Here is a 57,671-nt window from a genome sequence, read left to right on the forward strand (position 1 = left end):
AAAAATTCATGGCGGTATCTTGGCTCGTCGTGGTCTAGACGAAGCAGTCATGGCAGAACACAATATTGATGCCATCGACTTGGTTGTTGTTAACCTTTATCCATTTGCTGCGACTGTTGCAAAACCAAATTGTTCACTTGCAGATGCGATTGAGAACATCGACATTGGTGGCCCTACTATGGTTCGCGCTGCAGCGAAAAACCATGCTTCTGTAGGTATTGTAGTAAATGCTTCTGACTATGCGACTGTTATTGCAGAAATGAAAAGCAACGGTGCATTGTCTTACGAAACTCGTTTTGATTTGGCAGTGAAAGCATTTGAACACACTGCACAATATGACGGCATGATCGCCTCTTACTTAGGTGCACGTGTAGGTAAAGAAGAAGGTACTGCTGACCAATTTGCACGTACATTCAATACACAATTGAACAAAGCGCAAGATTTACGTTACGGCGAAAACCCGCATCAATCTGCAGCGTTCTATGTAGACCCTGCTGCAACTGAAGCTTCTGTTTCTACAGCGAAACAGCTTCAAGGTAAAGAATTATCTTATAACAACATTGCAGATACTGATGCCGCACTTGAATGTGTGAAATCATTTGCAAAACCTGCTTGTGTGATCGTAAAACACGCGAACCCATGTGGTGTTGCTGTATCTTTAGACGGTATTCAAGCGGCTTATGACCTTGCTTATGCAACTGACCCTGAATCTGCATTTGGTGGCATCATTGCGTTTAACCGTGAGTTAGACGTTGCGACTGCACAAGCGATTGTAGACCGTCAATTCGTTGAAGTGATCATTGCACCAAGCATTGCTGATGGCGTACTTGAAGTGACTGGCGCGAAGAAAAACGTACGTGTACTGGTATGTGGCGAACTTCCTGCGATTGATGCACGCGCTCCACAAATGGATTACAAACGTGTCAACGGCGGTTTATTGGTTCAAGATCAAGACTTGGACATGATCACTAAAGATGACTTAAAAGTTGTGACCAAACGTGCACCAACTGAACAAGAAATTGACGACATGATCTTTGCTTGGAAAGTTGCGAAATACGTAAAATCGAACGCAATTGTTTATGCAAAAAACCGTCAGACCATTGGTGTTGGTGCAGGTCAAATGAGCCGTGTAAACTCTGCTCGTATTGCTGCCATTAAAGCAGAACATGCAGGTTTAGTGGTTGAAGGTGCAGTAATGGCATCTGACGCATTCTTCCCATTCCGTGATGGTATTGATAACGCAGCTAAAGCTGGTATCAAATGCATTATTCAACCGGGTGGTTCTATGCGTGATGAAGAAACGATTGCAGCAGCAGATGAAGCTGGTATTGCAATGGTCTTCACTGGCATGCGTCATTTCCGTCACTAATTAAACTCATTAATTAGAAGTCGTATTTAATAATCCTCCGAAATCTCCCTTTTTTATAAAAGGGGGACTTTTCACGTAAGGGAACTGTGTTTTATACACAATCCCCTTCCTTTTCAAGGGTGAAAAGCATAACTTCGCTAGGGGGATTTTATTCTTTGAGGGATTTTTAGATGAACATTTTGGTTTTAGGTAGCGGCGGTCGTGAACATGCGTTAGCATGGAAAATCGCACAAGATGACAAAGTCGCTAAAGTCTTTGTTGCACCGGGTAATGCGGGTACTGCAACAGAAAACAAATGCGAAAATGTAGCGTTAGATATTCAAAATAACCCTGCAATCATCGACTTTGCCAAAAATAATGCAGTTGATTTAATCATTGTTGGTCCTGAAGCACCACTGGTCAATGGTGTGGTAGATGCCTGCCGTGAAGCGGGTTTAAAAATTTGGGGCCCAACCCAGTTTGCTGCGCAGCTTGAAGGTTCTAAAGCCTTTGCCAAGCACTTTTTAAAACGTCACAACATTCCAACTGCATTCTATGACGTATTCACCGAAGTTGATGCGGCAAAAGCATTTGTTGAAAAAAATGGTGCTCCAATCGTGATCAAGGCGGACGGTCTTGCTGCAGGTAAAGGCGTGATCGTGGCGATGACCAATCAAGAAGCATTTGATGCAATTGATGACATGCTAGCAGGCAACAAATTTGGTGATGCGGGTTCGCGTGTAGTTATTGAAGAATTCCTTGCCGGTGAAGAAGCTTCTTTCATTTGTATGATTGATGGCGACAACATCCTTCCTATGGCAACTTCACAAGACCACAAGCGTATTTTTGAAGGCGACCAAGGTCCAAATACTGGTGGTATGGGTGCATACTCTCCTGCCCCTGTCGTGACTGCAGACGTATTTGAAAAAACCATGAATGAAGTGATGCGTCCTACTGTTGAAGGTATGAAAAAAGACGGTCATGTTTATACAGGTTTCTTATACGCTGGCTTAATGATTGACGACAAAGGTCAACCAAAAGTGATCGAGTTTAACTGCCGTTTTGGTGACCCAGAAACACAACCAATTATGATGCGCTTAAAGTCATCTTTGGTAGATTTGGTTGAAGCAGGTATTGCTGGCAACTTACCTGCCGAAGCAGACTGGGATGAACGCAAAACTGTCGGGATTGTATTGGCGACTGCGGGTTACCCTGAAACTTCAGGCAAAGGTGATGTGATTTCTGGTTTAGAAACACAAATGGCAGATGCGAAAGTATTCCACGCAGGTACAGCAAGCAATGCCGATGGTGAGATTGTGACCAATGGTGGTCGTGTACTGTGTGTAACTGCGCTCGGTAATACCATTGGCGAAGCGCAAGCTAAAGCCCTTGAACTGTGCGAAAAAGTTACCTTTGATGGTGTGCAATATCGTAAAGATATTGGCTATCGTGCCATTGCTCGTGAAAATGCTTAAAATTTTTAGTTTAGCCTAAAAATTTAAGTCCATAAAAAAGCTCGTCACTGTACGAGCTTTTTGTTTATCAGGTTGTAACTCATGTACATTGTGGTAATCTACGTTTATAAAATACTTTAGATCAATAAACATGCAAAAAATAAAAAGCTTCAAAGAATTTTTAATTTCAATATTCGTTGAGTTTACATTGCAAATACTTTTTATTTTTGCAGGATTAATATATTTGGCTTATGTTTTTATAGGGATAGGTTCATTGTTACTCTGTTTGCCTTATATATGGGCGATATATTATCGTTGGAAAAATCATTCATAACTTCTTTTATGTATTTACAGCCATGTTCTGATTCTTGTAACTAAGCCGATTTCATACCGACAATTTCATATCTCGTTTTTTACTATCGATTGCAGAATAAATTTTAAAGCACCTAAATATTTAAACACTTGTTCAAATCCTTAATCTTTACAGAATATATTTATTTATAAGAACTTATTTTGACTTATTCGCTTTCTGTTGTAAAACAGTGATATGCATAACATACACAGCACTATATAGAATTATTTTTTATTGTTATGATGGTGCATCTTTTGAAAAAGTGAATTGCCCATCCATCTCAAAATTATTGATTGAGCTGTGGGCTGACTTTTTCAGTACTCAAACAATACCTACAACATATTTGAGAAACATACAAAATCATCATCATGCGATTCCATCCATCGTGCTGATTTGATTCTTCTCAATCATTGGCAACTTTAGGCACTGCTTAAACTTGCTCGGGATATATTCATGAAAAAGCTCCTTGGTCTTGTACTTGGTCTTTCAGTTGGCTTGGCTGGCTGTGGCAAACAAGAAGCGCCTGCGACTGACGCGGCACAAAAAGATTCTTCTGCTCTACACACTGTCACTATGGCATCGACTGGTTCAGATGCAGATATTTGGCGTTTTATTGCCGACTTACCTGAAACCAAAGCAGCAGGTATTCAACTTGAAGTGAAAAACTTCACCGATTACGTGTCAATGAACACGGCGGTAGCAAATAAAGAAATTGATCTTAACGCATTCCAATCTTATGCCTATATGGTGGCATTTAATGCCAACAATAAAGATCAAATTGCACCAGTAGCGACAACTTACTTAGAGCCAATGGGTATTTACTCAAGCAAAGTGAAAAAGTTGGATGAGTTCAAAACAGGTGCAACCATTGCTATTCCAAATGATGGTGCCAATGAATCACGTGCACTGTTATTACTTCAATCGGCTGGTTTGGTTAAACTGAAAGATGGTTTTGACAATGTTCAAGGCACGCCTGCAGACATCGTAGAAAATGCTAAGCAAATTCAAATCAAACCAATTCAAATGGCAACGGCTGTACGTGTAAAAGATGAAGTCGATGCAATTGTCTTGGGCAACACCCTTGCAATGGAAGGTGGTTTGAACGTACTGAAAGATTCAATTTATTACGAACCAATTGACCAAAGTACAAAAATGAATGTCAATATTCTCGCGACTGCTGCAGATCGTCAAAATGACCCAATCTTGCAAAAAGTAGGTGCGTTGTATCATACCGAAGCGGTGAAGCAATATATTGATCAGCACTTTGGCGGAACAAAAGTTGCGGTAAATAAACCTGTCAGCTATTTCACTGAAGCAGCAAAATAGTAATATAATGCGTTAAACAAAACAGGCAAAGCGAACTTTGCCTGTTTTTTCATTTATGGACATTTCTTGACGATATGATTGAATTTAAAAACATTTCAAAGCACTATCAGCTCAAAGGTCAAACACTGCGTGCGTTGGATCAAATTAATCTACAAATTCCAACAGGCAGTATTTTTGGCATTATTGGCTATAGTGGTGCAGGTAAAAGTACGTTAATCCGCTTGATCAATTTGTTGGAGCGTCCAAATGCTGGGCAAGTCATCATTCATCAAAAAGATTTTACTGCACTCAATGCCCGTGAATTGCGTCAAGAACGTGCCCATATTGGAATGATTTTTCAGCACTTCAATTTATTGCAGACCAAAACTGTGGCTGCCAATATTGAAATGCCGATGAAACTGTTAGGCTGGAACAAAGCCAAACGTGAAAAACGTTTAAATGAATTACTTGAGTTTATTGATTTAAAACATAAAAAAGATGCCTATCCTGATGAACTTTCAGGCGGACAAAAACAACGTGTCGGTATTGCGCGTGCGCTAGCCAATCATCCTAAAATTTTACTCTGCGATGAAGCGACTTCGGCACTTGATCCGCAGACTACCAAATCTGTACTGGAATTACTGAAAAAAATTAACCGTGAACAAGGCATTACCATTGTAATGGTGACGCATGAAATGGATGTGATTGAATCGGTTTGTGATTATGTTGCAGTGATGGAACAAGGCAAAGTGATTGAAACAGGTTCAACCTTGGAAATTTTTAGTCAGCCGCAACACCCGACCACTAAAAGCTTCATTCAAACTGTGTTGCAGCAACAATTGCCTATCAATATTTTGAATAATCTGGAAAATCAAAATCAGCACAGCATTTATTGTCTGAAATTTTTAGGTAAATCGGCTCAGGAAACCGTGATTCAAGCTATCATTAAACAGTTTGATATTAGCCTGAATATTTTATTTGCCAATATGACCGAAATTGATGGTGCTGTGATTGGGCAAATGTTCATTCAATTACTCGGTGATGCAAGCGTCATTCAACAAGCACTTGAATTTCTGCAAGCCAATGGTGTTGAAGTTGAACAGTCAGGAGTACAAGCATGAGAGATTTAATTGTACAGTGGCTAACCTCAGTAACTGCGCCTTTCTGGAAAAGCTCTTTATCTATTGACCAGTTTGTTACAGCCTTACAAGAAACCTTTCACATGGTGTTCTTTGCCATGTTGTTTGGTTGTATCTGGGGCTTTATTCAGGGCATTACCCTTGTAGTGACTCGTCCGACAGGTATTTTGCCAAACCGTGTGATTTATCACGGGCTTAACCCGATTGTAAACGCACTGCGCTCCCTACCCTTTATTATTTTATTGATTGCGGTGATTCCGCTGACTAAATTGTTAGTGGGTACATCCATCGGAACTTGGGCAGCCATTGTTCCACTGACCATTTATGTCGGCCCGTATATTGGTCGTTTGGTAGAAACTTCACTGCTTGAAGTCAATGAAGGGATTGTCGAATCTGCACAGGCAATGGGTGCTACACCCTTACAGATTATCTTCAAATTTATTTTACCTGAAGCACGTAGCTCACTCATTTTGAACCTAACCACAGCCACCATTAGCTTAATTGGCGCAACTGCTATGGCAGGCGCAGTCGGTGCAGGCGGCATTGGTGACCTTGCTATTTCTTATGGTTATCAACGCTTTGATAGTAGTGTCGTGATGCTAACCGTGGTGGTCTTATTAATTTTAGTGCAATTGGTGCAAAGTTTAGGCGATTGGTTATCTAAACTCAGATAAATCTTTCATCTACACATCAGAAATAGATTCACCATTTAACTCCTTGCTACTCGTATGAGTGTGTAAGGGGTTAAAACCACACTCCTTCTCCATGCATACGTGATTCACGCCATATCAACATCCAAAAAACTGAAATTTTGATATACGGTCAAGATCATCGAAAACCGTAGGAAAAACTTTGCAGCATGTTTTGTCTTGAACAGAGCATGCTAAACTAACCCGTGATTTTTTAAGGGACTGATTCATGCGCTTTGTTCATTTAGGTATACATACAGAATTTTCGATTACCGAGTCGATTGTACGCATACCTGACTTGATTAAAGCTGCAGTCAATGAAGAAATGCCTGCTTTGGCATTGACCGATCTCTCTAACCTACACGCTGCCGTAAAATTTTATGGCAAATGTTTGGGGCAAGGCATCAAACCGATTTTAGGTTCAGTGCTGCGTTTAAATGATGCCGATCATCGTGTGACGCTATTGTCGATGAACAATCACGGCTGGCGCAATCTGACCGAACTGGTGTCGCGTGGCTATATTGAAGGTCAGCAACTCAATATCCCTTGCGTCAATAAAGCATGGATTTTAGAACAAGCCGATGACCTAATTCTGTTACTCGGCATTCAAAGTGATGTCGGCAAAATGCTGATCACGTCCAATCCACAAAAAGCCGAACCGTTGCTAGAAGAATGGATCGAAAAATTTGGTAATCGGGTTTATTTGGCACTGACCCGTACAGATCGTCCCGATGAAGATGCTTTTATTGCCGAAGCGGTTAAATTAGCTAAAAAATATAATATTGGCGTGGTGGCACATAATGATGTGCACTTTGTCCGCCGTGAAGATTATGAAGCGCACGAAGCGCGAGTTTGTATTGCCGATGGTTATGTTTTAGGGGATAACCGTCGTCCTAAAACGTATAGTCCTGAGCAATATTTTAAAACTACTGCAGAAATGACGGAATTATTTTCCGACATTCCAAGTGCTATTGAAAACAGCTATCACATTGCCAAACGCTGTAACGTCACGCTGCAATTGGGTAAATATTTCCTTCCAGATTATCCAATTCCAGAAGGACACACCATTGATACCTACTTCGCGCACCTATCCAAACAAGGTTTAGAAGAACGTCTAAATGTGCTCTATCCTGTCACACAGCGCGATGAAGACTGGGCAGAAATTCGCAAACCTTATGATGAACGAATTGAATACGAAATTAATATTATTAACTCGATGGGCTTCCCGGGTTACTTCCTCATCGTCATGGACTTTATTCAATGGTCTAAAAATAATGGCGTACCTGTTGGGCCGGGTCGTGGTTCAGGCGCAGGCTCATTGGTCGCTTATAGCTTAAAAATTACCGACTTAGACCCATTGCGTTATGAACTACTCTTTGAACGTTTCTTAAACCCAGAACGTGTATCCATGCCCGACTTTGACGTCGATTTCTGTATTGCAGGACGCGATAAAGTCATTGATTATGTGGCACGCACCTATGGACGTGATGCGGTATCACAAATTGCCACTTTCGGTACTATGGCCGCCAAAGGTGCGATTCGAGATGTCGCACGGGTTTTGGGCAAGTCTTATGGTTTGGCAGACCGTATTTCTAAACTGATTCCAACTAAACCTTTAGGGCTTAGTTTGGAAGAATCAATTGAAGCCGAACCACAGCTGAAAGATGTGGTGACCAATCCATCTAACCCAGACTATGACGATGCTTCAGAAATTTGGGAAATGGCTTTAAAACTTGAAGGCATTACCCGCAACACAGGCAAACACGCAGGTGGTGTGGTCATTGCACCAACCAAAATCACCGACTTTTCTGCGGTTATGTGCGATGCTGATGGAACCGCCCGTGTTGCACAATACGATAAAGACGATGTTGAATCGGCAGGTTTGGTCAAATTTGACTTCTTGGGTTTACGTAACCTGACGGTTATTGAAGATGCAGTACAAAATATCAATAAACGCATCCAAGCCGATACACCGCTAGATATTGCCCATATTCCATTGGACGATAAAGATGCCTATTTAGTCTTTGCCAATGCCAACACCACAGCGGTATTCCAGTTTGAATCCGTGGGCATGAAAAAGATGCTGAAAGAAGCACGCCCAAGCAAATTTGAGGAAATTATTGCCTTCGTGTCCTTGTATCGTCCTGGCCCGATGGATCTCATTCCAGACTTTATTCACCGTATGCACGGTGGCGAGTTTGAGTATCTGCATCCTTTGCTAGAAGGTGTGCTTGAACCAACCTACGGCATTATGGTTTATCAGGAACAGGTAATGCAGGCGGCACAGTATTGTGCAGGCTATACCCTCGGTGGTGCGGACTTACTACGTCGTGCTATGGGTAAGAAAAAACCTGAAGAAATGGTGAAACAGCGCCAAATCTTTATTGAAGGTGCTGCGAAAAAAGACATTGATGCCGCCACAGCCAACCATATTTTCGACTATATGGAAAAGTTCGCAGGCTACGGTTTTAACAAATCCCACGCGGCTGCTTATGCCCTCGTTGCCTATCAGACGGCATGGCTGAAAGCACATTACCCTGCCGAATTCTTGGCTGCGGTAATGTCGTCGGAAATGCAAAACACCGATAACGTGGTGTTCCTGATTGATGACTGTCGCCACAATGGTCTGGAAGTTTTACCACCTTCGGTAAATATGTCTTTGTATCATTTCCACGCCAGCGATGAACGCACCATTGTCTACGGACTTGGCGCAATTAAAGGCGTGGGCGAACAAGCCATGCAATCGGTGATTGATTCTCGCCAAAAAGAAGGTCCATACCGCGATTTATTTGACTTCTGTCATCGTATTGATTTGAAAAAAATCAACAAACGAACCCTTGAAGCCTTAATTCGTGCGGGTGCATTAGACTGTTTAGGCATCGAACGCTCAAGTTTAATGGCACAATTGCCAGAAGCGGTACAAGCGGCGGAACAAGCACGTTCCAACCGTGAAACAGGCATCATGGATTTATTTGGTGAAGTTGAAGAAGTACAACGTAAGCCTGCCAAACCTGTAAAACCATGGTCAGATGAAGTCCGACTTAAAGGTGAAAAAGACACACTTGGACTTTACCTCACTGGTCACCCGATTGATGTCTATCGCAATGAATTAAAAGCCTTTATTCCAAGTAAAATTAATGAACTGACGCCAACCCGTCGTGGCGTGACCACCGTCTTTGCAGGCTTGGTGGTGGATGTCGCCAACTTCCCAAATCGGATGGTGGTCACTTTAGATGATGGTACGGCACGTATTGAAGTATCTGCCAACCATGAGCGCTTCCAACGCTTTAAAGATATTGTACAAACTGAAAAAGTGGTGGTGATTGAAGGCGAAATTTACGAACGTGAAGGTTTTGACCGCCCAATGGGACGCTTAACCAAAGCGTTTAGCTTGAATGAAATTCGTCAAAAACGCGCCAATAGTATTCAAATTCACTTGCATGCAGAACATTTAAGCAAGACCTTGAGTCAAGACTTACAAAATATGTTGCTGCCTTATTGTAATGTGGATTTATGCACGCATATTCCTGTTTTATTGCACCTTGACTATGCTTATGCCACTGCAGAATTACATTTGGGCATTCAGTGGAAAATCGCACCCTTAGATGAAGCCTTGGTCAAATTGCGTGACTATTTTGGTAAAGAAAGCCTGCATATCGAATATCAAGTGAAATCCAAAGCCGCGAAAGCTGTCGATGTGGCGAAACCTGCATCGATTGCTCCACCACCTGCTGATATGAGCATGGATGATGCTATGGATTTATACCATACCGAAGTTGATCAATATTCTTAATTAAAAATTTAACCCATCTGGATTTGTTATGAGTCAAACCGACAATGCAGCTGTTGCCGCACACCTCTCCCACGTGCGTATTGTCATGGTGAATACCACCCTGCCTGCCAACATCGGTAGCGCCTTACGCGCCATGAAAACCATGGGGCTATGTAAATTGGTTTTGGTTGATCCAAAAACCTATCCGCATCCAGATATTGATGCTTTGGCGGCAGGTGCAACCGATTTAATTGAACAGATTGAAGTGGTTGAACAGCTCGAAGATGCAATTGCCGACTGCCATTTGGTCTTTGGCACCAGTGCACGTAGTCGTACTATTCCTTGGCCACTCTTAGATGCACGCCCTGCGGCAGAAAAGTCGTTAAATGCTGTGGCACAGCATGGGCAAAATGTTGCCATTATTTTTGGACGTGAAGATCGTGGTTTAACCAATGAAGAGCTGGCTTTGGCGAATTATCACGTGACGATTCCTGTCAATGAAGAATATGGTGTGCTCAATGTTGCTCAAGCCATTCAAGTGATTTGCTATGAAATGCGTATGGCTGCCATCGATATTGTCGGAAAAATTGCCGATCCTGCAGCGACGATGCAAGTGACAGATTCTGAAGCGATGCAATGGGATGAACCTTTGGTCAACCATGAACAAATGCAACAGTTCTATCCACATTTAGAAAAAATGCTGGCAGAAATTGAATTTATGGATCCAAAAAATCCACGATTATTGCCTTTGCGCTTGCGTCGGCTTTTCGGACGTATACAATTAGATCGTATGGAATACCATTTACTTCGCGGTATTTTTAGCCGCGTACAAGCAATGAATAACGGTTCATGGAAAAAATCTACATCAACACAGGACGAGGATCAAACTAATGCTTAAACAGCTCAAAGAAGACATTCAAGCTGTCTTCGCGCGCGATCCTGCTGCTCGAAATACACTTGAAGTCTTAACCACTTATCCAGGAATTCACGCTTTAATTATGCATCGTGTGGCGCATGAATTATGGAACAAAGACTGCAAGGGGTCGGCACGTCTACTCTCGTCATTTAGCCGTTTTGCTACAGGAATTGAAATTCATCCCGGTGCAAAAATTGGTCGTCGCTTTTTTATTGACCATGGCATGGGCGTGGTGATTGGTGAAACTGCTGAAATTGGTGATGATGTCACCTTATATCATGGCGTGACTTTAGGCGGCACAACGTGGAATAAAGGCAAACGTCATCCAACTTTGGAAGATGGCGTAGTAGTCGGTGCAGGCGCGAAAATTCTAGGCCCATTCACCGTACATAAAAATGCCAAAGTTGGCTCTAATGCGGTTGTGACCAAAGAAGTACCTGAAGGCGCAACTGCTGTGGGTAACCCTGCGCGCTTTATTATGAAAAATAAACCTGCCGATGATCAGGAAGCACGTCGTCGTGATTATGCTGCCAGTATTGGTTTCCAACCTTATGCAGCAACGCAGGACCAATCTGACCCAGTATTGGACGGCATGCGAGTATTACTAGATCGCTTGGAACAAAATGAAAAACGTATGAATTTATTATGTCAGCGTCTCTCTTTACTTGACCCAAGCTTTAAAAACCCACAGCAAAATGAACAACCTTATAGTGCAGAAGAATTAAAAATAATTGAAGATGTTAGACGTGAGTGTGAAGCACAAAGTAAATAGGGCTGTTTATTTGATCAATCCTACATACTTAAAAAAACTTCGTATCACTGTGTAACTAAGCCCCCTCAATTGTATTGCATGTTCGGAACAGATTTCTTAGACTGACCGACATGCAATATTTTAATCCGACACAATCACCTCTCACTTTTAAAATAAATTGAACGGAAGAACACCATGACCCTTAAGCCTTTGGCACTCAGTATTCTAGCCGCAACGCTCGTTAGCGCCTGTGTTGCACCACCAAAACAAGAAGTAAAACCACCTATCGTATTTACCGAACCTGAATTAAGTGCACCATTCTATGCCTTAAATCCATTTAATTATGATGCCCCACCACCATTTGAAATTAACCTACAAAAAGCAGCAGCACAGCCTGTGACTAAAATGGTGGTTACTAACCCAAATGATCCAAGCAAAAGCATTACCTTAGATCAAAACAAATTGATTGTACCTACGGTCAATAACAATGCCCGTAGCTTGAAGTTTGCAGTTTTGGCAGGTGAAAACGAAATTGACATCACCGAAATTGATGACTTCTTACAATTGGTCGAAGGCAAAGCACGTCACTATCCACCACGTTTTAGCGAACGTCAGGAACGTCGTGGTTTCGAGGCAAAGCTCAAAGAAGTGACTCAACAATTAGACACTTTGGCAGCCAATGAAAATGCCTCTTTTGATATTTTGATGCGTGCATTTAAAGCCAGTGTTATGGCACGTAACCTAGACTTAGGCTCTGTTTACACCACACGCTCACTTAACTATGCGCAACGTATCTTAAAAATTAATCAGGAAGATGCCGAAGCGAATTTCTGGTTTGGTTTCGGTCTGTCTGAAGGTGGCGGTCATCGTGAAGCCATTCCTTATTTAGACAAAGCCATGAAAGCAGGTGTGCAGGAAGCTTATTTGTCTGCGGCAAACAATTATATTGCCATGGAACAAAAGAAAAATGCAGTACAAACTTTGAAAAACTATAAAATCAAATACCCGCAAGAAGCCGAAGTGGCTGACCGTTTGATTGCTGAAATTGAAAAGCAAGGTCGCTGGAATGTGTGGCAAGTGATCGCACCACGCACTTAATAAAAAATCGATACAAAAATACCTAAAAATAGACCGTTTCGACGGTCTATTTTGCTTTCTACGCAATTGAAAAAGCTTTAAAAAAACGTATGATGGAAAAAAATCTTAAAAAATTAAGCCAGACTTTCCATGAATAAAATTGTGATTGCTGCATTGCTCAGTACAACACTGCTGTCTGGTTGTCAGGTGGTCAGTGTTAAAAATCAGGCGTTAAAAGTTAGTATTGCCAATGAACGTGATAGTATTTTATCGCGCAAAAAGCTCAGTGAAGCCAGTTTAAATGTCTTGTCGATGACAGGGCGTGAAGCCAATATTTGTGCCGAAAAACCTGAAGAATGTGTGAGTGCACTCAAGCAAATCCCACAAATTCAGGATGAACAACTGCTCTCAACCGCCAGTGAATTATATTTAGCGAAAGCGATTGAACTGGAAAATTCATCGTCCTGTAAAATCAGTATTCTGAACAGTAAAAGATCGGAAGAACAACAAAAAATTCATCAGGCCAATTATGAACAATGTTTAGATCAGCAATTGCACATGCTCGATCAAAGTATTCGTTATAGTTACGCCTACATGTTTAAAACCAAACGTGCGCCGCAAGACCGTCTTTTTGATAACAGACAAGTCCAAATTCGGGATTTTTATAATCAGGCGATTGCCAAATTGGTCAGCAGCTATGCGCTGCGCTATAAACACGATGAATTACAACAACAAATTCGTGTTGGCAACAGTATTTATGACATTGATTTTGATTACTACCCACAGTTGAAACAGCAGAAAATTCAGCAGTTGATGTCAACCTATAACCTGAACTTTTCGGGTTTGCGCTCGGTCACGCGCCGTGATGGTTTTGGGTCTGAATTTCTAGTGGTACTACCTGAAAATCCAAACGATGATCTGAGCAAAAGCAAATATATTATTGATCCGCTAAAATATGATTATCCTGCAGGAAAAAATCCAAATATTCACCAAGCTCGCTATTTAGCCGCGACAATCACTGCAGAACCACATAGCGCCAATTCCATTGAAGATATTTTGAATCGGCCGCATTTTAAGCTCAAGGCTTATGATCCGTATAAATATGAATCTGCCCAAATTGCACAAAAGAACTACCCGCTTGCAGCTAACTTTTCTGCACCTTATGGCTTGTGGTTAGCGCAAAATAATTTAGGTAAATCGGCTTATTTATCCTTAATTGATCGTGAAGAACGACTCAGTATGCCGCATTTGTACTTACTTGAGCCGTATAATCCGAATAAAAAAGTCATTGTCCTCATTCATGGTTTGGCCAGTAGCCCCGAAGCGTGGATTCGCTTAACCAACGATATTATGGGCGATCCTGTATTGCGGGAAAACTTTCAAGTCTGGCAAGTGTTTTACTCGACCAATATGCCAATTTTAGAAAGCCGTTTCCAAATTTATGCCTTGCTTCAACAAGGCTTTAAACAGGTCAGTCCTTCTGCTGCAGCCAAAAAAGATGCTGTAGTAATTGGACACAGCATGGGTGGTATTTTGGCACGTTTGTTGGTCAGCGATACTGATTTAACTCAACCTGCCATGCAAATGCTTAAAAACCGACGTCTGGAACGCTTTAAATCTGATCCTTTGTTGCAAGCACGTTTGCGCCTTAAACCCATCACCAATTTTAACCGTGCAATATTCTTGGCTGCACCGCATAAAGGTACAGAGTTTGCAGACCGCTGGTTCACCCTTGCAGCACGTAAAGTCATTCGCTTACCGACTGCATTTTTAAGCGCGTTTGCGGATACCTTGCAGCAACATGAAGTCGATTTAAAAAATATAACCAAAGAAATTGGGCATGGCGTCATTCAAAATGGACCGAGTGATTTAAGTAAAAATTCCAAATTTACGGAATTAACTGAAGATATTTTGCCTGTCAAAGGATTTAAATATCACAGTATTATTGGCAATAATACCGACAGCACTGAGCATCTGTTAATGAATGACGATGTGGTGCATTACAACAGTGCCCACTTAGATGGCGCTGTTTCAGAAAAAATTATTAAAGGCGGACATTCCATTCAGGAAACGCCAGAAGCTGTATTGGAACTGCGACGTATTCTTAGATTACATTTGCAAGATTTAGGCTTGTATAAACCGTAATCCGTCACGGCAAATAAAAAACCGAAGTCTAAGTGGCTTCGGTTTTTTATCTATCATGCTATTTTTTAGCAGCATTATAGCGGTGCTTGTCCCCAATAGGCTTTGGTCAATAAAGCCTCTAATTCGGCATAGTCATATTCACGTGGATTATAATATGGACTATCACAGATAATACGTGCCACTTGGGCAGGTGCTGTTTCGGGTAATCCTAAATCTTTAAGTGCCATTGGAATATTCAATTTTTGGTTAAGCTGATAAATCGCCAAGCCTAACTGTTCCCGATCTGACACATTTAAAGCCGCTGCCAGTTGATTCATTGCAGCAATATCTGCATGTCGGTTGTAATGCACTGAATACGCCAACACAATGGCGTGGGTTTGCGCATGTGGTAACTGATAGCGTCCGCCCAAGCTATGGCAAATTTTATGATGAATTGCCATACCCACCGAACCCAAACACACACCTGCCAACCATGCGCCATATAAAGCATGTTCACGTGCCTGCATATTATGAGGCGCTTGCACAATTTCAGGTAAAGCCTGTGCCAGTTGAGTAATCGCCTCTAGCGCCATTAAACTTACAATGGGATTTTTATCCTGTGCATATAATGCCGCAACTGCATGTGCCATCGCATTCATACCCGAACATACCGAAATTTCAGTGGGTAAGTTGAGTGTCAATTCAGGATCATAAATCACTACTTTAGGCAAAACTTGAGCTGCTTTGCCTGTGGTTTTCAGCTGGTTTTCGGTGATGCCATACACCGCAGTCATTTCACTACCTGCATAAGTGGTCGGAATTGCAATAATCGGTAAATGGGTTTCTAAAGCAATTGCTTTGGCTAAACCAATCGCAGAGCACCGCCGAGTGCCAAACAGCAATCGACCTTTAAACGCTGCACATCTTGAATGGCTTGATCGGCAACTTCTTTTGGCACATGCATCACCGCATGAGGATAGACCGCTACAGCCATGTCTTGGATTAGTGCCAATAAACGCTCGCCTGCGGCTTTTTGCCCTGCAGTGGCAATAGTTAAAATACGCCTATAGGTATAAGATCGTAAAATCTCTTGAATTTTTTGCAGATGACCTACGCCAAAATGAACATTGATTGGCAATACCTGATAATGGAATGCTTACATGTTATTAAACTTAAATATTGTCTTTAGATTTTAATAGCATTTAACTATGACTAGGCTGCTGAACAGCCCAATTCTGCAACGCTGCTTTGCAAATATTCAAATAAAACTCAAAACCAACTGTTTTGCTGTAAACACAAAAACCCATGATCGCATGGGCTTTTGGATCATTAAAATTAAATGCGATGAATCATCTATCAATTTTAATGTAAAGAAAACTTATACTTTTGTGCTTAGTCTATTTCTTTTAGGCACACTGCAGACAAAATTGGAATACCAAAACATGGAAGCAACAATAAAATCCAGTATTCCACGACGGTAGCTTCACCACTGATCATATTGATGAATAATCCACCAATGATTAATACCGCTGCAATTAAACCCAGAAAAATTCCAAAAAATCTTGCAGGCATTTGACGTCCCCTGAACAATCGAACAAAAGTGTTAGATCTAGTATATACCTTATAGTTGAATAAGATATGACTTTTTGATCAATTGATGACTTAAATTTTATTAGGATTTAAACACCTGATTTAAAATGTTTTTATAGAAAATCACAACGATATTCGATCAGACACATTTCCTAACAATAATAAAATCTTATTAAATATATAATATTATATTATATAAACTCAAAATAAATGAGTGTGGATGAATGAAAACACCAGATCAACTAATCACTGAAGCCAAAAGTGAAATTACAGAAATTAGCGTGCAAGAATTGCATGAAAAATATTTGCAACATCCCGATATTATTTTGATTGATGTACGAGAACCTGAAGAACATCAGGCTTGTGCAATAGACCGTGCAGTGAATTTTCCACGCGGCATGTTAGAAATGAAAATTGCACAACACCCTGTAGTAAACCACTATTGCGATGTTGAACGTGCTCTTACCAATCTGGCTGAACGAGATATTTACTTACTTTGTGGTACTGGTGCGCGTTCTGCACTTGCCACTCAAGCCTTACAAAGAATGGGTTTCGAGAAAGTCTATTCAATGCAAGGTGGTATGCAAGCTTGGCTGGAAGCAGGTTTTCCGACAGTTTCTTTTACAAGATGATACTAGGGTCTGTTGAATGCTTAAATAACGCTCAATATTAGGTTAAATATTAATTAAAACTTCGTGTAATACTTCAATATTTATCATTGTCATTTTTGTTATAGTATTACATGAATAAATTGAATAAAAGATTGATACAGTGTTTATGATGTGGGGCAGATTGCTAGGATTATTTGCAATCTTGTTACAAGTCGCTGTGTTCCTACAGCCTTTATTACCAGAGAAACAACATTTTTCCTCTGTCTGTGAAACTATTGCCCAAGCATTATTTTTAGAACGCACCGCACCCCATTCTTCGTATTCATCTACACACCATGAAACTGCGACTCATGTTGCATTCGGACTTGAAAGTTCACACGAACATGCATCATCTGAAGATGCGGCGCATACAGATCATGAATGTGAATACTGTCTAGTTTATAGTTTTGCACTACCATTATTTGAAAACAAAATCAGACCAATTTTAGTCCGAACGCAAATTCGGGTTTTGTCTTTTAAAACATCGTTTACACCAACACTATTTCAAACTGAGCCGCTTTTTGTTCTGCCACAAGGTCGTGCCCCGCCCCACTTTGACTCTTGAATTTTCTTATCATTTCTTACAGTGTTGCCATCTTTGCTTCACTCTAAAGTGTAAATTTTGCAGTATCAAATTTATGCAGCTGTAGGACAATACTTATTTTAATAACTCATTGACTTGTTTATTCGACCCTAAGGAGGAGATAACTATGCATCTGCTTCAACACAGTCATAATCATGTGAATCATACTGTAGAGCAAACGGCTTGTTTGGATTTAGCACAACAGATCATTAAAGTTCGGCAAAAAATGAATATTTCACAAACTGAACTTGCGGCAAAATTGTGTATCTCTGCCCGAACTTTAGAAAGTTGGGAACGTGGTGTTCGTCAACCCTCGAGTTCTGCTCAAGCATTAATTCGATTATTTATTAAATCGCCACAATTTGTGTTAGAAAATTTGGCATAAAGCACTTTATGATGATGAATTAAAGCAATGTAAATCAATAAAGAAGCTCCCAAGGGAGCTTCTTTGGTCAAAAGATTTGAAGCATCATTTTGATATACATATAGAATGAATACCCTTGCTGTTTTCATAGCTCTATATTCAAAAATATAATAAAGATATGAATTTATATTCAAATACAAGAATATAACTTTTCAATATACTGCCGCATATATCGTTTTTACTCGATCTATATTCTCATGAAATATCTATCTTCTTTTATCTCAATTGCTGTTATCGCACCTTTGTTTTCAACATCTGCTTTTGCAACAACAGGATATTTCATGCATGCATATAGTGCGAAATCTCAAGGAAATGCAGGCACAGCCATTGCCAATTTTCAGGACAGTCTGACTATTGCAAGCAACCCAGCGGGTTTGAGCTGGTTAGATAAGCGTGTTGATGCAGGTTTAACTATTTTCTCTCCAGATCGTGAGTCTGAAATTACAGGAAATGGTTATGGAGCAAATGGTCAGTATGATGGCAATAGCCGTAAATACTTTGTAATTCCAGATCTAGGTTATGTTCACCCAGTGAATGAACAAGTCACTGCGGGTATTGCGGTTTATGGCAATGGTGGCATGAATACCAATTATAAAAATAATCCTTATGCAGTTTATGATAATACAGGAAGCGCAGGTATTTCATTAACCCAAGCCTTTATTTCACCTGCTTTATCTTGCAAATATGCAGAAAATCAATCTATAGCTTTGGCTGCAAATATTTTATATCAACGTTTTAGCGCACAAGGTTTTGCTGGTGATGTATTTGGTGGTGCTTCGTCCAACGATGCAGCAATTAGCGACCGTGGCAATGACGATTCATACGGTGTAGGTGCACGTATTGGCTGGTCTGCAAAACCAAATGAGAAACTGACCCTTGGTGCAAGCTATTCATCTAAAATTAATGCCAGCCGCTTTAAGAAATATGAAGGTTTATTTGCCAAACAAGGTGATTTTGACGTACCTGAAAGCTATGGTGTAGGTTTAAATTATCAACTTACCCCTGCTTTATCAGTCGCGACAGATTACTTACGCATTAATTATTCAGATGTAGATTCTGTTGGCAATAAACTGGATCAATTATTCGCAAACAATAAATTTGGCACAACACAAGGTCCTGGTTTTGGATGGGATGACATCAATGTCTATAAAATTTCAGCGACTTATCAAGCCTCAGAAAAACTGACTTTACGTGCGGGTTATAGCTATAACGATCAGCCTGTTAAAAATGATCAAACCTTCCTAAATATTTTGGCACCAGGTGTGGTACAAGAGCATTTAAGTGTTGGTGCAACTCGGCGACTCGATGATCAACAAAATGTAAGTGTGGCTTATACACACGCACTCAAAGAAACAGTGCAAGGTAACAACTCTATCCCCGCTGATTTTGGTGGTGGCGAAGCCAATTTAAGCATGAGCCAAAATATTTTGGGCGTGTCATATAGTTTGAATTTTTAAATTCTACATAGCTTGAGTTTGAATAATAGCTTGCCATGATCTGAAAAGATGATGGCTTTTTTTACTTTGATTGTGATGAAGTTTTTCCAAAGTACGGCTTTAGCTAGAAATAAGACCATGCAAAGCATAATGTTACAACATGCACTACTTTCTAAATGAATCCATAGAAAACAATCAAATTTCGATGCTTTTTATAACGATGAATTACACGAAAAACTCAGTAAAATTCAGCCAAATGACACAATAATTTTCACTTTTAACTTCGCAAATCATACATTTTCAACAGCTAAGCTCTTTGAGCTATGCGATATCATTTTTGAAACTGTCGGTTTAGATTTTATGGGCGATATTTTTTATGGCTGTGTGCTCACTAACACACCAGATCAATTGAATATTATCCATTTAAAAGCTTAAACCGCTCGATGTTCGACTCGTTAGAGAGCGAGCAACAATGACATGCAGGTTCACTAATTTGACTAAGATGGCGTAAAATAAGCTAGTCACATACTTACACTTAAATTACGCTTCAAATTAAAGGACTTCAACTGCATGAACATGACAGAAATCATGGCTGATCTATCTTCACACACTCCAATGATGCAGCAATACTTACGGGTGAAGATGGAACATCCACATTCTTTAATGTTCTATCGCATGGGCGATTTCTACGAATTATTTTTTGATGATGCACACAAAGCTGCCAAACTTTTAGGCATTACCCTCACCCACCGTGGTAAAACTAGTGGCAAACCTATTCCAATGGCGGGCGTGCCATATCATGCTGCTGAAGGTTATCTCGCTCGCTTGGTCAAAAAAGGCGAAACCGTGGTAATTTGTGAGCAAATTGGCGAGGTGACAGGCAAAGGTCCTGTAGAGCGTGGAGTAGTACGGATTATCACCCCAGGCACGCTCACCGATGATGCCTTGCTCAACAGTCATCAATCTTCCAACTTGGTCTCTTTATGCTTACAGCAAAACCAAATTGGTATCGCGTTGCTGGATTTAAGTGCAGGGATTTTTAAAGTTCAGCAAATGGATTATTTGCCTGAACAACTCGTGATTGAACTTTCTCGTTTAATGCCAAGCGAAATTGTGGTCGATGAAGATATTGTCGATCCGAATATTATTGAACAGGTTAAAAAGCAACTTGACTGCCCTGTGACCAAACGCCCAAATGTCGATTTCAACCTAAACAATGCGCAAAAAACGCTTTGTGATCAGTTTGCTGTATCGACACTTTCAGGTTTTGGTATTGATCATTTGCCCTTAGCCAAAGCAGCAGCGGCAGCGTTAATACACTACGCCAAAGAAACCCAAAAAACGGCTTTACCACATATTCGCAGTATTCAATTAGAACAAAGCAGCAATTTTATTGCGCTTGATCCTGTGACCCGACGTAATTTGGAGTTGGTTGAACCATTATTTGAACACGGCACTTCTTTATTCCAACTGATTAACGATTGCCAAACTGCCATGGGTAGCCGTTTACTGAGTCGTACCTTGATGCAACCTTTGCGTGACACGGCATTGTTAGATGCAAGACTGGATGCAATTCAAGCCTTAATACAAGGTTACCATGAGTCGCCTGTGCGTTTGGTACTGAAAGAAATTAGTGATATTGAACGTGTGCTGAGTCGTGTCGCACTCGGTAGCGCACGCCCACGTGATTTGGTACAACTACGTCAGGCCTGTGCGCAAATTCCCTATTTGCGTCATGCCTTACAGCCCATTGTTTCTGCACAACAATCCGCACTCATTCAAAACCTGAATGAAGAACTGGGCGATTTTCATGGACTGCATCAACGGCTGATGCAGGCAATTGTAGAAAACCCACCTGTACTATTGCGTGATGGCAATGTCATTGCAGAGGGTTTTGACAGTGAACTCGATGAACTACGCAAAATCCGTGATCATGCGGGGCAATTCCTGATTGATTTAGAAGTCAAAGAGCGCCAAGAAAGCGGTATCCCAACGTTAAAAATTGGCTACAACCGTGTCAGTGGTTACTACATTGAACTCACTCGCGCCCAAGCCGAGCAAGCACCTGAACACTATATCCGTCGTCAAACTTTAAAAAATGCAGAACGCTACATCACCCCAGAGCTAAAAAGTTTTGAAGATAAAGTCCTGTCTAGCGAGTCCCGTGCTTTAGCCCGTGAAAAGATGCTATTTGAAATGCTATTGGATGAATTACGCCAAGACATTGCTCAATTACAAATGATGAGCAGCGCGATTGCACAAATTGATCTATTGGCAAACTTTGCCCATCAAGCACGTTTACGCAATTGGGCACGCCCTGAATATAGCCCTGAAATTGGAATTAAAATTACTGCAGGACGTCATCCTGTTGTTGAGGCCTTGAGTAAAACCGCCTTTACACCGAATGATACTTTACTCGACTACAATCATCGTTTGGCAATTATTACTGGCCCGAATATGGGCGGTAAATCAACGTATATGCGTCAAACCGCACTCATTGCCCTACTTGGCTATTGTGGTAGTTATGTGCCTGCCCAAACAGCCGTATTAGGTCCTATTGATCGCGTGTTTACCCGTATTGGTTCTGCCGATGATTTATCGACAGGTAAATCGACCTTTATGGTCGAAATGACTGAGACTTCACAAATTTTACACCATGCAACCTCACAGTCTTTGGTGCTGATGGATGAAGTTGGTCGCGGAACCAGTACCTACGATGGCTTATCTTTGGCATGGGCATGTGTGTTGGATTTAAGCAAACGCATCAAATGTTTATGCCTATTTGCAACGCATTATTTTGAATTGACCGAATTAAGCAAAGAATCTGGGGTGGATAACTACCACGTAACCGCCAAAGAAATGAATGGCAACCTGATTCTCTTGCACAAAGTTCAACAAGGTCCTGCAAGCCAAAGTCACGGTTTGCAAGTGGCAAAATTGGCAGGCATTCCAGCCAATGTGATTAAAGAAGCGCAAAACCGTTTAAGAATTTTAGAAAAACAGCAGCACAAAAATGTCAATTTAGCCGTTCAAGATGACCTATTTGCACCAGCAACAAGCTCAGCTGAACCAGAAGTGATTGAACGTGTAATAGAGGTAGAAAAACCATCACCTGCTTTAGATTTATTACGCAGTATAGATGTCGATAATTTAACGCCACGACAAGCGCTGGAACAATTGTATGCTTTAAAGGAACAATTGAACGCTTAGCCGCTGTTATTTCTAAAATATTTGAGCTAAACAAAGACTCTCAATTGAGAGTCTTTGTCATTTATAAGTTTTTTTGATGGTTTTATCCCCCTTTTATCAAATTTAGCAGCACTGTCTATATCAAATATCAGTAAAAGCGATTGTTAGTTGTAGTGATTTTTGCCTAAAATAGACTATTCTGAATTAGAACCATATTTTTAGGTAGCTGTCGCCATGACATTTGTTGTCACTGAAAACTGTATTAAATGTAAATATCAAGACTGCGTTGAAGTTTGTCCTGTAGACTGCTTCTACGAGGGTCCGAACTTCCTTGTCATTAATCCAGACGAATGTATCGACTGTGCATTATGTGAACCAGAGTGTCCTGCCAACGCTATTTTCTCTGAAGATGAATTACCAGAAGGTCAGGAAGTGTTTATCGAGCTAAATGCTGAACTTTCACAGACTTGGCCAAACATTACACAAATTGGCGATCAACCTGCTGATCGTGAAGAATGGAATGGAAAACCAGACAAATTACAATACTTAGAAAAGTAAGTTCGTCTTGTTGTGAAAAAGATCAGTCCTGTGCTGATCTTTTTTTATACCTAAAACACACATTTGATTGCAATATTTTCAAATTTTAACCAGCATTTTCGATTAGAATACTGCCACTTTAAATAAATATCTGATTTGCCTAATGAAGAAATTTTTCAAGGCGCTGTTTTCGTTCAGCATTGTTCCCGTTATCTTGGTTGCCTGTAGTTCAACCCCAAACAGAACAACAACGATCACCACGCCCGATGGAAAACGAATTTTCATTCCTCAAGAAAAAATCACCTATGAGCGTCAGGTAGCACCTAAAATTGTGCCTTATTCGTATAATGCATGGGTGGCAGTGAGTGACAATTTACGCCAAGTTCGTGAATATGAACGCTTCTTGGAACACAACGGTGTTGGCAATATTATTCCAAGTTTTGAATTAATGCGTACCGCACGTGACTGGCAACGCTGTGGACGTTCGCAATTTATGATTCCAAGTCGTGAATTGTGGCAAAATCAGGTGCCTACCTTGCGTGTATTTAAATATTTGGTCGCCTCTAAAGTCTTAACTGATTTTGAAGTCACTTCTGTCTATCGAGATTTACCACTGAATCAATGTGCAGGTGGTGCGAACTCATCGCGTCACTTATTTAACTCAGCCATTGATTTTAGAATTGGGCCACAATTCCCGAATGCCGAAGACTATGCCTATATTGAAAGTACCAAATACAGACTGTGTCAGTTCTGGCAGCAATATGGTCAAAGTTTAAACATGGGCTTAGGCTTATACGCTTCAGGACAAATTCATATTGATACACAAGGTTATCGAACTTGGGGGCCAGATTTAAGCCGCCATTCATCTATGTGTAATTTCTAATTCAGTGTTGTTTAGAATTAAATCCTAAAGAGGTCAAATTGACCTCTTTTTTTATTGCGAAATAGATTATCACCTGCTCCATTCCGCGAATAAATTGCACTCTGAGCAGAAAAGTTTACAATGCACACATCGCAACAAAGGTGAGCACGCTATGCAACAAATGTGGACGGATATCGATCACTATATCGAATCACATTTAATTCCCGAAGACCCAATTTTGACGCAAACTTTAGAAAATACCGATGCCAAAGGTTTTCCAGATCACCTTGCAGTTGCGGCAAATCAGGGCATGTTGCTACAAATGCTCATTCAAATGAATCAATGCAAACGTGTGTTGGAATTGGGCACATTCGCAGCTTATAGCACAATGTGGCTAGCACGTGCGCTGCCTGAAGATGGTTATATACTCACGATTGAAGGACGTGATACCCATGCAGCTTTGGGACAAGAAAATATTGACCGCGCTCAATTAAAACAAAAGGTTGAATTAAAAGTTGGTCGTGCTGCAGAAATTCTAAAAGCTCTGCCAGAAGATACTGAAGCTTTTGATTTTATTTTTATTGATGCCGACAAACAAAGCTATCCTGAATATTTGGAACTGAGTCTTAAACTTTCACGCTCAGGTACAATTATCTTTTTAGACAATGTAATTCGTGCAGGGGAAATTTTAAATCCTGACAATCACAAACCAAGCATTGAAGGGATTCGTGACATGTTCAAAGCCATGCAAAATCATTCGCGAATTTTATCGTGCACAGCATTACAAACTGTAGGCAGCAAAGGACATGATGGCTTTGCTTTAGCGATTGTAAAGTAAAGTCCACACAAGGTTAAAAAACAACCTAAAGCAATTTTACATTATATATTATAATGTTACATATACTGTCCATACAGTTATCCACAAATTATGCGGATAACCATGGACAGTCAGCAAGCATTTACATCAGTTCAACTAAACAATCTTTTGAAATGATCTTTTTTGAATCATTTACGATTTTTACTTTGCCACCAACAAAGGAACAGTTGAGTTACGGAAAATATTGGTGGTAATGCTTCCCAAGAAAAATTGATGAATTTTACTGTGGCTAAATGCCCCTAGTACAATCAACTGAATACCATGTTCACGTTGATAATCTAAGATATTTTCAGCCACATCGCCATAACGATATTCCACCACCACATCTAAACCCGCTGAAGTTAAAAAATCTGCAGGTTCATTTAAAACTTCTGGGTGATCACCGACATAGAGCAAATGACATTGCAGTAATTTAAGCAAATCACTTTGTGCAATTCGCTTCATCATTTTGATACAAGTTGGGGAATATTCATAAGCAAAAATAAAACGGTTTGGTGCTTTAAAATGCTCTCCGACAGTCATCACAGTACAATTTGCACCACGAATAAAGTTTTCGACATTACTGCCTAATGCCTTATTGCGTTCAGCAGATTTCTCGCCCACACGTCCAATCACCACAATATCTTCTTCGTTCAGCACACTAAAACTTTGTTCTAAAAAGTCGCCTTTTTCTTGAATGTGGGTAGGTACAATGCCGAACTTTTCCTGAATCATACTGGAAATGTGCTGCAATAAATTGTTGCTATAATCGAGTGCTAATTCACTTTGTTTTTGTTCTAATTCGGCTAATTCTTTGAGTAACATGGCATTACTTTCAAAACCAATCACGCCACTAATTTCCCCCAAATGATAACTGGCGGGGTAATAATCCAAAACTTGTAATAACACCAATTCACGTTGAGTTTGTGTTGCAATCCACGCAGCAGCTTCAGCAAGCGCATTAATACAAGGCGAAGAATCAATACAAGCAATTACACGTTTCATTATTGCCTCTCTTACTGCCTTTTGCAGGCTATTTTTTAGTTGTTATTTTTAACTTAACACAACTCGTGTTGCAGGGACATGAAAAAATGTAATGAAGTTTAAAGATTTAGCCTTGCTGCATCGTATTTACTCACGATAACGAATCAATTTGGCAGGGTTTCCTACCACAATTTCCCGCTCCTGAACATCTTTGGTGACCATGCTATTCATACCAACGACTGCATGTGCCGCAATCTTCACCCCATCTTTAACACCAACATGCGCACCTAACCAAACATCCTTACCAACTTCAATGCCCTGTGAACGCACCGCTTGCTGATAAATGGGCTGATCCAAAGCCATGCCATGATCAAATGCATATAAATGACAATATGCTGCGATACGCACCTGATCATGAAGCTTAATTCCAACTCTGCCACCATCTAAAATACAGTGGTGATTAATCGCGACTTCATTGCCAATTTCTAAAGGGCCATGCAAAGTACAATCGGCTGCAATAAAGGTATTATCGCCAATACTGATTTTACGTCCTGGTTCTGCAAAAATATGTGCCAATGGTGAAATAAAACAGTTTTTGCCAATCTCTACCGTTTCCATTGCCATTAAATAAGCTTGATATTCCTGCTGCCAAGCTTCTGCCCAAGCACGATGTTTAGGTTTTAATGACCAATATAACCACGGCATGTAGTTTAAACGGTGTTTATGCTGCTCACGGTACTTCGATAATGGATCAGGTGAATTTGCTTCAGTCATCTTGATCATCCTCAAGGATTTTGAGTTGTTCACGCCCACGGCTAATATCTTGTAATTTTAGTTTTAAAGGGTCTATTTGATCGACTTGCATGAATGCCTTTACCAACACGCCTTCGGCGGTGTAGTCTTCGCTGTACTCAATCTGCTGACTATTTAGCTCGTATTGTAAAATTGCCCACTCATTAAAATGACAGGAAAATTGCACGGTCTTTTTTTCAATCAGTTCTATTTTTTCTGCTAGAGCCAAACATTGCCCTGCACATCCCCCATAGGCACGTACCAAGCCGCCTGTGCCCAATTTAATGCCGCCGTACCAACGAATCACCAACACCAAAACATTAGTCAACTCATTGCCTTCAATCGTGGCTAAAATAGGACGTCCTGCCGTACCTGAAGGTTCGCCATCATCATTAAAACGTAATTGATGCCCGATTTTCCATGCCCAACATTGATGTGTGGTAGATGAATCACGCTGCTGTTCCAAAAAAGTTTTTACCGCTTGCTCATTATCTACAGGCACAGCAATTGCCTGAAATCGACTTTTTTTAATTTCTTCTTCAAAAGTGATGGGCGCAGCAATGGTAAATGGCATAATACTCCAGATCAATCAACCAGTTAAATAAAAACTTGATAATTATAACGTGTTTAGCGCTCTAACGTATTTAGAGTTATAGCTTATTTGGACTGATAACCACCATGAAAAAACCTTCTATCCTCAAAGGTATAGAAGGTTAAATAATGTTTACACGACTTTCTGTTCTACAACTTATGCAGTAAGCATACGAAAACCAATAACGATTAGAACATTCAAGCTTTAAACAAAAAAGTCTTCACCCAAATAAACTTCACGCACAATTTCATTTTCCAGAATTTCTTGCGGTGTACCCTCTGCAATGACTGAACCTTCGCTAACAATATAAGCACGTTCACAAATGGCTAAAGTATCACGGACGTTATGGTCGGTAATTAATACGCCAATGTCACGATCTTTTAAGGTACGAATGATATCTTTAATATCACCGACAGAAATAGGATCGACCCCTGCAAAAGGCTCATCTAACAACATAAATTTAGGGTCTGCTGCCAAAGCACGGGCAATTTCTGCACGACGGCGTTCGCCACCCGACACACTCATCCCTAATGAATCTTTAATATGCGTGATTTTAAAATCTGCCAGCAATTCTAATAAACGCTGCTGACGTTGCTGTTTATTTAAATCTTTGCGGGTTTCTAAAATAGCCATAATATTTTCAGCGATGGTCAGCTTTCTGAAAATAGAGGCTTCTTGCGGTAAATAACCAATCCCCTTACGCGCACGTTCATGCATGGCAAGGTCAGATAAATCCAGTTGATCTAAATGGATTTCGCCTTTATCCATACGCACCAAACCCACAACCATGTAGAAACTGGTGGTTTTACCCGCACCGTTCGGCCCAAGTAACCCGACAATTTCACCACTTTTCATTTCAAATGAAACGTCTTTAACCACCCAGCGCTTATTATAGTTTTTGGCTAAATGCTTAATACACAAAGTCTGCTGACCGTGCTGGACGCTGTCCTGTGCTGCGCTCGTTTGATCCATTAATCACGCGCTCCCGGGAATGATTTTGAACTTGATGGTGGAATCACAATTTTTACACGACCCGCTTCAGAACCAGTTTTGTTCGGTGTACCAATCGCTTCAACATCGCCTTTGTTCATACTATAACGCAAGGTATTACCACGAATACTGGCTCCATCTTGCTCTAAAAGTGCGCCACCCGTTAAGGTGATAATGCCTGTTTCAGCATTGTAAACAATCTTTTGCGCCTGACCTTTGGCAAGCCCTTTGGCTGGATCAGTCTTTTGCTGGAATTGCGCAGGTCTGCCCGTTGCCGTAATGACACTAATTTCTTTTTTGCTGTTCAGATTAGCAACAATCGAATCTGCCTGCAGTTTCATGGTGCCCTGTTCAATCACCACATTGCCTGTATAAGTGGTGACGCCAGTACGTTCACTAAAGGTCGCACGGTCTGCCAATAAAGTAATAGGCTGACTGCGGTCTGACGGAATTGCCCATGCACCTGCCGATGAAAGCACCGCCAAGCCCACAAGTGCTGCTTGTTTTATCAACGCTTTAGGAGCTGTAAGCTTAGATTTATGGTTCATACTTTCCTCGAATATTAAAAAATTCGTATTGCCCGTCATTTAAATTGGCTTTTAAGCCCTGACTGATAAAATCAGCCTGTGGAGATTGTACAGTCACTTGTTTTTCGGTACTGATTTCACGTGTTTTAGGAAACACATTCAACTCGACTGTTTCAAGCGTCAGTTTGCCTTGAGCGAGTAACTTGGTTGCTAGCACTTGATCTGACAACACAACCTTTTCATTGTCATTAAAACCTTGTGCCTGTTTAGCAAAAAAAGTGGCATCCACCGCGCCCGCTTTATACATAGAGGCATTCAAATTTTCCAGCTTAGAGGTTTTTTGCTGCATGTCTTGCTCTAAACGGTCAATTTGCGCACGCACATATAAATTGCCCTGCTCATCTGTTTGGGTCAGATGAATTTGCTCGGCACTATAAGTCATAGAGCGAGCAGCGTCAGTTTCCAGTTTTTTGCCTTTACCGCTGTAATAGTAATAACCACCACTTACAGCTGCAATTGCAATCGCAGTAACGTATAAAACTTTAGTATCCATAAGTGGGGCTGTAACTCAAACCTTTGAATGTATGACTTAATTAATGAGGGATGCTGAGATATTTTTCAAGTAAGCTTTGGTACACACCTTTGGCGGTTAAAATCATATCGCAGATTTCACGTACCGCACCGCGCCCACCCATGGCCTGTGTGACTAAATCGGCACGACGACGCACTTCAATATGTCCATTTGGCACTGTGACTTTCATCCCCGCAATCGAAAACGCTGAAAGATCAGGCCAGTCATCGCCCATATAGAGACAATCTGCAGGTGATAAACCTAACTTGGCACAGGCTTCCTGCAATGCAGTGCCTTTATCTTCACGTCCTTGGTAGACCAAATCTACACCTAAATCGGACATGCGTTTTTCGACAATATTACTTTTACGACCCGTGATGATAATGACTTTAACACCTGCTTGTTGCACCAGTTTCATACCTAAACCATCACGAATATCGAATGATTTAATTTCATCACCGCTGTTGGTTAAGGTGACAAAACCATCACTTAGAATTCCATCGACATCTAAAACCAAAGCTTCAATATGACGCGCTTGCTCTAATAAAATATAAGATGCCATTGTTTAGTTTACCCCTGCTTGAATCAAGTCATGCATACTGATCACACCAATGACTTTATTGGCATCATCCACCACCACAAACTGATTGATTTTACGGTCACGTAATTGCTCTAAAGCTTCAACTGCACGTGCTTCTTGTGAAATCGTTGCAGGATGTTGAGTCATCACTTGCCCAACTTGTAAATTCACATCAAAGCCCTGTTGTTTATCAATTAAACGTCGTAAATCACCATCGGTGAAAATGCCTAACAAGACGTCATTTTCATCGACAATTGTGGTTAAACCTAGACGTTTGTTTGAAATTTCGTATAACACTTTGTTCATTGGTGTATCTGGTGCAACTTTAGGTAATTCTGTACCGGTATGCATCAAATGTTTCACATGCAATAACAGGCGCTTACCCAAAGCGCCTGCAGGATGTGAACGAGCAAAATCATCGGCAGTAAAACCACGTGCATCAAGTAACGCTACAGCCAATGCATCACCTAATGCCAAGGTTGCAGTCGTACTTGAGGTTGGTGCTAAACCAAGTGGACAAGCTTCCTGAATATTGCCTAATGTTAAAGCGACATCAGCATTTTGTGGCATCGGCCCGCGATCATCACCGCTAATTGTGATTAGAGGAACTTCCAGATGTTTGATGAGTGGCATCAACATCATAATTTCATCACTTTTGCCGGAGTTGGAAATGGCAATTAAAACATCACCCCGTACCAACATTCCCAAATCACCATGCCCTGCTTCACCCGGGTGCATAAAGAAAGACGGCGTGCCTGTAGAGGCAAACGTCGCAGCCATTTTACGACCAATATGACCTGATTTTCCCATACCTGTGACCACAACACGCCCTTTGCAATGCAACATGATTTCGCAGGCACGGCTAAAACGCTGATCAATTTGCGTCGCCAAGACTTGTAATGCTTGTTCTTCTATTCTTAAAGTGTCTAAGGCTACAGATTGGAAATCAATGGTATTTGACATGTTTGGCATTCAACGTTCAACTTAAATTGAGTATTTTCTACACCTCAATAAAAGCGATTTATTGAAGCACATTTAATTTTCGCAATTTTAGCATATCTATGCAATTCTACACTTTGATTATGCGTGTGTTTTTTGTTTTAACGCATTTTTGTATGCTGTTTTAATTAACTCGCTTTTTGACTCGAGTTTCAAATGAAAAACAATCATATTTGAGCTTAGGCTATTTATTTTATTGATTCAAAGTTGCAGATAAAGCTAAAGATAGAACTAGCTCAGAAGCATATTTCAACGAAAATGCTCTAAAAATTATGGTTCAAACCCATCTATAAAGCTGACTGCAAGCAAGCTGTAACAAACAGCCATAAAAAAACGCTTATCTTTCGATAAGCGTTTTTTAAAATTTTGGAGCGGGAAACGAGACTCGAACTCGCGACCCCAACCTTGGCAAGGTTGTGCTCTACCAACTGAGCTATTCCCGCAATATGGAAGTGAATTATAGAGAATTTCATACAACTGTCAACTCTCTATGCTCCCAAGTGCTCAATTAATCAGCACGACGCCATACTGTACCTTGACGGGTATCTTCCAAGACCACACCTTGATCGAGCAAAGACTGACGAATTTCATCAGCACGGGCGAAATCTTTGGCTTTTTTGGCATCCTGACGTTGCTGAATGAAGTCTGCAATGGCTTGTTCAGATAAACCTAAAGCGTCCTGACCAATATCAGACTTCAGGAATTCGTCAACATCATGCTGCACCAAACCTAAAATATTGGTCAAATGACGCAAAGTCGAATAGTACACCGCCGCCTGATCTGCCTGCTGCTCTTTTACCGCACGGTTCAGCTCTTTATTGACTTCAAACAGAACTGCAATTGCTTCGGCTGTATTAAAGTCGTCTCGCATTGCGGCATTAAAACGTTCCACCAAAGCCTCATCTAACTGCTCAACTGTTTGCGTACCGTACGCTTGTTGATAAGCTTTAAATGAGTGATAGAAACGTGATAATGCGGTTTTGGCTTCTTTGAGTGCTACATCGGAGAAGTTTACAGGGCTACGATAATGCGATGACACAATAAAGTAGCGGATCACTTCAGGATGGAATTTTTCCATCACATCACGAATGGTGAAGAAGTTACCCAATGACTTCGACATTTTTTCGCCATCGACATTAATAAAGCCAACGTGCATCCAGTAATTTACATACTGCTCACCTGTTGATGCTTCAGACTGGGCAATTTCATTTTCATGGTGTGGGAACATTAAGTCTGAACCACCACCATGAATATCAAAATGATTACCTAAGCAGCAAGTCGACATCGCAGAACATTCAATGTGCCAACCCGGACGTCCATTGCCCCACGGCGAAGCCCACGATGGTTCATTTTCTTTGGCATGTTTCCACAAAACAAAGTCAAATGGATGCTTTTTGTCGACTTCAACATCAACACGCTCAGACGCGCCCGCCTGCATGTCTTCTAGCTTGCGACCTGAAAGACGGCCATATTTGTCAAATTTTTCAACCTGAAAATAAACATCGCCATTACTTGCAGGATAAGCTGTGCCTTTATTGACCAAATTACCAATCATATTTTGCATTTGATCAATATATTCAGTGGCACGTGGTGCAGCATCAGGTTCAACACAGCCTAAGTTTGCCGCATCTTCATTCATGGCTTGAATAAAACGATCTGTTAAAGCTTGAATGCTCTCGCCATTTTCATTGGCACGTTTAATAATTTTGTCGTCAATGTCGGTAATGTTGCGGACATATTTCACATTCCAACCTTGACTGCGCAAAAAGCGAATGATGTAGTCAAATGCAACCATAACCCGCGCATGCCCGATATGACAGTAATCATAAACCGTCATGCCACAGACATACATGTCGATATGTCCTTCTTTACGCGGAACAAATTCAACTTTTTTTCGTTGCTCTGAGTTATATAGAACAAATGGTTGCATAGGTTTTCAAAATAGGTCTATTAAAAGATGCTCCATCTTAACCTAAGCATTATTTTTCATAAAGTTTTTCGATGTTTTTATTCTGTATGTGTCTGTGTGAAGAGAATATCGCGGATGATCCAAGCCTTCTCCCGAAGGAGAAGGAACTTTTTAATACCTGTACTTAGGCGTTTGCTGATCTTATACGGTTTGGCAAAGCTTATGCAGCATCACGTTTTTGTACCAAAATCGCGCCAACTGAATAGCCTGCGCCAAATGAACACAAGACACCATATTCACCGTTTTCGACTTCGTGTGCAGTACGGTGTAAAGCGATAATTACCCCTGCCGAAGAAGTATTGGCAAACTCATCTAAAATAATAGGTACTAAACCTGGTTGTGCTGCTTCTTTACCAACCACCAATTTCAAAATGAGTTCGTTCATGCTGGCATTGGCTTGGTGCAACCAGAAACGCTTCACCTCGGTTGGCGCAATCTGATTCTTTTCTAATTGCGCAGTAATCATTTTGGCAACTAAGGGGCAAACTTCTTTAAAGACTTTGCGACCATCTTGATGGAAGCGTTTATCGTCAATATCTGCATTTTCACTTAAGTTTAAAAAACCGAAATTATTACGGATATTATTCGAGAACTGAGTAAACAGGTTCATGTCCAAAATTTCAAAACCTGCTTTGGTTTCAGTGTCTTCCAAAATTGAAGCGGTTGCTACATCACCAAAAATAAAGTGGCAGTCACGTGAACGGAAATCGTTATGACCTGAGGTAATTTCGACATTCACCAACAGTACGCGGCGCGCACCTGCTTTAATCGCATCATGCGCTTGCTTAATGCCGAAAGTCGCAGCAGAACATGCCACGTTCATGTCATAGGCATAACCTTGAATACCAAGCGCAGTTTGAATTTCAATCGCCACCGCAGGATAAGCACGCTGCAAGTTTGAGCAAGACAAAATCACCACATCAATATCTTCTGCGGTCACGCCTGCATTTTGCATGGCTTGTTTTGCAGCAATTACACCCCATTCTGCTTGTAGCGAAATTTCATCATCCCCGCGTTCACGCAAATTTGGACGTAAACGGTTAATGTCCAGAATACCTGTTTTTTCTGACACGTAACGGCGTTTTACCCCAGAGGCTTTTTCGATAAAGTCAGCACTTGAGCCACGACGTTCTTCAAGCTCACCTGCTGCAATTTTGTCAGCATTGAGCTGATTATACTGTTCCACATAAGCATTTAAACTTTCGACCAACTCTTCATTGGTAATAACATCTTCTGGGTGATAAAGACCAGTACCTGTAATGCGAATGCCCATGTAAAACTCCTTCTAGAAATTACTAATATCTTAACTGATTCCGAGCTTTTCCCATACTTTTTGCAGCCGAGTTGCAGAAATTGGCATTTTGGTTTTCATGGGTTGAGAGAACAGCGATATGCGTAATTCTTCCACCATAAAGTACAATTCCTTGAGTCGGGCATCTTGTTTGTGTTTAAACAATTTGTCCATCCAAGGGTCAATTTGGGCGATGGCAGCATCGTCTCTTTGCAAGTTGTTGGGTAAGCGGTCTAAACGTAATAACAACGCTTTCAAATAGCGCGGATATTCGCTCCACACCTCTACAGGCTTGCTATACACAAAGTCTGCCAGATGCATTAAGTCCAGCTGATCTTCAATATCATCCATATTTTTGGCAAACACGGCTTCATCTAGCATAAGGAGCTGACGGCGGATGTCTTGCCAAGCAATATAAATTTCATTAAAGATACGCAGCGTGGTTTGACCATGACTGAGAAAAGTCTTTTTTACCTCAAGCTGCAAGTTTTGAAACTCTTCCAAGTTGACTGGCACGTCACAAATAATGCTTTGCAAGGTCGCATAGATCAACATTTGCTCAAGTTGTGCTTTATCACCCAAAGGTGAGTACGCCAAGGCCAATGGTTTGGCAATTTGCTTTTTCAATTGCCGTGATAAATCGCCTAATTGCACATGCAGCAAACGAATCACCCCTTCACGATGCTGATGAATCGCCTCGCGCTGATCATTAAAGGTTTGAATCACCACACCCGATTCATCTTTTTGTGAAAGTTCTGCAAAAGCTTTACTTGGTACCAACGCCTGATATTGCTTAACCACTACGCCCGTGACTTTTTGCGAGGCTTCAAATACAAATCGTTCAGGGAAGGTTTGGAATTCGCCGTGTAACTGTTTTACTGGACTGTGAGTTTCGGTACGGCAACGCGCTTTTAATTCAGATAAATCACGCCCTTGCTCAATCACCCGCCCTTTTTCATCTAACACTTTAATGAACGGCAATAAATACGCATCTACTCGCTCAAAGCTAAAGTCTTTTTCGGTGATGTGCTCTGCGCGTAACTGGAATGCCAAAAAGCTAAAAATGTGCTCGCGTAAATTTACCGCATCAACACGTTGTAGCAACTTTCGAGCTGTGTCTGGAATAGGCACCAAATGACGACGCTTATCTTTAGGCAAAGTCTTGAGCAAGGCTTCAATTAAATTTTCACGCCAACCCAGAACACCCCACGACCAGATATTTTCATCGACCTGTGCCAACGCTTGCACTGGAATTTTAACGGTTGCGCCATCTTCATCATGGCTGGGGTCAAAACGGTAACTGGCCGCCAAGCGCAGCTCACCATTACGCAAATAGTCAGGAAATTGCTGCGTGGTCGGACGATCATTCAGCCAAAGTGCATCATCTTCCACAAATAAATAACGTGGATTTTGCGGCTCTACTGTGGCACGCCAATCTTCAAAGGAACGACGGCTTGCAACTTCTGCAGGTACTTTGGCGGCATAAAATTGATAAATAGTTTCTTCATCAACCACTAAATCACGACGACGTAATTTATCTTCAACCCGTTCCACTTCTTCCAGTTTAAGCAGGTTGTGTTTTAAAAATGGTGGGGTAATGCCCAAGTTGCCTGTGGTTAAAGCATCACGTAAGAATATTTCATGGGCGGCTTCCTGATCGACCTTTTCGTAATTGACAGGACGTTTCGGCTCGATAATTAGACCAAACAGCGAAATCTGATCATAGGCATTCACCACGCCTGCTTTTTTAGACCAATGTGGTTCAAAATAGTGATGCTTCAGCAAATCACGTGCAGCCAATAAAATCCATTCAGGTTCAATTTTTGCCAAGGTGCGTAGATACACTTGCGAAGTTTCTACCATCTCAAATGCCATGACCCACGGTGTATTGGTTTTATGCAAAGTCGATGCAGGGAAAATTCGTGCTTTTTGTTGGCGTACTGCCATAAACACATTGCGCTCATCGGTTTTATTGGCAATAAAAGAAAGCAACCCTGTTAATAACGCCCGATGCAGATTTTCATAACTGGCTTTTTTCTCATTAAACGACAGTTTTAAGCCACGCGCCAAATCCACCAATTGTTCATGAGTTTTCTTCCATTCACGTAAACGCAACCAACTTAAAAAATGCTGACGGGCAAAAGTACGACGTTTGTTTTCACTCATGCCATCACGGTTTTCGTGTAAAGTTTCCCACAATTTTAAATAGAATAAAAAGTCAGAATCTGCTTCACGGAACAAAGCATGTTTTTGATCGGCTTGCATTTGTTTGTCTGCAGGACGTTCACGCGGGTCTTGTACCGCCAATGCCGCTACAATAATCAGGACTTCATTTAACACCCCAAAATGCGCACCGCCTAAAATCATACGTGCCAGTCTTGGATCAATCGGCATTTTTGCCATTTGCTGACCAATTTTGGTTAAGCTGCTGCCTTGAAGCTCGCCTTTATTAGCGGTGGATTTAGTGGAATTATTCGGATGATTGTCTCCCTTTTGCGTCGCAGAGCTACTCATTCCGTCTAAAAGAGGGGCTTTACCCTTCTCAATCATCGCACCCAGTTCAATCAACAGCTTACGACCATCATTGACTAAACGATGATCTGGCGGCTCAATAAAATCAAAATCTTCGAGCGTACCCAAGCCCAAACTTTGCATTTGTAAAATGACCGATGCCAAGTTGGTGCGTTTAATTTCAGGTTCAGTAAACTCTGGGCGACTTAAAAAATCTTCTTCTGAATACAGGCGAATACAAACGCCTGGTGCAATACGACCACAACGTCCTTTACGCTGATTCGCTGCTGCCTGAGATACTGCTTCAATCGGTAAACGCTGCACCCGTGAGCGATAGTTATAACGTGAAATACGTGCAAAACCGCTATCAATCACATAGCGGATATTGGGTACAGTGAGTGCGGTTTCAGCGACGTTGGTGGCAATAATAATGCGACGACCACCACCTGAAGGATTAAAAATTTTTTGTTGTTCCGCCAAAGCCAAACGCGCATACAACGGTAAAATTTCAGTATGACGCGGTCCATGCTTATGCAAGGTTTCTTGCAGCTCCCGAATTTCCTGTTCAGTACTGGCAAAAATTAGAATATCGGCATGTTCAGGATGACCTTTTTCCTGTGCATCGGCAAAGCATTCTTCTACCGCTTGCACCACTGCGCGTGGCAAGTTTTCTTCAAAGTCATCAAACTCATCATCATCACTACCACCAATGCTTAATTCAGAAATTGGACGATAACGTACTTCGACAGGATAGCTTCGACCTTCGACCTCAAAAATAGGTGCGCCGTTAAAATAGTTACTAAAACGCTGCACATCTAAAGTTGCAGAAGTGATGATGACTTTTAAATCAGTGCGACGTGGCAAAAGTTGCTTTAAATAGCCCATAATGAAGTCAATATTTAAAGAACGCTCATGCGCTTCATCTATAATAATGGTGTCGTATTTATTTAAATAACGATCATTGGCAAGCTCTGCTAACAAAATACCATCGGTCATTAAACGGACAATTGAATCTTGCGAACCCTGTTCATTAAAACGAACTTTAAAGCTGATGGACTCACCTAACTTTTCGCCAACTTCTTCGGCAATACGCTGCGATACACTACGCGCAGCAAGACGTCGTGGCTGAGTATGACCAATTAACCCCGTTAAACCACGACCTGCCAACATTGCAATTTGTGGTAACTGTGTAGTTTTCCCTGAACCTGTTTCACCCGCCACAATAATGACCTGATGTTGCTGAATTGCAGTAATCAACTGTTCGGCAGATTGAGTCACAGGTAAATCTTGATTCAACTTAATGTTGGGAATGCGCTGTGCACGCTCCAACACTTTTAAATTAGATTTTTCAAATAATTCCTGATATTGCTTTGGATTGGCATCTTTGCCTTTTCGTAGTCGATTTAAACGATGACGATCACGCGCCAAAACGAGGTGGTCTACATTTAAATGACTCTGCACAGAATACGCTTCCTAACCAAAACACAAACGCGTATTTTACGCTGTAATGCCTTTAAGCGAAAGAACAGTGATTTAGAATGCGTATTTAAAAAGTTTTAAATCCCCCCTTGAATTTCAAAATAGCATCCCCATATAGATGTATGTTCACCAATTGCTTGAAATGGGTTGTATTTGAACCTGAAAAATAGGTTGTCATGCAATCATCATCATTTTGAGGCCTAATAAAGACTCAATAATACTGTGATGAAAGTGTACGCTTTTTACATACTCATTTGTTTTTCCGATGCTAGTAATGTAAAAATACCATTTCAGCAATAAAACAAAATTAGATACTCTATTGCCAACGAAATACAAACCTTAATCATGGAGACAATGATGAGCTTAATTAATACTGAAGTTAAACCATTTAAAGCAAATGCATACCACAACGGTCAATTCATTGAAGTAACTGAAGCTGATCTTAAAGGCAAATGGTCTGTAGTATTCTTCTACCCTGCTGACTTCACTTTCGTTTGCCCAACTGAGCTTGGTGACCTTGCAGACAACTACGCAGAATTCCAAAAATTAGGCGTTGAAATCTATGCAGTTTCTACTGACACTCACTTCACGCACAAAGCTTGGCACGATTCTTCAGAAGAAATCAAAAAAATCCAATACGTAATGGTTGGCGACCCAACTTGGACGCTTTCTAAAAACTTCGAAGTATTAATCGAATCTGCTGGTCTTGCTGACCGTGGTACTTTCGTAATTGATCCAGAAGGTAAAATCCAAATCATCGAAATCAATGCTGGCGGTATTGGCCGTGATGCTCAAGAACTTCTTCGTAAAGTTAAAGCAGCTCAATACGTTCACGCTCACCCAGGTGAAGTATGCCCAGCTAAATGGAAAGAAGGTGATGCAACTTTAGCCCCATCTATCGACCTAGTAGGTAAAATCTAAGTTTTAGATTAAACCACTCAAAAAAACCACGCATATTTTGCGTGGTTTTTTTTAATCAGAACATCACCCTTTTCTACCTTATTTATTCATATTTCATCTCTAGAATAGAAAATGTAAAAACATTACAACACTACAATCGAATCTGTACCGGTAACAGTTGTGAGATTTATTTTTGAGGGCTGTTCTATGAAAAAATTATTTTTACTTTCAACATTAATAGCATTTTCAGTGCCAGCTTTAGCTGATTTCAACTGTAATGGCAGCATTAAAAATCGAACTATTGATGATAATGTCAAAGTGCATAAACAATGTGTTCTTGATCATGTGACTATTAAGGGCAACCTAATGTTGCATTCCAACTCACATACGGCAATTAAAAATAGTACGATTGATGGCAATTTAGAATCTAAAGGAAACTTTAGTCAGGTTAATGCACATGCCAACCGCATTGATGGCAATATCCAACTCGAAGATGGGCGTAACATCCAACTCACGTCAAACCGTGTAAATGGCAATATTCAACTTAAAGATAATTCAGGCTCAATCGTTGTAAAAAATAACCGCGTGAATGGCAATTTAGAATGTGAAGATAACCGCGTAAAACCGACTGGCGGCACAAACCGTGTTTCTGGTGACAAAGAAGATCAATGTCGTCATCTATAAAATCTAGTCTTTCAATCATTTTATTTAAATGAATGACTATTCATGTGCAAAGCATAAACACCACATCCTAAATGTGATGTTTTATTTCGCTTCATAATAGTTTTGTCGTTTTTGGCACGTTTAGGTTGCGCAAAAAACTTATATTCAAAAGTTACAATTCTGTAATACTTTTTAGCAAGCACTTCACTTATGTTCAAAATAAGCAGATTTATTCTGTGAAAAATAATATAAAAAATAAAGGAGTTGCTTATGGGTAAAACACTTGCCGTGACATCCTGGACATACAGTGCATCTTCACGTTATTTAAAAATATTTTACGAAAATGGCTCTGGGGATTTATTCCATCCTGTACCACAATTTATTTATGACAACTTATTAAGACGCAGTGATAAAGCAGCTTTTGTGAGTAAATATTTAGCATACGATTTAAGCTTTAACCGTATTTCCATTCAATAATTGATTTTATTAAACTTTGAGCATCCACATAACGATCCAATCTAAAAATAGATTGGATCGTTTTAAATAGGTAAATAACTTCAAATATTAATACACTTCTTGAATCAATTTAAAGCGTTCCTGTTCACGGTCATCATCCAAAGTAATACTCTCCGTGAACATATCAAGCGGTCTGGCCCAAATAGAATAATCGCCATATAAGCATTGATAAACCACCAATTTCTCTTGGGTTTCACTGTGTGTAGCCACATGCAGCACTTGATACAATTGCCCTTTATAATGTTGATAAATCCCTTTTTTAAGCATTTTACAATCCCAATCTTACAGAATGGCATTACTGTACAATAAAAACTGTAACCATTCTCAAGATTTCACCTTATCAGAAAAAATGAATCGCATCGGCATATTTTTCTCTAATTTATCGTTCTAATCTACACAACAAAAAAATATCTAAACCCATTACATTATTTGAACAATTTTAAGCTTCAAATTGATTGTTTTTTGGTTATATTCGCATTATCCCATCTTAAGTGGATGTAAAAAAAGGAAACATGATAATGAATAAACTTCTTATTGCTTTAGGTCTTGCTGCCACTGTAGCACTTGTAGGTTGTGCAAAAGAAAAAGCACCAGAAACAGGGGCAACTACGGGTGAACACTTAGAAAACGCTGCGGCTCAAGCTGCACATGATGCCAAAGATGCAACACATGAAGCTGCTACTGCTACAGCAACTGCGGTAGATAACGCAGCGCAAGCAACTGAAAATGCTGCACACAATGTTGCAACAGCAACAGAAAACGCAGCTGATACGACTGTACAAGCTGCTAAAGATGCAACTGCTGCGACTGCAGGTGCGGTTGAACAAGGTGCTGCAAATGTGAAAGAAAAAGCACAACAATAATTTGATTGTATAAAACAAAAACTCCTGAGCAAGTTCTCAGGAGTTTTTTATTCAGCACGATTTAATTAGGGTCTGTTGACAATTCGTCTATGTTTGCGACATGAGAGATATATCTCGCAAGGTTTTTTAGCTGATATAAGGCATGGGACAGGAAATTTACTCATTCTAAATGACTGGCACATAACGTAATAGCAGCAAAAAATATGCTTGTACCCTTGCGCAGCAAACAAAGCAGTGCTTTGTTTTTGCTCATGTGGCTAAAACTTTCACAGATTGCGTTATAAAACTTGAAAATAAACCCGTTATTCCCTGCGTTTCATGCCTAATCTGCTCAGTTTTAGCCTACAGCGCAAGCCATTTATGAAATATCAACAGACCCTAGTAAACCTAAATCCTGCCGCAACTATAACGCCGCTTTTAAATTACAACCATAGCCCATGGTCTGTTGTACTTGGCGGTAACTGGTGTAACGATTCAAAATAAAATCATAATAAGATTCTGCATTGGCAAAATTTTCAGCCAAATTTTCCTGCTCTGCACGCGGTAATTTTACATCTTTAAGAAAATCTAGATTGTTATGTCCTAAGCGATATAACTCAGCAAAATAACCATTCATCATATCGCAATAAGCAATTTTAGTCGGCTTTAAAGCAGTACTGGCGACCAAATGCTGATTCAAAGTTTGTAAGTTATTTACATCTAAAGGGAATTGATGCGCAAATGCGATATTTTCGACTTGTTTAAATTGTTTGAAGTCTTGCGCCAATTTGACATTTAAAGCATCTATACGCTGTTGTAATGCAGTCGCATCCTGAACCTGATATTGCTTTGGATCAATTTTTACTTGAGTTTGCTGTGGATTGCTACACGCACTTAATCCACACACCACAAGCAAACCACCATAAACGAAAGGCTTCATTAATTTACTCATCAATTCATACATCAGGCTTATTATGCCTGAAAGCATCTGCAAATTTAATGATATCGCTCATCTTAATATTTCATAAAGAAATGACGGATATGATTTGCCAATCTACCTAGAGTTGGGCAAAGTAGATAAAAACATGGAGTAAATAATATGACCTTATTAGAACAACTGAATATAAAGCATCCTATTTTTCTTGCTCCAATGGCTGGCGTTTCTACTCCCGAACTTGCAGCCGAGGTTTCTAATCAAGGTGGTTTTGGCTCACTCGGTTTAGGTGCAAACACGGTAGATGCTGCACGTGAGCAAATTTTACGCACTCAAGAACTGACTGATTTTCCATTTCAGGTCAATTTCTTTTGCCATGAATCAAGTCCACTAGATGAAGTCGCTGCACAAGCGTGGATTGCACATTTTCAGCCAATCTTTGAACGCTATGGCGCAACTGCACCGAGTCAACTAAATTGTATTTATCCAAGTTTTAAAGACCATGATGGATATTTAGATCTTGTACTAGAAACTAAACCACAAGCCGTCAGTTTTCACTTCGGGATTCCGCATGCGCATCAAATTCAGGCTTTAAAAGATGCAGGAATCATTACTATGGTTTCAGCAACCAACTTAGCCGAAGCTCAAGCCATTGAAGCAGCGGGAATTGATGTCATTATCGCCCAAGGCATTGAGGCAGGTGGACATCGGGGTATCTTTAACCAAACCTTTGATAGTGCAATTAAAACCAGCGATTTAGTACAACTAATTCGTGAACATTGTACCCTGCCAGTGGTTGCAGCAGGTGGCATTATGAATGGTCAGCAAGCACAGTTAATGCTGAAATTGGGCGCTTCTGCGGTACAGCTGGGTACAGCTTTTGTGCAATGTAAAAGTTCCAATGCCAATCCAGCTTATCGACAAGCTTTATTTCAGCAAAACATTACTCAAATTACCGACAGCATCTCTGGACGCTCTGCCCGTGGTTTAATTAATCATTGGCATACACAGGTAGATACACCAAATCGTTTAACTGTGCCCACCTATCCATATACGTATGATCTTGCAAAACAGTTGCATTCAGCAGCCGTCACACAAGGCGAGCAAGGTTATGCTCCGTTTTGGGCTGGTAGTAATGTGAGTCAGATACGTGAATTAGAAGCCGCAGATTTAATTAATCAGTTGGTTTTGGAAATGATTCACGCACGCTAAGTTTACGTACAGAAAACTCAACTGTGTATCACAGTTGAGTTTTTATTTAGTTCCAAAAAAGCTAAAGCATATATTTGCATGCGATTACTTTGTGTCTAACAAGTTCACGGTTTCAACCTGCACATCACTCATGATTTCACCATGCGCAAGTAGCTGATTAAAGTAATCTTCAACCACTTTATATTGTTCTGCAGTACTTTCTACTTGATACATACTTTGACGGAATTCATTACTTGAACGTAAACCTTTGGTGTACCAAGCAATATGTTTACGTGAAATACGACAACCTGAATATTCACCATAAAATTCATACAGCTCAGCTAAATGTCCAAGTAATACTTTTTGAACTTCTGCAATGCTCGGTGCTGCTAACAGCTCACCTGTTGCTAAATAATGTGCGATTTCCCGAAAAATCCACGGACGTCCTTGCGCAGCACGTCCAATCATAATCGCATCTGCGCCTGTATAATCCAAGACATATTTGGCTTTTTCAGGACTATCAATATCACCATTGGCAATCACAGGAATATTGAGCATGCTTTTCACTTCTTTAATCAGTGAATAGCGTGCACGGTTTAAATACATATCTTCACGGGTACGCCCATGCAATGCCAATGCAGCAATGCCTGCTTGTTCTGCGCGTTTGGCAACCCGTAAAATATTTTCCTGCCCATTCAAAAAACCTAAGCGAGTTTTCAGTGTCACAGGCACATTCACCGCGGCAACCACAGTATCTAAAATGCGTGCCACCAAATCTTCATCTTGCAATAAAGCCGAACCAGCCAACTTATTGCAGACTTTTTTGGCAGGACATCCCATATTGATATCAACAATTTGTGCACCATTGGCGACTTGATAACGTGCGGCTTCGGCCAAATCATGCGGGTCTGAACCTGCAATTTGTGCAGAAATTGGTGCAAGTTCCCCATCAAAGTTGGCACGATACAAACTCTTTTTACTCATGCGCAAAGTTTTGTCAGAGGTCATCATTTCACTGACCGCATGCCCTGCACCAAAGTACTTGCACAGTGAGCGAAAGGGTCTATCAGTGACACCTGCCATCGGGGCAACGATCAAATTATTTGACAGTTGATAGGGACCAATATACATATATATTCTTAACTTTAACGATTGGCATAGTATACTGCATCTGCCCTTTGGGCTCATCCATTTGGAACGAGTTTTCCCTATACTATGAAAGACACTGTATTCACTTCTTTGATGAAACCCTTCAGCGTGCTTGCTTTATCATTAAGCTTGGCTGCCTGTGGAGATAGCGCATGGTGGTCTAAGGACAATGAGCCAACCCTTGAAGCAGAACAAATCCGCAAACTCATTCCGAATAGGGTCAGTGAGCGTAGTGCTTGGGCAAAAGATATTTACGATATTTCAGAGCAATTGGGCATCCCACAAACCAAAGAAAATATGTGCACCATCATTGCCGTGGTGGATCAGGAATCGAACTTTGTAGCCGACCCTCAAGTCTATGGTCTGGGTGAAAAAGCAGTTAAAGAAGTGCAAGACCGTTTGGATGAGAAATTTAAAGATAAACTGGGCGAAGCCATTGGTGGTACGGTTGCAGGCTATTTTCAGGATGTACTGAAAAACCACCCAAGCCCTGAAGATAACTATTTAAGCCAAATGCGTCGTGTGAAAACCGAACGTGAACTGGATGAATTGTATCGTGAAATTTTTGACTATATGGCCAAACATTATCACGTGTCTGCGCTAACAGGTGCTGCCAAACTGTTTGGACAAAATATTGGCGAAAAACTTAATCCAATTACTACTTTAGGCTCGATGCAAGTACATATTAGCTATGCCAAAGAGCATAAACGCCAAAGCGGTAACATCGCAGAGTTACGCAGCGATCTATACACTCAATATGGCGGATTATATTACGGGATTCATCGTTTAATGATGTACCCTGCCGATTACGATCAACCGCTATACCGCTTTGCTGATTATAACTCTGGCATGTATTCGAGCCGCAATGCCGCATTCCAAAGCATGCTAAATGATTTAACTGAAGCAGAATTAGATTTAGATGGTGATTTGCTACTTTATACTAAAGATGGTAGCGTGCGTAATGCAAAGAGTGAATCCGAACGTGAATTAATTGCTGTTTTTTCAAAACATAATATTTTAGTCACCCCACGACAAATTCGTGCAGACCTAAAAAAAGAAAAAGAAAAGAAATTTGAAGATACTGCGACATATTTAGCAGTCACGAAACTCTATAAAGCGCAAACGGGCAAAGAGCCATTTTATGCCATGATGCCGCAAGTGGTCATTTCAGGGCCTAAACTGAGTCGAGATTACAACACCAATTGGTTTGCTACGCGAGTCAATGGACGTTATAAAACATGCATGCAAAAAGCCAAAAATATAAAAATCTAGCCCTATTTGATTTTGATGGGACCCTGTGCAGCAAAGACAGTTTTACAGGGTTTATTTTCTATGCTTTATCTAAGCGGCATATTTTTAAGCAAGGACTTAAAATCTTGCCTTGGATTCAGGCTTACTATTTAAAAGTTTATCCTGCACATGCCATGCGCCCTAAATTGTTTAATGCTATGTTTAAAGATGCAAATACAGCTGAAATATTAGCACTTGCACAGCGCTACGCAGTAGATTTAATACATGATCTTAACCCACAACTTTTACAACAATTAAAGCAGCATCAATTCAATGGAGATGAAGTGGTGGTTGTTTCTGCAAGTGTAGATATTTATTTACAGTATATTTGTCAGCAGTTAAATGTCGCTTTGATTTGTACTGAAACAGCAATTGAAAAGCAGCAATTTACAGGGCGATATTCAACACCTGATTGCAGTCAGGAACAAAAGAAAATACGGATTTTAGAACAATATGATTTAGAAAATTATGCTGCTATTTATGCGTATGGTAATAGTGATGAAGATGATGCCATGCTGAGTTTAGCGACTTATTCTTATATGGTGGGTAGTGATCATTCATTGCCAGAAATTGTAACTTATAAAAAACTGGCTTGATTTTGATGAATGATATAATAAAACCACAATTTGAATTGTGGGTTTTTTAAGTTACATGTAGCGGATGCCGCCTATGGTGATTACTTTTTTATACCCAGAATAGAAAATAAAAATAGAGTTTTCTCTTAATAAAATAGCTGATGATTCTGCATAAAAATAACGACTACAACACCTAAAGCAATAAAAAAGGTGACACTTTACAGCATCACCTCTAATTCAAAATAGAAGTATAGTTTTAAACCAAGATCAATCACTTAATCTATTCGTACTAAACAACTCATTTGTAAGTCACTTATTTCTTAAATGGAAAAGCATATTTCACAATACGTTTAAGCACACTGCCGTACTGTTTAACTAAGCTCGCATTGTTGTAGTTCAAGCCATACTTTTCACACACAGCTTGTACTTTTGGAGCCATTTTACGATAGCGACGTGCAGGAATATCTGGATATAAATGGTGTTCAATTTGATGGCTTAAATGTCCTGTCAAAATGTGGAATGCTTCAGAACCTGTAAGATTCGATGAACCACGAATTTGACGCATATACCAGTGACCACGGCTTTCGTTTTGCATCACAGACTTTGGAAATACTTCTACATCCTTCGTAAAGTGACCGCAGAAAATAATGCTGAATGTCCAAATATTACGAATACCATTCGCAACCAAGTTCCCTGTAAACACTGGTAAAGCCGAAGGGCCTGCAATCAATGGAAAGAACACATAATCTTTAAACAATTGTTTTCCAATTTTCTTCTGCATAGGTTGCCATTCTTTTTTGGCTTGGGCTTTGCTTTTACGGCCATTCAAAATTTTACCAATTTCTAAATTCTGAATGGCAACACCCCATTGGAACAGTAAGCAGAAAGGAATACTGTATAAAGGTTGCAATAAATAGCCTGATCTCCAGCGCTGTTCAGGGAACAAACGCACCAAACCATAGCCAATATCATCATCCATACCTTTAATATTGGTATAAGTATGGTGTTTAAAGTTATGGGTTTGACGCCAGTTGTCTGAAGTACCTACCGTATCCCATTCATAACTTGCACCATTGAATTTAGGATCATTCATCCAGTCATACTGACCATGCATGACATTATGACCTAATTCCATGTTTTCCATAATTTTGGCAAAGCCTAACAAGCCTGTACCCAAAACCCATGCTGGCGGGAACCATCCTGCGAACAATAAGGCACGACCTGCCATTGAGCTATAACGAATGGTTGAATAAACACGGCGGATGTATTTAGCATCTTTTTCGCCAATATCATCCAAAACTTCTTGTTTAATGGCGTCTAATTCACGTGCAAGCTCATCTAATTCAAATTGAGTGAGTTCACGGTTTTTAGGATTGCGGAAATATTCTATTTTTACTGGCATATTCATAATCGGAACTCGCTTATAAATCAATAATTAAATCGGTTTGTGCTGAATTGACGCAGATTTTCAATTGGTTATTCGGTTCGCTGTTTTGAACACCATCGACCAAGTTTTTAGTTGAACCTTCAGCCTTGTTGCATACGCATTTATGGCAAATTCCCATACGACAGCCGTATTTAGGTTTAATATTTTGCTGTTCCAGACTTTCTAAAATGGACTTGCCTTTTGGAATAGTGACAATCTTTTTCGATTGAGTCAGTGTAACTTGTACCAAACCAACATCGTCACTTAACACAGGGGTCATGCTAAAAGCTTCTGTTTTCAGCAAAGCAGCTTGTGCAAATAATTGTTCAGCTTGCGTGGTAAAACCCGATGGGCCACATGCAAACACTGCACTTTGCTCGATTTGTGCCAAGTCTTGTAAATGTTCTGCATTTAAACGGCTGTGCGCCACACTCGGCTCTTGAGTATAAAACACTTGAAATTTAAAGTTTGGATATTGTTGTGCCCATGCTTCAAACTGTGCTTTAAATGCTGCGTCTGCAAAGGTTTTTACCCAATACATTAAAGTTACTGGAGTGCTACCAAGACGACCTGATTTCGCCATGTCTTGTAGCAAACTATACATTGGTGTGATACCACTACCCGCTACCAATAGAATTAAAGGCTGGGCTTGTGCAGGCAGTTGCATATCACCATAAGGCGCACCAAATTCCAAAGTATCACCAACTTTGGCTTGCTCAACCAGCCATGTGCTGACTTTGCCCTGATCAACTTTTTTTACCGTCAATAAAACGTGTTGTGCATCAAGCTGAGTCAAACTATAGGTTCGCTCATAGCGTACGCCTTGAATTGTCACATAAACAGGATGATGCTGCCCTGCTGCGCCAATTTGGAATTTTTTATTGAATTGCAAAGTAAAGCTCACTACACCTTGTGCAGCGGTATCTTTTTTTACAATTTTGCCGAGTGACTGATTCACCGACCATAATGGATTAATTTTTTGCAACCAGAAATTGGCGGCATAAGGGTCTAGTACTGCAGTTGCAATACTGGTTAAGGGAGATTTTCTTTTTTCAGTTAGCTGCATGATTCAGCACCACCCGATGAAATTTTAATTATTATACACATGTATATATATTTGTATATACACCTGTATTGTTTCTAATCATTTCACAAGTACTGGCGCAACCGCTATAATGCCTCTAAGCTTATAAATTATTGAAAATATGACTCAGCCTGCCATGAAAACAAACCATGATGTGACTTTTCCAGAATCTGAAACGGTTCATGAGCCTCTTGTCGTGCGTACGGTTGGGCGTAAAGCTACCATTACCAAACAAGAATTATTTCAGGCAGCATTAAATTTAATTGGCCCACAAAAAAGTATCGCATCTTTAAGTTTACGTGAAGTTGCACGTGAAGCAGGCATCGCACCAAACAGTTTTTATCGTCATTTTAAAGATATTGATGAACTCGCGATTGAACTGATTGATCGTGCAGGTGTGGTGTTGCGTCAAATTCTGCATGAAGCACGTTTAAAAGCATCTAAACAAAACAGTATTATTCGCAGCTCGGTTGAAGTATTTATTGAACAATTAGATACCGATGAAGGCAATTTAAGTCTGCTATTACGTGAAGGTTATACGGGTTCAACCTCTTATAAGCTAGCTGTTGAGCGCCAATTGAATTATTTCCAGCAAGAATTGCAGGATGATTTAATTCGTTTAGAACGTTTAAATAACAGCAAGTTAGCGCATCCCGATATTGTCGCAAAAGCCATTACCCAGTTGGTGTTTAATATGGGCGCTAAAGTCATTGATATGCCTGCGACTGAACGTAAAGAAACCGCTGAACAAACCATGACCATGATTCGCATGATTTTAGAAGGTGCACGACATTTGGATGATGCCAAAATTCGTTAACATAACACAGGATAAATCGGGCGATTTTCCTGAATCAGGTCACGCCCGTTTGAGCATTTAATTGCTAGACTTCGCTGTTAAGCGTGTTGTTTTTGAATTAATTGCTGCACATGTGTTGCCGTGGTTTCAGGATTTTCCAAAGGAAACATGTGTCCTCCCTCGACCACACTAAACTCAATTCCATAAGTTTTTTGCATGCCTTGCGGTAAACCTTGCAAATAAAATGGGCTATGCCTTGCTGTAATTAAATGCACAGGTACATCTGGGGCTTTGCGTGGTGTGCGCCACCACCATGCAGGTACGGTTCTAAAAATTTCAGCTTCTACCCGTTTTGGAATTGTTAAAGTCACACCACCTCTTTGTGCATCGACTTGTATGCCGCTGGCAAAATAATCTTCAAAACATTGTGCATCAAATTTTTTAAATAAACGGTTATGCCGCAAAGCTTGATAGGCTTCTGCATGGCTAGCCCAATGATCTCGACGATTCATGGTCACGGCGGCAGGTGTGAGTTGATCTACATATTTCAGTTTAAATTTTTGTAAAATTTCAAATAATGCCGACTTCGATCCAATCACAAAAGGTGGATCCATAATAATCAATTGAGAAAATAAATCTGGACGCTGATAGGCACACATCAGGGTTAATAATGAACCAAAAGAATGCCCTAAACCAATCACTTGTTGCTTTGGAAACTGCTGCTCAATGTCCTGAATCACTTGATGAATCAAATAGGTCCACTTATAGGTCACAGGAAATTCTGCTTGCATACCAATCAGTGGAATTGCCTTTAAATGATAATCTGCTTCAAAACATTGAAAAAACTTTTGATAACTGGCAGAAGGAATACCATTGGCATGGGTAAAATGAATTGCAGCTTTAGTCATTTAAAATACGCTTAAAAGAAGAATATCGGGTCTGTGACTTGATCTATGCGTACGCGCTTACAGATTCAACACTTGGCACATCAATCATAGATAAAAGATCAACAGCCTTTAAACTACGCATACCACTGGGTTTTGCAAATGACCGGAATGCTGAAAAAGATGAATTATGAGTCATTTTAATGACACATAAGCACTGGTTGCTACTTTGTTTAAGTCCGTGATGTGAAAAATCTCGCACAAAATTTTTATTGCGATATTAAAAAAGCACCCGCTAAACTGCTCCGTAAAAATGAGGCGCAATGCCCAACTTAAAACGTGCAATTTAGAAGATGCCAAATATTTAAAAAAGTGATTGATTAAAACCGACTCAATACAAATACACCGTCTAGACACCTGTATTGAATGCACTCTTTATGGCTTTACCACCACCATCACCTGAATTGCTTCAGGCGTGACCGACAAACCATCTAATAATGCAACACCTTCTTTTTGCAATTTCTGTAAACGTGTAATTTCATCTTCACGAATACTTGGGTTAAATTGCTTCAAATAGCTTAAACGGTCAATTTCATATTGCCATTTTTTGCTATATACATCTTTAGCTTGTTGCTTAAATTCAGGCAATGCAGCTTTAGCCAACTCCAAAGCCTGTGTATAACGCGCTTCAATCGCGTCACGGCGTGCTTTCACCACTTGACGACAACTGTTGCCATCTAAATGATGTAAATAAGGTTTTAAAATTTCAGGGGCAATTTTTTGCGATAAATCCTGCCCTTTTTCGCTCAATAAGACACGAATGAGTTGCTGTGGCAAGCTTGATGGCAAATTCAGGGCTTTAGGTGCAATGACATCCACTTTGAACCAGACTTCGAGCAACACAGAACCTTGTGGCAAAGCGGCAGATTTTAATACCGCAACGTTGGTGCTACCAAAACCTTGTGTATTGATCATTTCCATCACGCTTTCTGTGAATGGATGCTCTAGGGTCAAATACTGTGCATCTTCACGAATTTGCGCCTGATCCCGATAGAACGTCGCGGTCATGCCTTCTTCGTCTAAGGTCAAACCTTGCACTTGCATTTGATCAGTTGGTTTAATAATCACCGTGCCATTGCTTTGTTCATCGAAGTCAATATTGGTCGATGCCATAAAGCGCTTCATAAACATAGGCAACGTGGTATTGTCGTCGTAATCTTCTAAAGCTTGTACAATTTCCTGCGCCACCACAGGACGGCAAGAGTTGTATTCCAACAAACGATCTCGACCCGCTTGAAGTTCTGCTTCCAAAGCTTCACGCTGCACACTGACTGCTTCCAGTAAATCTTCAAACTGTTGTCCTAAATCTGCAAGTAAGCAGTGTTTTAAATCGACAATAAAGTTTTCCTGCAAGGTTTGTGCAGTGGGTGAAATATTGCTGAAAATATTGAGTGCTTCGTTATACCAACGGAACATACGCTCTTGCGCAGTCCCCACCAAATACGGCACATGAATTTGAATACGGTTTTCTTGACCAATACGGTCTAAACGACCGATACGTTGTTCTAACACGTCGGGATTGGCAGGTAAGTCAAACAAAATCAGGTCTGATGCAAACTGGAAGTTACGCCCTTCTGAACCAATTTCGGAACACAATAAAATTTGTGCACCATAAGAATCTTCTGCGAAATATGCTGCCGCTTGGTCACGTTCTAACAAGCTCATGCCTTCATGGAACATTGCAGTACGAATACCTGCATGTAGGCGCAGCGCATTTTCAAGGGCTTCTACCACAGGGCCGCTACGCGCAATTAAAAGCACTTTTTTATGTTTTAAGTCGCTACGCAAACGCTCCATTAACCACATTACACGCGGGTCAGTTTCCATCCAACTGCCATCGAGCAGTGCTTCTTCTGGCCACATTTGTTCACGCAGCTTACCATCTTTAGACCAGTTTTCTGGTGCAGGTAACGGCGCAGGCTGACAATCACGGCCTGGGAAACCTTGAATTGCTTCACGGGTATTACGGAACAAAATACGTCCTGTACCATGACGGTCTAATAATTCGTGGATAGCACGGAAACGCTGTTCAGGGTTATCTTCTATGCGATGTCCCAACAAGCCTTCCAGTGCAGCCAAATGGCTTTCTTCCAATGCTGCATCTGACATTAGGACTTCGGCAATTTTTGCCGTATGTTGATATTGCGCTTCTTCATCCAAGAAACGGTCTAGTGAACTAAAACGCTGCGGATCGAGTAAACGTAAACGCGCAAAATGGCTTTCTACACCCAGTTGCTCAGGCGTTGCTGTAAGCAATAACACCCCTGCGGTTTGTTCGGCTAATTCTTCGACCAGATCATAACGGTCATTACCACCTTCTTCTTCGCTCCACATTAAGTGATGCGCTTCATCGACCACCAGCAAATCAAAACCTGCTTCTAGGGCTTGTTCGCGTAAGTCATCGTGGTCAATCATTAAATCGACTGAAGCAATGATGCATTGTTCGGTCAAGAATGGATTCAGGTCAGGATCGTGTTCTTTAATAGATGCCGTACGGGTTAAATCAAACAAAGAGAATTGCAGATTGAAACGGCGACGCATTTCAATCATCCACTGATATTGCAGCGAATCAGGTACCAAAATCAGGATACGTTCCGCACGTCCTGTTTTGAGTTGCTGATGGATGATCAAACCTGCTTCAATGGTTTTACCTAAACCAACTTCATCTGCCAATAAGACACGTGGCGCAAAACGCTTACCGACTTCATGTGCAATATAAAGTTGATGTGGAATCAAACCTACACGCGAACCCACCAAGCCGCGCAGTGGGCTACTTTGCATATTGGCTTGCATCAACAAGGCTTCAATACGCAAGTCGTACCATTCTTTATAGTCAATTTGGCTGGCAAGCAAGCGGTCTAATGGTTTTGAAAGTTGGATACTTGCACCAATACGGGTTTCATTCAGTGATTTCTTTTCTTCACTGCCATCTTGCAAACGACGCACCACGTTATAACGCAATACGCCATGGCGGTCTTCGACCGATTCAACCGTCCACGCATTGCCTTCTTGGTCTTGAACTTCATCATTTACATTAAAAATGATACGCGATAAAGGTGCGTTATTGCGTGCATAGACACGGGTTTCATCACTTTTAGGGAATAAAATGCTGACCGATCGCTCATCTACATCAATCAGAACACCAAGTCCTAATTCCGTTTCTGTGTCTGATAACCAACGTTGACCAATAGCAAACTGCTGCAATTTTTCCACCTTTATTTAGAAGTTAGGACGTATAAATTTTTGCGCAAAACCTGCTGAGTATTTGAGCAAAAATTCAGGGCGTATAGCAATATATTTTGACATAAAGCGCACTAAAAAGAGAGCCTAAAGCACAGGCTTTGCGTAATCTTTTTCGCTTAAAATGGGACTGGGCAAGTAAACTGTACACGTTGCTCAGTTTGTGGATGCAGAAAACTTAATTCTGCTGCATGTAAACACAAACGAGGCATGAGTTGTTGCTGTTCGGGCGTGGCATACAAAGTATCACCAATAATTGGATGACCTAAATATTGCATGTGTACTCGCAGTTGATGCGAACGACCTGTGATAGGCGTCAGTTGCACACGAGTCACAATTTGCCCCTGCAATTCAAATTGCTCCAATGCACGCCAATGCGTTAACGCAGGTTTGTTATGGGTTGCATCGGCAATGTGTAATGGAGGATGTGCAGGATCATAGACCACAGGCACATCTACAGTGCCTTCACCTTGCAGTTGCCCTGCCACCAATGCCTGATAGGTTTTATCGGTTTGGCGTTCTTGAAACTGACGCGAAATTTGTTTTTGCGCCCATTTCGTGAGTGCAAATACCAAAATACCCGAAGTATCACGATCTAAGCGATGAATCAGCAAAGTGCGCGGCTCAATTTTAACTAGACGACTCATCACACAATCTTGCAAATCTGCTGTTTTACCTGGAACGGTGAGTATGCCAGCGGGTTTATGTATCACCATAAACTCATCGTCACGATGAATCAGGTGTTCGCTTAGAAAATTACTCAATTTCAATTCCGGGCCGATCGTGAAAACAAGGCGGCAATAATAAAAAGCCTGACACAGAATTACAATGCAAAATACATCAATTCCCGATGAATTTTCCGATTTACATTCCTGAATCAGACAATCTGCTGAATTTTAAATCAGCCTGCTTTTAGAAATGTGGGTTTTATAGCATGCAGGAGGCTTTGTTGCGTAAATATTTTTTAAGATACTGTTTTAAAGGTTTTTAAAATTTGGATAGAAAAATACAATGAAATCATAGTGCAAGATAGTTGCACAACAAAGCCGTTCTGAAGCTATATCTTTGATGGCGGGAGCAAATGAAGTAATAGGATTCATATTTAGTTTGACCAGGCTATTTTAGTGTTTAACAAGACGCTGATCTAAGCCTTTGATATTAAATTGAAGAGTATGTCTTCAATTTAACCTAAAGCATAGATATTTTGGAGATATCTATGCCTTTTAGGACAGTGTTAAGCAGAGGTCAAATTACGCCTTCATTTCCGCAAATGTTTCTTTTGCAGCTTGAATGGTGTAGGCAATATCTTCATCACTATGCGCAGATGAAATAAAGCCTGCTTCAAAAGCAGATGGCGCCAAGTTCACACCACGTTGCAACATTCCGTGGAAGAATTTACGGAAAGCATCGACATCGCAATTCAGCATAGAATCAAAACTGGTGATGTCATCTTGGTCAGTAAAATACAAACCAAACATAGCACCGACTTGTTGCGTCTTGAACGGGATACCTGCTTCATCTGCCGCAGCTTGTAAGCCTGCCAACAATTTTTCCAGTTGCGCAGTTAAATTTTCATAAAAACCTTCGGCACGTAAATGTTTAAACATTTCAATGCCCGCACGCATCGCCAACGGGTTACCAGACAAAGTACCTGCTTGATACACCTTACCTAATGGCGCAATACATTCCATGATTTCGCGTTTACCACCAAATGCACCTACTGGTAAGCCAGCACCAATAATTTTACCGAGTGTGGTCAAGTCTGGTTTAACATTATAATGCGCCTGTGCACCGCCTAAGCCAACACGGAAACCTGTCATTACTTCATCAATAATAAAGACTGAGCCGCGTTCATCGCAGACATCACGAATTGCTTGCAGGAAACCATCAATTGGTTTAACCAAGTTCATGTTGCCCGCAACTGGCTCAACAATCACCCCTGCAATTTCAGCACCAAACTTTGTAAAACATTCTTTTAAGGTGGTGATATCGTTATACGGTAAAGTCAGCGTATGTTTAGCAAAATCGGCAGGAACACCCGCAGAAGTCGCTTCACCTTCACCACTGGTTAAAAGTCCAGAGCCTGCTTTGACCAACAGCGAATCAGAGTGTCCATGATAGCAACCTTCAAATTTGACGATTTTGTCACGACCTGTATAACCACGCGCCAAACGAATTGCGGTCATGGTGGCTTCTGTACCTGAGTTGGTCATGCGAACCAACTCAATTGAAGGCATAATTTCGCAAATAATATCGGCCAAAGTCGTTTCATGCACCGTTGGCGCACCAAAACTCAAACCATCTTCAGCTGCAGCTTGCACCGCCTGAATAATAGCAGGATGGGCATGACCTAAAATCATTGGTCCCCAAGAACCTACATAGTCGACATAGCGTTTGCCATCGACATCGTACAAATAAGCACCTTTGGCTTTTTCAATAAATACAGGGGTTCCGCCTACCCCGTTAAATGCGCGTACAGGTGAATTGACACCACCTGGAATATGCTTATTGGCTTGTTTAAACAATTGTTCTTGCTTTGGAGATAAGCTCATGGAGGCACTCAACTCAATAAATAAAATAAAAAATTAGCTGTCTGCTTTAAGTGTCTGCTTTGAAAAGTGCAGACCAATCATAAACACGCTGTGCAACAGTATGCATCGGACGTCTTAATATATCACTAATCACTGCACATAAATCTGCACCTTCTTCAATGACAGACTGACTGTTTTCAACAGTTAAACCACCAATCGCGCAAATTGGCACATTGAGTTGTTGCTTCGCCAGTGTGAGCGTGTCTAATGTAAGTGTACTTGCCTCAGGTTTAGTTTCAGTTGCATAGACTGCACCAAAAGCCACGTAGTTTGCACCATCGGCAATGGCTTGCTCTGCCAATTCAATCGAGTTATTACAACTGCGACCAATCAATACATCTTGTGGTAAACGTGCAACCGCTTCAACAATAGAGCCATCTTCTTGACCCAAATGTACGCCAACACCATATTTCACTGCAGTTTCAAGATCATCATTAATCACAAATGGCACTTTGTATTGATCACACATCGATTTCATATATTCAATTTCGTATGCCTGCTGAGCTTGAGGCACATTTTTACGGCGATATTGCAACACCGCGACTTCATAAGTTGCCATCGCCCCTTCTAATTTTGCCAAAAGCAGTTCGATAGGATCATCATTGGTAATCAAATATAAACCGCGCATAATCTCAGCCACAAATAATACAAGGTCTGTATTATTACACATTCAGGCGGCATGCGTCAGAACCTCAGGCTCAACAAGTTTTTTTATATAGGCTCTATAAGCTTCTATTTTGTTTGGGTTTTATTGAGTCAAAAACTTAAAAATACCAAATTCTAGTGATAGCGCTAAAAGATAGATTTAGCTTTAATTGAACTGCGCAAAACAAGAACTGCAACCAGTTCAATAAGATATGGATTTTAAAATCCATACGGGTGACTACAGCGAATAACGACATATTTAGGTCGCCCATTTAGACACATGATCATTTGTGCCAGAGCGCATGTGGGGATGCGACAAATGATCATGTGTCTATATTTTTTTCATACTTCTCTCTCAGTAATCTACTTGCTTTATATCCTTTCTTAAAGATGAATGACTTCTGATTTAACACCATTCTGAATATAATTTTTCACATAAAAAAAGCCTAGAGAAAGGTCACTCTAGGCTTGGAAAGTCACAAACTTTTATCAATAAATTTGATGACACATTATTAGAATATTCACTCTATCATTTCAACAAAAAAT

Annotated in this window: 50 protein-coding genes and 1 tRNA gene (1 of these 51 only partly in view); 26 read left to right on the plus strand and 25 right to left on the minus strand. The window is 40.6% G+C overall.

What is annotated here, in order from left to right:
* The 10 genes from purH to FTU71_RS01600 form a co-directional block, all read left to right on the plus strand.
* Positions 1–1,369 carry the 3' portion of a bifunctional phosphoribosylaminoimidazolecarboxamide formyltransferase/IMP cyclohydrolase gene (gene purH / locus FTU71_RS01555; protein ID WP_180111193.1) on the plus strand. Its footprint begins 206 nt before the window's first position, so 1,369 of the gene's 1,575 nt are visible here — the last part of the coding sequence; the start codon falls outside the window, past its left edge; it ends in the stop codon at positions 1,367–1,369.
* 170 nt (positions 1,370–1,539) lie between these two features.
* On the plus strand, positions 1,540–2,823 hold the full coding sequence (gene purD / locus FTU71_RS01560) for a phosphoribosylamine--glycine ligase (RefSeq protein WP_004973125.1): 1,284 nt from the start codon (positions 1,540–1,542) through the stop codon (positions 2,821–2,823).
* Between the two features lie 784 nt (positions 2,824–3,607).
* Complete coding sequence (locus FTU71_RS01565; RefSeq protein ID WP_096900915.1) at positions 3,608–4,480, plus strand: MetQ/NlpA family ABC transporter substrate-binding protein; 873 nt, start codon at positions 3,608–3,610, stop codon at positions 4,478–4,480.
* 74 nt (positions 4,481–4,554) lie between these two features.
* A complete protein-coding gene (locus FTU71_RS01570; RefSeq protein ID WP_179993777.1) occupies positions 4,555–5,580 on the plus strand; it encodes a methionine ABC transporter ATP-binding protein in 1,026 nt (341 codons plus the stop codon).
* Positions 5,577–6,272: a methionine ABC transporter permease gene (locus FTU71_RS01575; RefSeq protein WP_004973122.1), complete on the plus strand. Its 696-nt coding sequence runs from the start codon at positions 5,577–5,579 to the stop codon at positions 6,270–6,272. Before FTU71_RS01570 ends, FTU71_RS01575 begins: the two co-directional genes overlap by 4 nt.
* A gap of 244 nt (positions 6,273–6,516) precedes the next feature.
* Positions 6,517–10,080, plus strand: a complete 3,564-nt coding sequence (dnaE, locus tag FTU71_RS01580; protein WP_180111195.1) for a DNA polymerase III subunit alpha — start codon at positions 6,517–6,519, stop codon at positions 10,078–10,080.
* A 28-nt stretch (positions 10,081–10,108) separates the two neighbouring features.
* Positions 10,109–10,957: an RNA methyltransferase gene (locus tag FTU71_RS01585; RefSeq protein WP_004973119.1), complete on the plus strand. Its 849-nt coding sequence runs from the start codon at positions 10,109–10,111 to the stop codon at positions 10,955–10,957.
* On the plus strand, positions 10,950–11,747 hold the full coding sequence (gene cysE / locus FTU71_RS01590; protein WP_004973118.1) for a serine O-acetyltransferase: 798 nt from the start codon (positions 10,950–10,952) through the stop codon (positions 11,745–11,747). The genes FTU71_RS01585 and cysE overlap by 8 nt, the downstream gene beginning before the upstream one ends.
* A gap of 174 nt (positions 11,748–11,921) precedes the next feature.
* Positions 11,922–12,824 carry an ABUW_2363 family tetratricopeptide repeat lipoprotein gene (locus FTU71_RS01595; RefSeq protein WP_004973117.1) on the plus strand — a complete coding sequence of 301 codons (903 nt, stop codon included), beginning with the start codon at positions 11,922–11,924 and terminating at the stop codon, positions 12,822–12,824.
* Between the two features lie 129 nt (positions 12,825–12,953).
* Positions 12,954–14,948 carry an alpha/beta fold hydrolase gene (locus FTU71_RS01600; protein WP_180111197.1) on the plus strand — a complete coding sequence of 665 codons (1,995 nt, stop codon included), beginning with the start codon at positions 12,954–12,956 and terminating at the stop codon, positions 14,946–14,948.
* A 74-nt stretch (positions 14,949–15,022) separates the two neighbouring features.
* Here the strand turns inward: FTU71_RS01600 and FTU71_RS01605 are convergent, their stop codons facing one another.
* The 3 genes from FTU71_RS01605 to FTU71_RS01610 form a co-directional block, all read right to left on the minus strand.
* Positions 15,023–15,829 (minus strand): maleylacetate reductase, encoded by an 807-nt coding sequence (locus FTU71_RS01605; RefSeq protein WP_253103578.1) that lies wholly within the window; start codon positions 15,827–15,829, stop codon positions 15,023–15,025.
* The gene (locus FTU71_RS14565; protein WP_253103581.1) at positions 15,790–16,065 is read right to left on the minus strand and encodes an iron-containing alcohol dehydrogenase; all 276 of its coding nucleotides are present in this window, start codon (positions 16,063–16,065) and stop codon (positions 15,790–15,792) included. The genes FTU71_RS01605 and FTU71_RS14565 overlap by 40 nt, the downstream gene beginning before the upstream one ends.
* A gap of 254 nt (positions 16,066–16,319) precedes the next feature.
* Positions 16,320–16,499 carry a hypothetical protein gene (locus FTU71_RS01610; protein ID WP_004973110.1) on the minus strand — a complete coding sequence of 60 codons (180 nt, stop codon included), beginning with the start codon at positions 16,497–16,499 and terminating at the stop codon, positions 16,320–16,322.
* A gap of 242 nt (positions 16,500–16,741) precedes the next feature.
* On the opposite strand from FTU71_RS01610, the gene FTU71_RS01615 reads away from it, so the two are divergent.
* The 8 genes from FTU71_RS01615 (at position 16,742) to FTU71_RS01650 (ending at position 25,036) form a co-directional block, all read left to right on the plus strand.
* The gene (locus tag FTU71_RS01615) at positions 16,742–17,149 is read left to right on the plus strand and encodes a rhodanese-like domain-containing protein (RefSeq protein ID WP_096900921.1); all 408 of its coding nucleotides are present in this window, start codon (positions 16,742–16,744) and stop codon (positions 17,147–17,149) included.
* A 148-nt stretch (positions 17,150–17,297) separates the two neighbouring features.
* Positions 17,298–17,732, plus strand: coding sequence for a DUF2946 family protein (locus FTU71_RS01620; protein ID WP_154321263.1), 435 nt, complete (start codon positions 17,298–17,300; stop codon positions 17,730–17,732).
* A 145-nt stretch (positions 17,733–17,877) separates the two neighbouring features.
* A complete protein-coding gene (locus FTU71_RS01625; protein WP_004973099.1) occupies positions 17,878–18,135 on the plus strand; it encodes a DNA-binding transcriptional regulator in 258 nt (85 codons plus the stop codon).
* Between the two features lie 236 nt (positions 18,136–18,371).
* Positions 18,372–19,631 carry an OmpP1/FadL family transporter gene (locus FTU71_RS01630; protein WP_180111199.1) on the plus strand — a complete coding sequence of 420 codons (1,260 nt, stop codon included), beginning with the start codon at positions 18,372–18,374 and terminating at the stop codon, positions 19,629–19,631.
* A gap of 549 nt (positions 19,632–20,180) precedes the next feature.
* A complete protein-coding gene (gene mutS, locus FTU71_RS01635; RefSeq protein ID WP_180111202.1) occupies positions 20,181–22,820 on the plus strand; it encodes a DNA mismatch repair protein MutS in 2,640 nt (879 codons plus the stop codon).
* A gap of 213 nt (positions 22,821–23,033) precedes the next feature.
* The gene (fdxA, locus tag FTU71_RS01640) at positions 23,034–23,357 is read left to right on the plus strand and encodes a ferredoxin FdxA (RefSeq protein ID WP_004973093.1); all 324 of its coding nucleotides are present in this window, start codon (positions 23,034–23,036) and stop codon (positions 23,355–23,357) included.
* A 142-nt stretch (positions 23,358–23,499) separates the two neighbouring features.
* Positions 23,500–24,219: a D-Ala-D-Ala carboxypeptidase family metallohydrolase gene (locus FTU71_RS01645; protein ID WP_004973092.1), complete on the plus strand. Its 720-nt coding sequence runs from the start codon at positions 23,500–23,502 to the stop codon at positions 24,217–24,219.
* Between the two features lie 151 nt (positions 24,220–24,370).
* Entirely contained in the window at positions 24,371–25,036 is a 666-nt protein-coding gene (locus FTU71_RS01650) for an O-methyltransferase (protein WP_004973089.1), read from the plus strand.
* Positions 25,037–25,216: 180 nt separating this feature from the next.
* Here the strand turns inward: FTU71_RS01650 and FTU71_RS01655 are convergent, their stop codons facing one another.
* The 12 genes from FTU71_RS01655 to FTU71_RS01710 all read right to left on the minus strand — a co-directional run bounded on the left by FTU71_RS01655 (position 25,217) and on the right by FTU71_RS01710 (position 38,321).
* Positions 25,217–26,059 (minus strand): universal stress protein, encoded by an 843-nt coding sequence (locus FTU71_RS01655; RefSeq protein WP_096900923.1) that lies wholly within the window; start codon positions 26,057–26,059, stop codon positions 25,217–25,219.
* A gap of 126 nt (positions 26,060–26,185) precedes the next feature.
* On the minus strand, positions 26,186–26,812 hold the full coding sequence (locus FTU71_RS01660) for a DapH/DapD/GlmU-related protein (protein ID WP_004973079.1): 627 nt from the start codon (positions 26,810–26,812) through the stop codon (positions 26,186–26,188).
* A complete protein-coding gene (locus FTU71_RS01665) occupies positions 26,805–27,404 on the minus strand; it encodes a YigZ family protein (protein WP_180111204.1) in 600 nt (199 codons plus the stop codon). The genes FTU71_RS01660 and FTU71_RS01665 overlap by 8 nt, the downstream gene beginning before the upstream one ends.
* A 222-nt stretch (positions 27,405–27,626) precedes the next feature.
* Positions 27,627–28,394 (minus strand): LPS export ABC transporter ATP-binding protein, encoded by a 768-nt coding sequence (gene lptB / locus FTU71_RS01670; RefSeq protein WP_154320669.1) that lies wholly within the window; start codon positions 28,392–28,394, stop codon positions 27,627–27,629.
* On the minus strand, positions 28,394–28,960 hold the full coding sequence (gene lptA, locus FTU71_RS01675; RefSeq protein WP_004973072.1) for a lipopolysaccharide transport periplasmic protein LptA: 567 nt from the start codon (positions 28,958–28,960) through the stop codon (positions 28,394–28,396). The genes lptB and lptA overlap by 1 nt, the downstream gene beginning before the upstream one ends.
* Entirely contained in the window at positions 28,950–29,492 is a 543-nt protein-coding gene (lptC, locus tag FTU71_RS01680; protein ID WP_004973071.1) for an LPS export ABC transporter periplasmic protein LptC, read from the minus strand. Before lptC ends, lptA begins: the two co-directional genes overlap by 11 nt.
* Before the next feature lie 40 nt (positions 29,493–29,532).
* Entirely contained in the window at positions 29,533–30,072 is a 540-nt protein-coding gene (locus FTU71_RS01685) for an HAD family hydrolase (RefSeq protein WP_004973069.1), read from the minus strand.
* Between the two features lie 3 nt (positions 30,073–30,075).
* Positions 30,076–31,053 (minus strand): KpsF/GutQ family sugar-phosphate isomerase, encoded by a 978-nt coding sequence (locus FTU71_RS01690; protein ID WP_004973067.1) that lies wholly within the window; start codon positions 31,051–31,053, stop codon positions 30,076–30,078.
* 403 nt (positions 31,054–31,456) lie between these two features.
* Positions 31,457–31,532 (minus strand) — tRNA-Gly (locus FTU71_RS01695).
* Between the two features lie 65 nt (positions 31,533–31,597).
* Positions 31,598–33,019: a cysteine--tRNA ligase gene (gene cysS / locus FTU71_RS01700; RefSeq protein WP_180095667.1), complete on the minus strand. Its 1,422-nt coding sequence runs from the start codon at positions 33,017–33,019 to the stop codon at positions 31,598–31,600.
* Between the two features lie 199 nt (positions 33,020–33,218).
* Entirely contained in the window at positions 33,219–34,331 is a 1,113-nt protein-coding gene (locus FTU71_RS01705; RefSeq protein ID WP_004973062.1) for a beta-ketoacyl-ACP synthase III, read from the minus strand.
* Positions 34,332–34,361: 30 nt separating this feature from the next.
* On the minus strand, positions 34,362–38,321 hold the full coding sequence (locus tag FTU71_RS01710; RefSeq protein WP_180111206.1) for a DUF3418 domain-containing protein: 3,960 nt from the start codon (positions 38,319–38,321) through the stop codon (positions 34,362–34,364).
* A 375-nt stretch (positions 38,322–38,696) separates the two neighbouring features.
* Between FTU71_RS01710 and ahpC the strand changes: the two genes are divergently transcribed.
* From ahpC to FTU71_RS01725, 3 genes are all read left to right on the plus strand, one after another.
* Positions 38,697–39,260, plus strand: coding sequence for an alkyl hydroperoxide reductase subunit C (gene ahpC / locus FTU71_RS01715; protein ID WP_004973058.1), 564 nt, complete (start codon positions 38,697–38,699; stop codon positions 39,258–39,260).
* Between the two features lie 186 nt (positions 39,261–39,446).
* A complete protein-coding gene (locus FTU71_RS01720) occupies positions 39,447–39,923 on the plus strand; it encodes a hypothetical protein (RefSeq protein ID WP_004973055.1) in 477 nt (158 codons plus the stop codon).
* A 249-nt stretch (positions 39,924–40,172) separates the two neighbouring features.
* Positions 40,173–40,379 carry a hypothetical protein gene (locus FTU71_RS01725; protein WP_004973053.1) on the plus strand — a complete coding sequence of 69 codons (207 nt, stop codon included), beginning with the start codon at positions 40,173–40,175 and terminating at the stop codon, positions 40,377–40,379.
* Positions 40,380–40,466: 87 nt separating this feature from the next.
* On the opposite strand, the gene FTU71_RS01730 is transcribed toward FTU71_RS01725, so the two are convergent.
* On the minus strand, positions 40,467–40,685 hold the full coding sequence (locus FTU71_RS01730; RefSeq protein WP_004973051.1) for a DUF1653 domain-containing protein: 219 nt from the start codon (positions 40,683–40,685) through the stop codon (positions 40,467–40,469).
* Between the two features lie 251 nt (positions 40,686–40,936).
* Here FTU71_RS01730 and FTU71_RS01735 point away from each other — a divergent pair, with 251 nt between their 5' ends.
* Positions 40,937–41,281: a hypothetical protein gene (locus FTU71_RS01735; protein ID WP_179989569.1), complete on the plus strand. Its 345-nt coding sequence runs from the start codon at positions 40,937–40,939 to the stop codon at positions 41,279–41,281.
* A gap of 403 nt (positions 41,282–41,684) precedes the next feature.
* Here the strand turns inward: FTU71_RS01735 and FTU71_RS01740 are convergent, their stop codons facing one another.
* Entirely contained in the window at positions 41,685–42,200 is a 516-nt protein-coding gene (locus FTU71_RS01740) for a hypothetical protein (RefSeq protein ID WP_131260826.1), read from the minus strand.
* A 159-nt stretch (positions 42,201–42,359) separates the two neighbouring features.
* Here FTU71_RS01740 and FTU71_RS01745 point away from each other — a divergent pair, with 159 nt between their 5' ends.
* Positions 42,360–43,406, plus strand: a complete 1,047-nt coding sequence (locus tag FTU71_RS01745) for a nitronate monooxygenase family protein (RefSeq protein WP_004973046.1) — start codon at positions 42,360–42,362, stop codon at positions 43,404–43,406.
* 84 nt (positions 43,407–43,490) lie between these two features.
* Here the strand turns inward: FTU71_RS01745 and dusB are convergent, their stop codons facing one another.
* Positions 43,491–44,516 (minus strand): tRNA dihydrouridine synthase DusB, encoded by a 1,026-nt coding sequence (gene dusB, locus FTU71_RS01750; RefSeq protein ID WP_167846087.1) that lies wholly within the window; start codon positions 44,514–44,516, stop codon positions 43,491–43,493.
* Positions 44,517–44,600: 84 nt separating this feature from the next.
* Between dusB and FTU71_RS01755 the strand changes: the two genes are divergently transcribed.
* Together FTU71_RS01755 and FTU71_RS01760 are read left to right on the plus strand one after the other, a co-directional pair.
* Positions 44,601–45,806 (plus strand): DUF1615 family protein, encoded by a 1,206-nt coding sequence (locus tag FTU71_RS01755; RefSeq protein WP_004973039.1) that lies wholly within the window; start codon positions 44,601–44,603, stop codon positions 45,804–45,806.
* Positions 45,773–46,420 (plus strand): HAD-IB family phosphatase, encoded by a 648-nt coding sequence (locus FTU71_RS01760; protein WP_004973036.1) that lies wholly within the window; start codon positions 45,773–45,775, stop codon positions 46,418–46,420. The genes FTU71_RS01755 and FTU71_RS01760 overlap by 34 nt, the downstream gene beginning before the upstream one ends.
* A gap of 292 nt (positions 46,421–46,712) precedes the next feature.
* Here the strand turns inward: FTU71_RS01760 and FTU71_RS01765 are convergent, their stop codons facing one another.
* Complete coding sequence (locus FTU71_RS01765) at positions 46,713–47,807, minus strand: acyl-CoA desaturase (protein ID WP_096900933.1); 1,095 nt, start codon at positions 47,805–47,807, stop codon at positions 46,713–46,715.
* Between the two features lie 13 nt (positions 47,808–47,820).
* Positions 47,821–48,891, minus strand: coding sequence for a ferredoxin reductase (locus FTU71_RS01770; RefSeq protein ID WP_167846089.1), 1,071 nt, complete (start codon positions 48,889–48,891; stop codon positions 47,821–47,823).
* A 154-nt stretch (positions 48,892–49,045) separates the two neighbouring features.
* On the opposite strand from FTU71_RS01770, the gene fabR reads away from it, so the two are divergent.
* Positions 49,046–49,726, plus strand: a complete 681-nt coding sequence (fabR, locus tag FTU71_RS01775) for an HTH-type transcriptional repressor FabR (RefSeq protein WP_026438369.1) — start codon at positions 49,046–49,048, stop codon at positions 49,724–49,726.
* A gap of 77 nt (positions 49,727–49,803) precedes the next feature.
* On the opposite strand, the gene FTU71_RS01780 is transcribed toward fabR, so the two are convergent.
* The 5 genes from FTU71_RS01780 to thiE all read right to left on the minus strand — a co-directional run bounded on the left by FTU71_RS01780 (position 49,804) and on the right by thiE (position 57,108).
* Positions 49,804–50,613, minus strand: a complete 810-nt coding sequence (locus tag FTU71_RS01780; RefSeq protein ID WP_179993754.1) for an alpha/beta fold hydrolase — start codon at positions 50,611–50,613, stop codon at positions 49,804–49,806.
* A gap of 411 nt (positions 50,614–51,024) precedes the next feature.
* The gene (rapA, locus tag FTU71_RS01785) at positions 51,025–53,862 is read right to left on the minus strand and encodes an RNA polymerase-associated protein RapA (RefSeq protein WP_179989584.1); all 2,838 of its coding nucleotides are present in this window, start codon (positions 53,860–53,862) and stop codon (positions 51,025–51,027) included.
* A 146-nt stretch (positions 53,863–54,008) separates the two neighbouring features.
* Positions 54,009–54,653, minus strand: a complete 645-nt coding sequence (locus FTU71_RS01790) for an RluA family pseudouridine synthase (protein ID WP_004973024.1) — start codon at positions 54,651–54,653, stop codon at positions 54,009–54,011.
* A gap of 486 nt (positions 54,654–55,139) precedes the next feature.
* A complete protein-coding gene (gene hemL / locus FTU71_RS01795; protein WP_167846092.1) occupies positions 55,140–56,441 on the minus strand; it encodes a glutamate-1-semialdehyde 2,1-aminomutase in 1,302 nt (433 codons plus the stop codon).
* 46 nt (positions 56,442–56,487) lie between these two features.
* Positions 56,488–57,108 carry a thiamine phosphate synthase gene (gene thiE, locus FTU71_RS01800; protein ID WP_180111208.1) on the minus strand — a complete coding sequence of 207 codons (621 nt, stop codon included), beginning with the start codon at positions 57,106–57,108 and terminating at the stop codon, positions 56,488–56,490.
* Positions 57,109–57,671 lie beyond the last annotated feature (563 nt).

It is taken from the genome of Acinetobacter sp. YH12136, assembly GCF_013418545.1.
In the GTDB taxonomy this organism is placed as follows: Bacteria; Pseudomonadota; Gammaproteobacteria; order Pseudomonadales; family Moraxellaceae; genus Acinetobacter; species Acinetobacter towneri.

Coding starts and splice junctions, on each gene's coding strand:
- lptA (WP_004973072.1), bottom strand. CDS start 28,960: ATGAACCATAAATCTAAGCTTACAGCTCCTAAAGCGTTGATAAAACAA.
- thiE (WP_180111208.1), bottom strand. CDS start 57,108: ATGCGCGGTTTATATTTGATTACCAATGATGATCCTATCGAACTGCTT.
- FTU71_RS01565 (WP_096900915.1), top strand. CDS start 3,608: ATGAAAAAGCTCCTTGGTCTTGTACTTGGTCTTTCAGTTGGCTTGGCT.
- FTU71_RS01615 (WP_096900921.1), top strand. CDS start 16,742: ATGAAAACACCAGATCAACTAATCACTGAAGCCAAAAGTGAAATTACA.
- FTU71_RS01660 (WP_004973079.1), bottom strand. CDS start 26,812: ATGACTGAAGCAAATTCACCTGATCCATTATCGAAGTACCGTGAGCAG.
- FTU71_RS01585 (WP_004973119.1), top strand. CDS start 10,109: ATGAGTCAAACCGACAATGCAGCTGTTGCCGCACACCTCTCCCACGTG.
- FTU71_RS01620 (WP_154321263.1), top strand. CDS start 17,298: ATGTGGGGCAGATTGCTAGGATTATTTGCAATCTTGTTACAAGTCGCT.
- hemL (WP_167846092.1), bottom strand. CDS start 56,441: ATGAGCTTATCTCCAAAGCAAGAACAATTGTTTAAACAAGCCAATAAG.
- dnaE (WP_180111195.1), top strand. CDS start 6,517: ATGCGCTTTGTTCATTTAGGTATACATACAGAATTTTCGATTACCGAG.
- FTU71_RS01725 (WP_004973053.1), top strand. CDS start 40,173: ATGGGTAAAACACTTGCCGTGACATCCTGGACATACAGTGCATCTTCA.
- mutS (WP_180111202.1), top strand. CDS start 20,181: ATGAACATGACAGAAATCATGGCTGATCTATCTTCACACACTCCAATG.
- fdxA (WP_004973093.1), top strand. CDS start 23,034: ATGACATTTGTTGTCACTGAAAACTGTATTAAATGTAAATATCAAGAC.
- FTU71_RS01780 (WP_179993754.1), bottom strand. CDS start 50,613: ATGACTAAAGCTGCAATTCATTTTACCCATGCCAATGGTATTCCTTCT.
- FTU71_RS01575 (WP_004973122.1), top strand. CDS start 5,577: ATGAGAGATTTAATTGTACAGTGGCTAACCTCAGTAACTGCGCCTTTC.
- FTU71_RS01720 (WP_004973055.1), top strand. CDS start 39,447: ATGAAAAAATTATTTTTACTTTCAACATTAATAGCATTTTCAGTGCCA.
- FTU71_RS01685 (WP_004973069.1), bottom strand. CDS start 30,072: ATGGCATCTTATATTTTATTAGAGCAAGCGCGTCATATTGAAGCTTTG.
- cysS (WP_180095667.1), bottom strand. CDS start 33,019: ATGCAACCATTTGTTCTATATAACTCAGAGCAACGAAAAAAAGTTGAA.
- FTU71_RS01740 (WP_131260826.1), bottom strand. CDS start 42,200: ATGAAGCCTTTCGTTTATGGTGGTTTGCTTGTGGTGTGTGGATTAAGT.
- FTU71_RS01705 (WP_004973062.1), bottom strand. CDS start 34,331: ATGGGCATTCGCATTACAGGTACTGGTCTTTATCACCCAGAAGATGTT.
- cysE (WP_004973118.1), top strand. CDS start 10,950: ATGCTTAAACAGCTCAAAGAAGACATTCAAGCTGTCTTCGCGCGCGAT.
- FTU71_RS01690 (WP_004973067.1), bottom strand. CDS start 31,053: ATGTCAAATACCATTGATTTCCAATCTGTAGCCTTAGACACTTTAAGA.
- FTU71_RS01570 (WP_179993777.1), top strand. CDS start 4,555: ATGATTGAATTTAAAAACATTTCAAAGCACTATCAGCTCAAAGGTCAA.
- fabR (WP_026438369.1), top strand. CDS start 49,046: ATGAAAACAAACCATGATGTGACTTTTCCAGAATCTGAAACGGTTCAT.
- FTU71_RS01625 (WP_004973099.1), top strand. CDS start 17,878: ATGCATCTGCTTCAACACAGTCATAATCATGTGAATCATACTGTAGAG.
- lptC (WP_004973071.1), bottom strand. CDS start 29,492: ATGGATACTAAAGTTTTATACGTTACTGCGATTGCAATTGCAGCTGTA.
- FTU71_RS01760 (WP_004973036.1), top strand. CDS start 45,773: ATGCATGCAAAAAGCCAAAAATATAAAAATCTAGCCCTATTTGATTTT.
- ahpC (WP_004973058.1), top strand. CDS start 38,697: ATGAGCTTAATTAATACTGAAGTTAAACCATTTAAAGCAAATGCATAC.
- FTU71_RS01650 (WP_004973089.1), top strand. CDS start 24,371: ATGCAACAAATGTGGACGGATATCGATCACTATATCGAATCACATTTA.
- FTU71_RS01600 (WP_180111197.1), top strand. CDS start 12,954: ATGAATAAAATTGTGATTGCTGCATTGCTCAGTACAACACTGCTGTCT.
- FTU71_RS01630 (WP_180111199.1), top strand. CDS start 18,372: ATGAAATATCTATCTTCTTTTATCTCAATTGCTGTTATCGCACCTTTG.
- FTU71_RS01655 (WP_096900923.1), bottom strand. CDS start 26,059: ATGAAACGTGTAATTGCTTGTATTGATTCTTCGCCTTGTATTAATGCG.
- FTU71_RS01730 (WP_004973051.1), bottom strand. CDS start 40,685: ATGCTTAAAAAAGGGATTTATCAACATTATAAAGGGCAATTGTATCAA.
- FTU71_RS01610 (WP_004973110.1), bottom strand. CDS start 16,499: ATGCCTGCAAGATTTTTTGGAATTTTTCTGGGTTTAATTGCAGCGGTA.
- lptB (WP_154320669.1), bottom strand. CDS start 28,394: ATGGATCAAACGAGCGCAGCACAGGACAGCGTCCAGCACGGTCAGCAG.
- FTU71_RS01765 (WP_096900933.1), bottom strand. CDS start 47,807: ATGAATATGCCAGTAAAAATAGAATATTTCCGCAATCCTAAAAACCGT.
- FTU71_RS01745 (WP_004973046.1), top strand. CDS start 42,360: ATGACCTTATTAGAACAACTGAATATAAAGCATCCTATTTTTCTTGCT.
- FTU71_RS01770 (WP_167846089.1), bottom strand. CDS start 48,891: ATGCAGCTAACTGAAAAAAGAAAATCTCCCTTAACCAGTATTGCAACT.
- FTU71_RS01755 (WP_004973039.1), top strand. CDS start 44,601: ATGAAAGACACTGTATTCACTTCTTTGATGAAACCCTTCAGCGTGCTT.
- FTU71_RS01595 (WP_004973117.1), top strand. CDS start 11,922: ATGACCCTTAAGCCTTTGGCACTCAGTATTCTAGCCGCAACGCTCGTT.
- purD (WP_004973125.1), top strand. CDS start 1,540: ATGAACATTTTGGTTTTAGGTAGCGGCGGTCGTGAACATGCGTTAGCA.
- dusB (WP_167846087.1), bottom strand. CDS start 44,516: ATGTATATTGGTCCCTATCAACTGTCAAATAATTTGATCGTTGCCCCG.
- FTU71_RS01735 (WP_179989569.1), top strand. CDS start 40,937: ATGAATAAACTTCTTATTGCTTTAGGTCTTGCTGCCACTGTAGCACTT.
- FTU71_RS01645 (WP_004973092.1), top strand. CDS start 23,500: ATGAAGAAATTTTTCAAGGCGCTGTTTTCGTTCAGCATTGTTCCCGTT.
- FTU71_RS01665 (WP_180111204.1), bottom strand. CDS start 27,404: ATGCCATTTACCATTGCTGCGCCCATCACTTTTGAAGAAGAAATTAAA.